The 57671-nt window shown below is 43.8% G+C and carries 57 protein-coding genes and 2 pseudogenes (1 of these 59 running past the window's edge); 50 read left to right on the plus strand and 9 right to left on the minus strand.

Features of this window, described 5'->3' with window-relative positions; all coding sequences use genetic code 11:
* Positions 1-1133, plus strand: a 1133-nt coding sequence (locus RP262_RS06500) for a class I tRNA ligase family protein (RefSeq protein WP_311154629.1), incomplete at its 5' end; no start/stop codon positions are given.
* A 136-nt stretch (positions 1134-1269) separates the two neighbouring features.
* On the opposite strand, the gene RP262_RS06505 is transcribed toward RP262_RS06500, so the two are convergent.
* Positions 1270-1686, minus strand: a complete 417-nt coding sequence (locus tag RP262_RS06505; protein ID WP_311154630.1) for a MarR family transcriptional regulator — start codon at positions 1684-1686, stop codon at positions 1270-1272.
* Positions 1687-1747: 61 nt separating this feature from the next.
* Between RP262_RS06505 and RP262_RS06510 the strand changes: the two genes are divergently transcribed.
* Positions 1748-2182, plus strand: coding sequence for a GNAT family N-acetyltransferase (locus RP262_RS06510; protein WP_048772692.1), 435 nt, complete (start codon positions 1748-1750; stop codon positions 2180-2182).
* Positions 2183-2205: 23 nt separating this feature from the next.
* On the opposite strand, the gene RP262_RS06515 is transcribed toward RP262_RS06510, so the two are convergent.
* Both RP262_RS06515 and RP262_RS06520 read right to left on the minus strand, forming a co-directional pair.
* Positions 2206-2508 carry a DUF1827 family protein gene (locus RP262_RS06515; RefSeq protein WP_002898025.1) on the minus strand — a complete coding sequence of 101 codons (303 nt, stop codon included), beginning with the start codon at positions 2506-2508 and terminating at the stop codon, positions 2206-2208.
* A 67-nt stretch (positions 2509-2575) separates the two neighbouring features.
* Positions 2576-3025, minus strand: a complete 450-nt coding sequence (locus RP262_RS06520; protein WP_175859106.1) for an NUDIX hydrolase — start codon at positions 3023-3025, stop codon at positions 2576-2578.
* A gap of 225 nt (positions 3026-3250) precedes the next feature.
* On the opposite strand from RP262_RS06520, the gene RP262_RS06525 reads away from it, so the two are divergent.
* Positions 3251-4150 carry a YafY family protein gene (locus RP262_RS06525; RefSeq protein ID WP_311154631.1) on the plus strand — a complete coding sequence of 300 codons (900 nt, stop codon included), beginning with the start codon at positions 3251-3253 and terminating at the stop codon, positions 4148-4150.
* A 59-nt stretch (positions 4151-4209) separates the two neighbouring features.
* Positions 4210-4821, plus strand: coding sequence for a GyrI-like domain-containing protein (locus RP262_RS06530; protein WP_311154632.1), 612 nt, complete (start codon positions 4210-4212; stop codon positions 4819-4821).
* Positions 4822-4872: 51 nt separating this feature from the next.
* On the opposite strand, the gene RP262_RS06535 is transcribed toward RP262_RS06530, so the two are convergent.
* Positions 4873-7143 (minus strand): ATP-dependent Clp protease ATP-binding subunit, encoded by a 2271-nt coding sequence (locus RP262_RS06535; RefSeq protein ID WP_311154633.1) that lies wholly within the window; start codon positions 7141-7143, stop codon positions 4873-4875.
* A 249-nt stretch (positions 7144-7392) separates the two neighbouring features.
* On the opposite strand from RP262_RS06535, the gene RP262_RS06540 reads away from it, so the two are divergent.
* The 33 genes and pseudogenes from RP262_RS06540 (at position 7393) to icd (ending at position 38865) form a co-directional block, all read left to right on the plus strand.
* The gene (locus RP262_RS06540; RefSeq protein ID WP_002896146.1) at positions 7393-7623 is read left to right on the plus strand and encodes a DUF1797 family protein; all 231 of its coding nucleotides are present in this window, start codon (positions 7393-7395) and stop codon (positions 7621-7623) included.
* Between the two features lie 189 nt (positions 7624-7812).
* A complete protein-coding gene (locus RP262_RS06545; RefSeq protein ID WP_311154634.1) occupies positions 7813-8667 on the plus strand; it encodes a bifunctional methylenetetrahydrofolate dehydrogenase/methenyltetrahydrofolate cyclohydrolase in 855 nt (284 codons plus the stop codon).
* Positions 8664-9437 carry an HAD hydrolase family protein gene (locus RP262_RS06550; protein WP_311154635.1) on the plus strand — a complete coding sequence of 258 codons (774 nt, stop codon included), beginning with the start codon at positions 8664-8666 and terminating at the stop codon, positions 9435-9437. Before RP262_RS06545 ends, RP262_RS06550 begins: the two co-directional genes overlap by 4 nt.
* Before the next feature lie 107 nt (positions 9438-9544).
* Complete coding sequence (locus RP262_RS06555; protein WP_311154636.1) at positions 9545-10387, plus strand: NAD(P)H-hydrate dehydratase; 843 nt, start codon at positions 9545-9547, stop codon at positions 10385-10387.
* Positions 10363-10599 carry an initiator RepB protein gene (locus RP262_RS06560; RefSeq protein WP_311154637.1) on the plus strand — a complete coding sequence of 79 codons (237 nt, stop codon included), beginning with the start codon at positions 10363-10365 and terminating at the stop codon, positions 10597-10599. Before RP262_RS06555 ends, RP262_RS06560 begins: the two co-directional genes overlap by 25 nt.
* Positions 10544-11884 (plus strand): exodeoxyribonuclease VII large subunit, encoded by a 1341-nt coding sequence (gene xseA, locus RP262_RS06565; protein WP_311154638.1) that lies wholly within the window; start codon positions 10544-10546, stop codon positions 11882-11884. The genes RP262_RS06560 and xseA overlap by 56 nt, the downstream gene beginning before the upstream one ends.
* Positions 11862-12074 carry an exodeoxyribonuclease VII small subunit gene (locus RP262_RS06570; protein ID WP_002896137.1) on the plus strand — a complete coding sequence of 71 codons (213 nt, stop codon included), beginning with the start codon at positions 11862-11864 and terminating at the stop codon, positions 12072-12074. The genes xseA and RP262_RS06570 overlap by 23 nt, the downstream gene beginning before the upstream one ends.
* Positions 12071-12946, plus strand: coding sequence for a farnesyl diphosphate synthase (locus tag RP262_RS06575; RefSeq protein ID WP_311154639.1), 876 nt, complete (start codon positions 12071-12073; stop codon positions 12944-12946). Before RP262_RS06570 ends, RP262_RS06575 begins: the two co-directional genes overlap by 4 nt.
* Positions 12939-13754 (plus strand): TlyA family RNA methyltransferase, encoded by an 816-nt coding sequence (locus RP262_RS06580; protein WP_311154640.1) that lies wholly within the window; start codon positions 12939-12941, stop codon positions 13752-13754. Before RP262_RS06575 ends, RP262_RS06580 begins: the two co-directional genes overlap by 8 nt.
* Positions 13747-14178 carry an arginine repressor gene (locus RP262_RS06585; protein WP_311154641.1) on the plus strand — a complete coding sequence of 144 codons (432 nt, stop codon included), beginning with the start codon at positions 13747-13749 and terminating at the stop codon, positions 14176-14178. Before RP262_RS06580 ends, RP262_RS06585 begins: the two co-directional genes overlap by 8 nt.
* 8 nt (positions 14179-14186) lie before the next feature.
* Entirely contained in the window at positions 14187-15845 is a 1659-nt protein-coding gene (recN, locus tag RP262_RS06590) for a DNA repair protein RecN (protein ID WP_311154642.1), read from the plus strand.
* Between the two features lie 51 nt (positions 15846-15896).
* Entirely contained in the window at positions 15897-16625 is a 729-nt protein-coding gene (locus RP262_RS06595) for a metallophosphoesterase (protein WP_311154643.1), read from the plus strand.
* A 282-nt stretch (positions 16626-16907) separates the two neighbouring features.
* Positions 16908-17741 (plus strand): DegV family protein, encoded by an 834-nt coding sequence (locus RP262_RS06600; RefSeq protein WP_311154644.1) that lies wholly within the window; start codon positions 16908-16910, stop codon positions 17739-17741.
* 112 nt (positions 17742-17853) lie between these two features.
* A complete protein-coding gene (locus RP262_RS06605; protein WP_001284636.1) occupies positions 17854-18129 on the plus strand; it encodes an HU family DNA-binding protein in 276 nt (91 codons plus the stop codon).
* Positions 18130-18362: 233 nt separating this feature from the next.
* Entirely contained in the window at positions 18363-18512 is a 150-nt protein-coding gene (locus RP262_RS06610; RefSeq protein WP_311154645.1) for a hypothetical protein, read from the plus strand.
* Positions 18513-18751: 239 nt separating this feature from the next.
* Positions 18752-19072 carry a hypothetical protein gene (locus RP262_RS06615; protein ID WP_002896121.1) on the plus strand — a complete coding sequence of 107 codons (321 nt, stop codon included), beginning with the start codon at positions 18752-18754 and terminating at the stop codon, positions 19070-19072.
* Positions 19073-19265: 193 nt separating this feature from the next.
* Positions 19266-19709, plus strand: coding sequence for a Fur family transcriptional regulator (locus tag RP262_RS06620; protein WP_002896119.1), 444 nt, complete (start codon positions 19266-19268; stop codon positions 19707-19709).
* Between the two features lie 467 nt (positions 19710-20176).
* Positions 20177-20920, plus strand: coding sequence for a hypothetical protein (locus tag RP262_RS06625; protein WP_311154646.1), 744 nt, complete (start codon positions 20177-20179; stop codon positions 20918-20920).
* Between the two features lie 33 nt (positions 20921-20953).
* Positions 20954-21700 carry a hypothetical protein gene (locus RP262_RS06630; protein WP_311154647.1) on the plus strand — a complete coding sequence of 249 codons (747 nt, stop codon included), beginning with the start codon at positions 20954-20956 and terminating at the stop codon, positions 21698-21700.
* 149 nt (positions 21701-21849) lie between these two features.
* Positions 21850-22542: a phosphoglycerate mutase gene (locus RP262_RS06635; RefSeq protein ID WP_002898001.1), complete on the plus strand. Its 693-nt coding sequence runs from the start codon at positions 21850-21852 to the stop codon at positions 22540-22542.
* 209 nt (positions 22543-22751) lie between these two features.
* Positions 22752-24818 carry a penicillin-binding protein PBP2B gene (gene pbp2b, locus RP262_RS06640; RefSeq protein ID WP_311154648.1) on the plus strand — a complete coding sequence of 689 codons (2067 nt, stop codon included), beginning with the start codon at positions 22752-22754 and terminating at the stop codon, positions 24816-24818.
* A gap of 103 nt (positions 24819-24921) precedes the next feature.
* Positions 24922-25518 carry a recombination mediator RecR gene (gene recR, locus RP262_RS06645; protein WP_002897999.1) on the plus strand — a complete coding sequence of 199 codons (597 nt, stop codon included), beginning with the start codon at positions 24922-24924 and terminating at the stop codon, positions 25516-25518.
* Between the two features lie 217 nt (positions 25519-25735).
* A complete protein-coding gene (locus RP262_RS06650) occupies positions 25736-26782 on the plus strand; it encodes a D-alanine--D-alanine ligase (protein ID WP_185756515.1) in 1047 nt (348 codons plus the stop codon).
* A 75-nt stretch (positions 26783-26857) separates the two neighbouring features.
* The gene (gene murF / locus RP262_RS06655) at positions 26858-28228 is read left to right on the plus strand and encodes a UDP-N-acetylmuramoyl-tripeptide--D-alanyl-D-alanine ligase (protein ID WP_311154649.1); all 1371 of its coding nucleotides are present in this window, start codon (positions 26858-26860) and stop codon (positions 28226-28228) included.
* Positions 28218-28828 (plus strand): annotated as a pseudogene (locus RP262_RS06660) (NUDIX hydrolase N-terminal domain-containing protein). The gene murF and the pseudogene RP262_RS06660 overlap by 11 nt, the downstream one beginning before the upstream one ends.
* Before the next feature lie 107 nt (positions 28829-28935).
* A complete protein-coding gene (locus RP262_RS06665) occupies positions 28936-29622 on the plus strand; it encodes a TIGR02206 family membrane protein (RefSeq protein ID WP_311154650.1) in 687 nt (228 codons plus the stop codon).
* An 18-nt stretch (positions 29623-29640) separates the two neighbouring features.
* A complete protein-coding gene (locus RP262_RS06670) occupies positions 29641-30327 on the plus strand; it encodes a TIGR02206 family membrane protein (protein ID WP_002925534.1) in 687 nt (228 codons plus the stop codon).
* Between the two features lie 69 nt (positions 30328-30396).
* Positions 30397-30695, plus strand: a pseudogene (locus tag RP262_RS06675) (hypothetical protein).
* A gap of 186 nt (positions 30696-30881) precedes the next feature.
* Complete coding sequence (locus RP262_RS06680; RefSeq protein WP_311154651.1) at positions 30882-32426, plus strand: peptide chain release factor 3; 1545 nt, start codon at positions 30882-30884, stop codon at positions 32424-32426.
* Positions 32427-32763: 337 nt separating this feature from the next.
* Positions 32764-33672 (plus strand): magnesium transporter CorA family protein, encoded by a 909-nt coding sequence (locus RP262_RS06685; RefSeq protein ID WP_311154652.1) that lies wholly within the window; start codon positions 32764-32766, stop codon positions 33670-33672.
* Between the two features lie 210 nt (positions 33673-33882).
* Complete coding sequence (acnA, locus tag RP262_RS06690) at positions 33883-36546, plus strand: aconitate hydratase AcnA (RefSeq protein ID WP_311154653.1); 2664 nt, start codon at positions 33883-33885, stop codon at positions 36544-36546.
* Positions 36547-36548: 2 nt separating this feature from the next.
* Entirely contained in the window at positions 36549-37667 is a 1119-nt protein-coding gene (locus RP262_RS06695; RefSeq protein WP_101771157.1) for a citrate synthase, read from the plus strand.
* Positions 37654-38865: an NADP-dependent isocitrate dehydrogenase gene (icd, locus tag RP262_RS06700; RefSeq protein ID WP_311154654.1), complete on the plus strand. Its 1212-nt coding sequence runs from the start codon at positions 37654-37656 to the stop codon at positions 38863-38865. Before RP262_RS06695 ends, icd begins: the two co-directional genes overlap by 14 nt.
* Before the next feature lie 31 nt (positions 38866-38896).
* Here icd and RP262_RS06705 read toward each other — a convergent pair whose 3' ends face one another.
* The gene (locus tag RP262_RS06705) at positions 38897-39295 is read right to left on the minus strand and encodes a hypothetical protein (RefSeq protein WP_061589218.1); all 399 of its coding nucleotides are present in this window, start codon (positions 39293-39295) and stop codon (positions 38897-38899) included.
* A gap of 357 nt (positions 39296-39652) precedes the next feature.
* On the opposite strand from RP262_RS06705, the gene RP262_RS06710 reads away from it, so the two are divergent.
* From RP262_RS06710 to RP262_RS06720, 3 genes are all read left to right on the plus strand, one after another.
* Entirely contained in the window at positions 39653-41224 is a 1572-nt protein-coding gene (locus tag RP262_RS06710) for a DEAD/DEAH box helicase (protein ID WP_311154655.1), read from the plus strand.
* A gap of 386 nt (positions 41225-41610) precedes the next feature.
* Positions 41611-42357: a DeoR/GlpR family DNA-binding transcription regulator gene (locus RP262_RS06715; protein WP_311154656.1), complete on the plus strand. Its 747-nt coding sequence runs from the start codon at positions 41611-41613 to the stop codon at positions 42355-42357.
* 182 nt (positions 42358-42539) lie between these two features.
* Positions 42540-43073, plus strand: a complete 534-nt coding sequence (locus RP262_RS06720; protein ID WP_311154657.1) for an isoprenylcysteine carboxyl methyltransferase family protein — start codon at positions 42540-42542, stop codon at positions 43071-43073.
* 35 nt (positions 43074-43108) lie between these two features.
* Here RP262_RS06720 and RP262_RS06725 read toward each other — a convergent pair whose 3' ends face one another.
* The 4 genes from RP262_RS06725 to RP262_RS06740 all read right to left on the minus strand — a co-directional run bounded on the left by RP262_RS06725 (position 43109) and on the right by RP262_RS06740 (position 47436).
* A complete protein-coding gene (locus RP262_RS06725) occupies positions 43109-43975 on the minus strand; it encodes a DapH/DapD/GlmU-related protein (RefSeq protein ID WP_311154658.1) in 867 nt (288 codons plus the stop codon).
* The gene (locus RP262_RS06730; RefSeq protein WP_311154659.1) at positions 43968-44231 is read right to left on the minus strand and encodes a GIY-YIG nuclease family protein; all 264 of its coding nucleotides are present in this window, start codon (positions 44229-44231) and stop codon (positions 43968-43970) included. Before RP262_RS06730 ends, RP262_RS06725 begins: the two co-directional genes overlap by 8 nt.
* The gene (locus RP262_RS06735; protein WP_311154660.1) at positions 44221-44967 is read right to left on the minus strand and encodes a tRNA1(Val) (adenine(37)-N6)-methyltransferase; all 747 of its coding nucleotides are present in this window, start codon (positions 44965-44967) and stop codon (positions 44221-44223) included. The genes RP262_RS06730 and RP262_RS06735 overlap by 11 nt, the downstream gene beginning before the upstream one ends.
* Positions 44968-45096: 129 nt before the next feature.
* The gene (locus RP262_RS06740) at positions 45097-47436 is read right to left on the minus strand and encodes a cation-translocating P-type ATPase (protein ID WP_311154661.1); all 2340 of its coding nucleotides are present in this window, start codon (positions 47434-47436) and stop codon (positions 45097-45099) included.
* 157 nt (positions 47437-47593) lie between these two features.
* On the opposite strand from RP262_RS06740, the gene RP262_RS06745 reads away from it, so the two are divergent.
* From RP262_RS06745 to RP262_RS06790, 10 genes are all read left to right on the plus strand, one after another.
* Entirely contained in the window at positions 47594-48334 is a 741-nt protein-coding gene (locus RP262_RS06745; protein WP_002896089.1) for a 1-acyl-sn-glycerol-3-phosphate acyltransferase, read from the plus strand.
* A 72-nt stretch (positions 48335-48406) separates the two neighbouring features.
* Complete coding sequence (locus RP262_RS06750) at positions 48407-48955, plus strand: HXXEE domain-containing protein (RefSeq protein ID WP_311154662.1); 549 nt, start codon at positions 48407-48409, stop codon at positions 48953-48955.
* A gap of 148 nt (positions 48956-49103) precedes the next feature.
* Positions 49104-49784, plus strand: a complete 681-nt coding sequence (locus tag RP262_RS06755) for a helix-hairpin-helix domain-containing protein (RefSeq protein WP_311154663.1) — start codon at positions 49104-49106, stop codon at positions 49782-49784.
* Complete coding sequence (locus RP262_RS06760) at positions 49768-52008, plus strand: DNA internalization-related competence protein ComEC/Rec2 (protein ID WP_311154664.1); 2241 nt, start codon at positions 49768-49770, stop codon at positions 52006-52008. The genes RP262_RS06755 and RP262_RS06760 overlap by 17 nt, the downstream gene beginning before the upstream one ends.
* 124 nt (positions 52009-52132) lie before the next feature.
* Positions 52133-53251, plus strand: coding sequence for a DUF805 domain-containing protein (locus RP262_RS06765; protein WP_311154665.1), 1119 nt, complete (start codon positions 52133-52135; stop codon positions 53249-53251).
* A gap of 251 nt (positions 53252-53502) precedes the next feature.
* Positions 53503-54549, plus strand: a complete 1047-nt coding sequence (holA, locus tag RP262_RS06770) for a DNA polymerase III subunit delta (RefSeq protein WP_311154666.1) — start codon at positions 53503-53505, stop codon at positions 54547-54549.
* 62 nt (positions 54550-54611) lie between these two features.
* Positions 54612-55217 carry a superoxide dismutase SodA gene (gene sodA / locus RP262_RS06775; protein ID WP_002896081.1) on the plus strand — a complete coding sequence of 202 codons (606 nt, stop codon included), beginning with the start codon at positions 54612-54614 and terminating at the stop codon, positions 55215-55217.
* Positions 55218-55352: 135 nt separating this feature from the next.
* Positions 55353-56432, plus strand: coding sequence for a serine hydrolase (locus RP262_RS06780; RefSeq protein ID WP_311154667.1), 1080 nt, complete (start codon positions 55353-55355; stop codon positions 56430-56432).
* Between the two features lie 209 nt (positions 56433-56641).
* Positions 56642-56782 (plus strand): hypothetical protein, encoded by a 141-nt coding sequence (locus RP262_RS06785; protein WP_002897970.1) that lies wholly within the window; start codon positions 56642-56644, stop codon positions 56780-56782.
* A gap of 265 nt (positions 56783-57047) precedes the next feature.
* Positions 57048-57671, plus strand: partial view of an ABC transporter ATP-binding protein gene (locus RP262_RS06790; RefSeq protein WP_311154668.1) — the start only. 957 nt of this gene lie beyond the right edge of the window; 624 of the gene's 1581 nt are visible here — the first part of the coding sequence; its start codon is at positions 57048-57050; its stop codon lies beyond the right edge, outside the window.

A 57671-nucleotide genomic window follows, 5' to 3' on the forward strand; every position in this document is an offset into this window, starting at 1 on the left:
AAGGTTCTGACCAATACCGTGGTTGGTTCAACTCATCACTCATCACATCTGTTGCCAACAATGGCGTAGCACCTTACAAACAAATCTTGTCACAAGGTTTTACCCTTGACGGTAAAGATGAGAAGATGTCTAAATCTCTTGGAAATACCATTGCTCCAAGCGATGTTGAAAAACAATTTGGTGCTGAAATCTTGCGTCTCTGGGTAACAAGTGTTGACTCAAGCAATGACGTGCGTATCTCTATGGATATCTTGGGTCAAGTTTCTGAAACCTACCGTAAGATTCGGAATACGCTTCGTTTCTTGATTGCTAATACCTCTGACTTTAATCCAGCTGAGGATGCCGTAGCTTACGAAGAACTTCGCTCCGTTGATAAATACATGACTATCCGCTTCAATCAATTAGTAGAGACTATTCGCAAGGCTTATGCGGACTTTGAGTTTCTAACTATTTATAAAGCGATTGTCAACTTTGTGACTGTTGACTTGTCTGCTTTCTATCTGGACTTTGCCAAAGATGTCGTCTATATCGAAGCAGCTAAATCATTGGAACGACGTCAGATGCAGACTGTCTTCTATGATATTTTGGTTAAAATCACCAAGCTTCTGACTCCAATCTTGCCGCACACAGCAGAAGAGATTTGGTCTTACCTAGAGCATGAAGAGGAAGAATTTGTTCAGTTATCTGAATTGCCAGAAGCTCAGACTTTCCCAAATCAAGAAGAAATCTTGGACACTTGGTCTGCCTTTATGGACTTCCGTAGTCAGGCTCAGAAAGCCTTGGAAGAAGCCCGCAATGAGAAGGTTATCGGGAAATCATTGGAAGCGCACCTGACTGTCTATCCAAATGAAGTCATCAAGACTTTGCTTGAGGCAGTCAACAGTGATGTGGCTCAGCTTCTTATCGTTTCACAATTAACGATTGCTGAAGGACCTGCTCCAGAAGACGCTCTAGTCTTTGAAGATGTAGCTTTTGTCGTAGAGCATGCGCAGGGGCAAGTCTGTGATCGCTGCCGCCGCATTGACACAACAGTTAAAGAGCGCAGTTATCAAGCCCTTGTCTGTGACCACTGTGCAGAAATTTTAGAAGAAAACTTTGTTCAAGCTGTCTCAGAAGGCTTTGAGAGCAAGTAAGTTTCCAAAATAAAAAATGGCTTTGCCCTTTAGTGGTAAGCCATTTTTTAGATAGATCGATTTGAAAATTTGTTAATTTAAAACCAAATTAGCAAAAACAAACAGTTGCAAATGCAACTGTTTTCTGTTATACTAGTCATATCTTAGGAGTGCTTATTTTAGCCAAGATGTTTTGGAGCTGAAAGAGCTCAGAGGAAGTCAGTTGCTGCAGAGCCTGACTGGCGTAGGTATTTTCAAAGCCAATCAGCTGGTCGTAGAGTTTGAGAGTCTGACTGCTGGGATAGAGCTCTTTGAACTTCTTATTTTGAGCTTTGGTCTTTTTAATAATCAAGCCTCTATCTTCCAGTTTTCCTAGAGAACGGCTGAGCGTAGTCTTGTCAATCTGCACCAGCTCTGCCAGTTGTGATTGGCTGAGACCTTCATTTTCGACGATGCGAATGAGCAATAGAAACAAATTATTGTCTAGGTCGTAGTTACTGGCTTTCTGATTCATTTTCATCATGGCTTGTCTGGAAATAAATCCCATTTGACGGAAAAGTTGACGATAATCCATAGGAACTCCTTAATAGTTGCATTTGCACTTATTATACATTAAAAAGTTAGAGGAAACAAGTATGTGGTCTAGGAAAAAATTAACAGAGCTGAACCCGATAGAATTTTATCAAATCATAAAACTGCGCATCGACACCTTTGTGGTGGAGCAGGAGCGCATTTATCCTGAGCTGGATGAGAAGGACCTAGAAGCAGTGCATGTTTACCACGCTAATGAACAAGGGGAAATTGATGCTTATGCCCGTGTCTTTGAAGAGGGAGAGCATTTAGTCTTTGGTCGAGTAGTCACAGCTCAGTCAGCACGAGGACAGGGCTTAGGAGGACAGCTTATCAGAGAAATCTTGCAATTATGTGCTGAGAAATGGCCAGGAAAGGAAATTGAAATAGAGGCTCAGGTTCAGGTGGCTGTTCTCTATGAAAAGTATGGCTTCAAATCAGTTGGCCAACCCTTTATTTTTGAATCGACACCTCACATTACCATGATCTATAAACAATAAAAAACTAAGGTCTGGCCTTAGTTTTACTGTTTAACAGGAATAGAAATTTCGATTAGATTATTAGCGTAAATCGTGCGGATAGCAGCTCTATCAATAGTATTTGCATCAATTTTTCTCTTCAAGAAAAATTCTCTGATTTTTTCGATTTCCTGTTCGCGTACAGCACGGTGCATGTTTGAAATCAAGATTTCATAGTGAAGAGGAGCTTGTGTAAAAACAACATCGCTGTTTCCAGCAGAATAAACTTCGACTAATATCGCATCGGTGCTTTCCAATTGGCTTTTGACAAGGTCAGCATGACTGTTTGTTGTATTAATAAGCTTCATACGATTTCCTCCTGCTTTATACCTGCTATTATTATAACATGTTTGCTATAAATTGTGAATGATTTCTTTAAGCTTTAAGCGCATTTTTCCAAGCTTGGATACCCCATTTATGGCTGCCGCGTTTGAGTGTTTCAATAGCTTCATCGACTGGGAACCAGGCAAGCTGATTGAAATCTTCCAACGGTTTTTGGACTTCTTGGAAAGAGGTGACCTCATACAGGTAGGCTGGGTTGTAAAAGTAGGCGTCGCGATGGCGAGAGTAAAAATATTCATCAGCTTGTCCAAGATAGCGGCCAAGCTGGGCTGTGAATCCAAGTTCTTCCATCAGCTCGCGTTCAAGGGCAGTCTGATGGTTTTCCCCCTCTTCAATCTCTCCACCGGGCAGAAACCAAGCCCCATTAGGCGCCTGGACCAAAATAATCTTTTCTTTCTTTTTATCTGGGATGACAGCATAGACTCCGTAGCGGGTCACATATTCTACATTTGCTTCCTTTTCACCAAAGGTTGGATTTGTCATTCTAATATCCTCAATCTCTAGTCAGTTTACTATCTATCATAATGGACTAAGGACCAGCTGTCAAGAATTTACTCAGTTTATTGGACAGAAAAAGAATGATAGTCTTTGAAAGAAATCTCTTTCAAATAATAAATTCCTTCCTCCGACCGTTTAAAAAAACTCTTCTTTATAGGAATGGTAAAACATTTATAGAAGAAATTGTTATAATAGTAACGAGGTGGTTTTATGACAGAAAGCAGACTTTTTAAAATCTTATATCTTCTTTTAGAGCGAGGCCGCGCAACAGCTCCCGAATTGGTCTCACAGTTTGAAGTATCTATTCGGACCATCTATCGAGATGTGGACAAGCTGAGTTTGGCAGGAATCCCCATCTATTGCAGCCCAGGCAAGGGCGGGGGCATTTTTCTGATGAAGGATTTTGTCTTAGAAAAAGCCTTGTTTTCAGAGTCTGAGAGGGATGAGCTATTAGCTGCTCTTCAAGGCTTGCAGATTTTAACAGATGGCGAGCAAGTAGAGACCTTGGCTAAGCTACAGTCCTTGTTTCAAGTTCAGGCGTCTTCCTGGCTGGAGGTGGATTTCACTGACTGGCGCAAGAAAGCAGATCAGAAAGAACTGTTTGATACCATTAGACAAGCAATCTTGCAAAGAAGAGTCTTGTCATTTTCTTACTTGAATGGGCGTGGAGAAAGAGAGCAGCGCAGGATAGAGGCGTTGAAGTTAGTATTTAAAAGTCAAGATTGGTATGTTGCTGGCTTTTGTCATTTAAGACAAGCTCCGCGCTTTTTTAAACTCAGCAGAATGAGAGAGTGTCATATGTTAGAGGAACGATTTAGGCAGAGAGTCTTGGATGAGAAATTTAGTCCTGAGGAGCGGCTAGGAGATACTGTAAAAGTCATTTTGAAATTTGACAAGAAGCATGCCTTTCGAGTGTACGAGGAGTTTTCAGAAGCAGAGATAGAGGAGACTGATGGGAGCCTTTATGTCCAAACGCATTTGCCGAGTCACGATAGTCTTTATACCTACTTGCTATCCTTTTTGGAGGGAGTTGAAATCCTAGAGCCGCCTCGGTTACGGGAAGAATTCAAAGAAAAGTTAAAAGCTATTGCCGATATTTATAAAAGCTGACAGAGGTTGTCAGCTTTTCTTTGCTATACTGTTTGTAGTAAAGAAAGGAGGGCTCTCTCATGAAATATGAATGGAGAAAAGCCAATCGAGAAATCTATCAAATCAAGTCTGAACCCTGTTTCATAGATGTTCCTGCCCAGTCTTTTATCATGATTGACGGCAAGGGCAATCCTAATGCTGCTGACTTTTCGGAACGAGTTGGTGCTCTGTACAGCTTAGCCTATGCTATCAAGATGAACTACAAAAAGACAGCGGCCGAGCAAGAATTTACTGATTTTACAGTTTATCCCTTGGAAGGACTTTGGCAGCAAGAGCAAGCAGGAGAACTGATTAAAGAAGAATTGATTTATACCATTATGATTGGGCAGCCGGACTTTATCACTGGAGAAATGGTGAAAAAGGCTCTGGAACAAGTCCGTGTCAAAAAGCCTAATCCTCTCTATGATGAGATTCGCTTTGAAGAAATGACGGAAGGAGCGTGTGTCTCCATGCTGCATCTGGGTCCTTTTGACGAAGAACCTCAATCCTTCGCTAAAATGGATGCCTTTTGCCAGAGTCACCAGCTGACACGGATTTCAAACACTCATAGGGAAATCTATCTCAATAATCTGAATCGGACAGACCCTAGCAAGCTGAAAACAATTCTGCGCTACAAGGTTCAGAAAGATTAATAAAGAAATAGAGCAGAAAACTAACTGTTTTCTGTTCTATTTTGTCGACATTTATTTTTCTTCTTGTGATGAGTTAACTGACTCTGTGCTTTCAGTTTTCTTGGCTGACTTGATGAGAATCTTGCCATTGCTGGTCATGATAGCTTTGAGATCTTTTTCGCTTGGATTTTCCAGATAAAAGTCAGTAATAGCATCTTCGATATGGTCCTGAATGGTACGGCGCAGTGGGCGAGCGCCCATTTTTGGATCGTAGCCCAGGTCAACCAATTTTTCTTTGACCTTCTCTGTAACATCCAGATGAATGTCGTTGGTTGCCAAACGTTGATTGACATCGTCCAGCATCAGGTTGACGATTTGCAGCAGATTGTCCTTGCTGAGCGCCTGGAATTCGATAATGCCGTCAAAGCGGTTCATAAACTCAGGACTGAAGAAGTTGCCCAATTCACCCAAGACGGAGTTGGTGCGGCCTTCACGCGCTGCTCCAAAGCCAACGCTGGCTTCAGCTTTGCCAGTTCCAGCATTAGATGTCATGATGATAATGGTGTCCTTGAAGCTGACAGTTCGTCCTTGGCCATCAGTCAGGCGGCCATCATCTAGAACCTGCAGGAACATGTGCATAACATCGGGATGGGCTTTTTCCACCTCATCCAGCAGAATGAGTGAGTAGGGATTGCGGCGGACGCGCTCAGTCAATTGACCAGCTTCATCATAGCCAACATAGCCCGGAGGGGCACCGACCAGCTTGGCCACGCTGTGTTTCTCCATGTATTCACTCATATCAAAGCGAATCATACTGTCAGCCGAGCCAAAGAGCTCAATGGCTAGTTGCTTAGACAGCTCAGTCTTACCGACACCAGTAGGGCCGACAAAGAGGAAGCTACCGATTGGGCGATTAGGACTTCCTAGTCCGACCCGGTTGCGGCGGATGGCCTTGGCGATCTTATCTACGGCATCGTCTTGGCCGATGACATGAGCCTTTAGGTCGCTGGCGAGATTGACTAGTTGAGACTGTTCTTTTTCTTTGAGGTCGCCAACTGGGATATTGGTCTTTTGCTCTACGATGTGCTCAATCGTTTTCTCGCTGATAATCGGAGTATCCTTGTCTAGCACACTTGTCTGCTGGAGTTCCTTGTACTTAGCAATCTGGTCACGGAAGTAAGCTGCTTTCTCGAAATCTTCGTCACGAGTCGCCTGAGCTTTAAGATTTTCGGCCTCAATCAGACGCTGGTCAATGACCTTGGGATCAACAAAGTTGAGGGTCAGATTCATTTTGGATCCGGCCTCATCCAAGAGGTCAATAGCCTTGTCTGGCAGGAAGCGATCTTGGATGTAGCGGTTGGAGAGAAGGGCAGCAGCTTCAATGGCTGCATCTGTGTACTTGACGTGATGGTAGTCTTCGTATTTTTTCTGAATCCCTTTGAGGATGGTAACCGTTTCTTCAACAGTCGGCTCGTCTACCTTAACGGGCTGCATACGGCGCTCCAGTGCAGCATCCTTCTCAATAATACGATATTCGTTGAGGGTAGTTGCTCCGACCATTTGGAGTTCTCCGCGAGCCAGAGCTGGTTTGAGGATGTTTCCAGCGTCCATATTGCCATCGCCAGCAGAGCCTGCTCCGACAATTTCATGGATTTCATCAATGAAGAGAATGACATCCTGACGAGAACGAATCTCATCAATGAGCTTCTGCATTCTCTCCTCGAATTGGCCACGGATACCAGTTCCCTGTACTAAGCTGACAACGTCTAGGCGGATAACTTCCTTGCCTTGGAGTTTATGAGGCACATCGCCATCGACAATTTTCTGGGCCAGACCTTCCACCACGGCAGTTTTTCCGACTCCTGGCTCTCCTATGAGAACAGGATTGTTTTTGGTGCGGCGGTTGAGGATTTCAATGACACGGACGATTTCTTCATCACGGCCAATAACAGGATCAATCTCGCCTCGGCGAGCCAACTCAGTCACGTTGATACCAAACTCTTCCAGCAGGCCTTTTGGCTTTTGCGGACTTGGCTGAGGCTGACCACCCTTGCTTGGATTAGAGCCGTAGCCGCCACCGCCTCCATAGGCTCCGCCAGATTGGGTCGGAGGAGTAGTTGGTTCCTGAGGCTGTTGAAAATTGCTGAGGCTGTTAAAGAAGTCATCAATAGGATCTGTTCCGTGATTGTTGGCATTAGCAATTCCGCCGAACAAGGAGTGTTCGGGGTCTGTTTTCATGATTTGGTAGCAGTTTTGGCACAAATCCACCTGCTGTTTATGGCCATTTACATTAGTATAAAGGTGAATCGTAGATTCATTGATTTTACAATTTTGACAAAGCATGCAGATACCTCTTTTCTTTTAGTGTGCAAGCTATTTATAGAAATAATTAAAGGTCAAAAATAGTCAAAGTTTTATAGTTTCATTATATCAGTATTCTCGAACTTTGCAAGAATTTACTACAAAATCCTCCCTTAGACCGAGCAGAATGAAAACAAATTCTTGAAAAATTACAAAAAATTGGCTTTTAGTGGTATTTCAGTCGCTATTTATGGTAAAATAAGAGGGAACTAAGTAAATAGGAGAAACAAAATGGAATCACATTTAGTTAGAATTATCAACCGCTTAGAAGCTATGGCTAAGGATGGCGGAAATTTGAAACGTAATTTTGAGCGTGAAGGAGTGGTTGTAGCAGAAGTAGCTTACAGTTACGACGAAGAAAACGGCTCTGTCTTCACCTTGCGTGATGTTGCTGCGCGTGAGACCTATACTTTCGACAGCATCGATTTGATTGCAATGGAAATTTATGAATTACTCTACTAAAAAGCACGTCGTTGCTTTTTATTTTTACCCTTTTTATCTTATTTTGAAAAAGATTTAGTAGGTCTGAAAATTTTACCACTAGATGCCAATGAATCCTCGTCTTATAACCTTGTATAAGAAAAAGTTATAGGCTGAGCACAGATTTTTTTGGTATAATGAAAAAGATAATGAAAAAGAAATGAGAATGACATGGCCCAGATTATTGATGGTAGAGGTTTGGCAGAGAAGCTTCAGAAAAAATTGGCCGAAAAAACGGCTCGCCTCAAAGAAAAGACAGGTCAGGTTCCGGGCTTGGTAGTGATTGTGGTGGGAAATAATCCAGCCAGTCAAATCTACGTGCGTAATAAAGAGCGCTCAGCCTTGGTTGCTGGCTTTCGGAGTAAGGTAGAACGTCTGCCAGAAGCAACCAGCCAAGAAGAGCTCTTGAGCTTGATTGAAACTTATAATCAAAATCCGGACTGGCATGGCATTTTAGTCCAACTACCTTTGCCTGAGCATATTGATGATGAAGCTGTGTTGCTGGCCATTGATCCAGACAAGGATGTTGATGGCTTTCATCCGCTTAATATGGGCAAGTTATGGAGTGGCCATCCGGTTATGATTCCAGCTACTCCTGCAGGCATTATGGCCATGTTCCATGAATATGGCGTTGAACTGGAAGGTAAGCGAGCGGTTGTCATCGGGCGGAGTAATATTGTCGGTAAGCCCATGGCTCAGCTCCTTTTAGCTAAGAATGCGACTGTGACCCTAACGCATTCGCGGACCCACAATCTAGCTAAGACTGCTAAGCGGGCAGATATTTTGGTGGTGGCTATCGGTCGTGGACATTTTGTGACCAAGGACTTTGTCAAGGAAGGAGCTGTTGTCATTGATGTCGGTATGAACCGAGATGAAAATGGCAAGCTGATTGGCGACGTTAAGTTTGATGAAGTGTCTGAACTTGCCAGTCTGATTACCCCTGTGCCTGGAGGTGTTGGGCCTATGACCATTACCATGCTGATGGAGCAGACCTACCAAGCCTTTAAACGGAGTCTTGAATCATGAAATTTGTTTTTGATTTGGATGGGACCTTGTCCTTTGATTATATGACGATTGATGAGGAGATTAAGCAGGTTCTGCTAACGGCTCCTCAGTTTGGGCATGAAGTTCTGTTTGCTTCGGCGCGTTCCTACCGAGATTGTCTGGGACTATTAGGTCCGGAATTGAGCCAGCAGATAGTGATTGGCCTGAACGGCGGAGTGGCTTATCAAAAGGGACAGCTGATGTTTGAGCGTCAGCTGCATCAGTCAAGTTATCAAGCCATTTTAGATACTTGTTTGACCTATAATTTGCCTTTTTTCGTTGATAATACTTTTGACTACAGCGGCCAGATTTTAGAAAAAATTCCTTTTATTGCCAGTGTAGATCCTCTCAAGCGGGCAAGACGGCTGGAACTGACTGAACTCCAGCATCCTATTAAGCTTGTTATTTACATGGGAAATCATGAGCAACTCTTAGACGATTTACAGGCTCGTTTTACAAACTTGCCTAATCTAAGTCTAGACTATCATGAACATGAGAAATGTTTTTATATCAATCCGGCTGAAACCAATAAAGCTTCAACTGTAAAGGAATTATGCGGTTCGGATTATGTGGCTTTTGGTAATGATCAAAATGATATCCAGCTCTTTAAGAATTCTCTCTACGCTGTGCAGGTTGGGGATTTCTCAGGATTGAGCGATTATGCTGATGAGCAAGTCGCCTTTCAGGAAAATTTACCCAAGGCAGTCGCAGCAAGAATCTTACAAAAATTTGCAGATTTCCGGGAAAAATAACTTTCTTGCGATACGAGGCACCTGTTTAGGTGCCTTTTGGTGTATAATGAAGATAGGTTTGGTCATATTGAGACCAGTGCAGGATGAAGTTGGTCTAGGAGAATATCATGGTAAAAAATGCTGAAAATATTTTAAAAAGAGTCATTAGGGAACGTCCCTTGGATAGTCACAAAGGCGATTACGGCCGTCTTTTACTGATTGGGGGGACCTATCCTTATGGGGGCGCCATTATCATGGCAGCTTTAGCGGCAGTTAATAGCGGAGCCGGTCTGGTGACTGTTGCTACAGAGAGAGAAAATATCGCCCCTCTGCACAGTCATTTACCAGAGGCTATGGCCTTTGACCTAGAGGAGCAAGACCGATTGACAGAGCAGCTGACCAAATCAGATGTTGTCTTGATTGGTCCTGGCTTGGCGGAGAATCAACTAGGCCTAGATATTCTACAAAAGGTAGTCCAGACTGTGTCAGAACAGCAGATACTTATCATGGATGGCGGCGCCATCTCACTTTTTAGCAAGGCAGCTTTGCCATTTCCAAAAGCCCAAACAGTTTTTACCCCTCACCAAAAGGAGTGGGAAGGTTTATCGGGTTTGAGCCTGTCAGATCAGGCAGCGGCAGCCAATCAGGCGGCGATCAATCAGCTGCCTCTGGGCAGTATTGTCGTACAGAAAAAGCATGGGACGACCATCTATCAAAGTGGTCAAGAGCGGGTCTTTGAGCTGACAGTAGGCGGACCTCATCAGGCAACTGGCGGCATGGGAGATACGCTGGCTGGTATGATTGCCGCATTTGCTGGACAGTTCAAGTCAAGCAGTCTCTTTGAGCGAGTGGCGGCTGCAACCCTTCTTCACTCGCTTATCGCAGATGAACTGAGTCAGGAAGCTTATGTCGTCCTGCCAACGGCAATCAGCAGGGTCATTCCAAAGTGGATGAAGGAGATGAGTCAGTAGACTTTTTCTTGGGTTTTAAGTCAGCTGGGTTTCTTTTGTGGAAGCCCAGTTTTTTTCTTGCTTTTCAGGGGATTTTTAGACTTTGTAATCGGTTTTTTATGCAGTTTTTTGTTATAATAAAAGTTACGGAAAAACAAGAAAAGAAAGGAAAAGGGCATGCCAGAATATTTGTCGGTTTCGACCTTGACCAAGTATCTGAAGATGAAGTTTGAGCGGGATCCTTATTTGGAGCGGGTCTATCTGACTGGCCAGGTGTCCAATTTCCGCCGACGTCCCAATCACCAGTATTTCTCATTGAAAGATGAAAAGGCCGTCATTCAGGTTACAATTTGGTCTGGTGTCTACCAGAAGCTGGGCTTTGAGCTGGAAGAAGGCATGAAAATCAATGTGATTGGCCGGGTACAGCTCTATGAGCCGAGCGGTTCCTATTCTATCATCATTGAAAAAGCAGAGCCGGATGGTATCGGTGCCTTGGCTATCCAGTTTGAACAGCTCAAGAAAAAACTGGGAGAAGAAGGGCTTTTTCAAGAGAAATTCAAGCAAGCCTTGCCCCAATTTCCTAAGAAAATCGGCGTTGTAACCAGTCCTAGCGGAGCGGTCATCCGAGACATTATCACGACGGTCAGCCGTCGCTTCCCGGGAGTGGAGATTGTCCTTTATCCGACAAAAGTGCAGGGAGATGGGGCTGCAGCTCAGGTTGCTGACCACATCAGACTGGCCAATGAGCGATCGGATTTGGATGTACTGATTATTGGCCGAGGTGGTGGTTCTATCGAAGATCTCTGGGCTTTCAACGAAGAGGAAACAGTTCGGGCTATTTTTGAGTCTCGGATTCCTGTTATCTCTAGTGTCGGCCATGAGACAGATACGACTTTGGCGGACTTTGTAGCAGATCGAAGGGCTGCGACTCCAACGGCTGCAGCTGAGCTAGCAACACCGGTCACCAAGCTGGACCTGCTGGGACATTTGCAGCAGCAGGAAAACCGCATGTCACGAGCGATTTCCAATCGCCTGAGCTATTATCGAGAGCGACTGAATAAGCTGACCCAGTCGGTTATCTTCCGACAGCCAGAGCGGCTTTACGATGGCCATCTGCAGAAATTAGACCAGCTCAACCTGCGACTGAAGCAAAAAATTCGCGAATATTATAGTGAAGAGCAACAGCGGGTCAAAATCTTGCAGCATCGTTTGGAAGCATTGAATCCGCTCAGTCGCGTTCAGCATCTTCAGGAGCAGACTGCCCAGCTGGAGCGTTTGCTGCGCAGCAACATGGCGGTCATTTATGATAAAAAGGTGGCTCAAGTCAGGAGATTGTCCGAGGCCTTGCTTATGCTGGATACCAGTCGAATCGTGGCGCGTGGCTATGCTATTGTCCAAAAGAATCAAAAGGTTGTCGAGTCAAGTGCTGGCATTGAAGAAAAAGATGAGCTGACCCTGCTCATGCGGGATGGGCAGCTGGAAGTAGAGGTAAAACATGTCCAAAGAAAAGAAATTTGAAGAAAACTTAGCAGACTTGGAAGTTATCGTCCAAAAGCTGGAAAATGGTGATGTAGCGCTAGAAGAGGCGATTGCGGAATTTCAAAAGGGGATGAAGCTTTCAAAGGAACTCCAGGCAAGTCTGGACAAGGCTGAAAAGACCTTAGTTAAGGTCATGCAGGCAGACGGCACAGAAACGGAAATGGAATGACAAGAAACGAGAAACTGGAAAAGATTGGTCTGACGATTGAGGATTTTTATAAATCTCAGCAAGTGTCGTCGGATTTATCAGAAGTTATTTTGTACTCTGTGAAGGCCGGAGGCAAGCGAATTCGTCCCTTACTGCTATTGGAGTTAATACAAGCCTTTGGCATAAAGCTGGAAGAGGCTCACTATCAGGTCGCGGCGGCTCTTGAGATGATTCACACTGGCAGCCTTATTCATGATGATTTGCCGGCTATGGATGATGACGACTATCGTCGCGGACGCCTGACTAGCCATAAGAAGTTTGGAGAGGATATGGCTATTTTGGCGGGTGATTCTCTCTTTCTGGATCCATATGGACTATTGGCAAGAGCCGAGCTGCCTAGCCAGGTCAAGGTGGACTTAATTTCTGAGTTGTCTCTGGCAGCAGGGAGCTTTGGTATGGTTGCGGGTCAAGTTCTGGACATGCAAGGCGAAGGCCAAGCAATTAGTTTAGAAGATTTAAAAACTATCCATGCCAATAAGACTGGAAAACTTCTGACGTATCCTTTTGTCGCAGCTGGTTTGATTGTTCATGCCCAACAGTCTATTCAAGACAAGCTTCGTAGGATTGGAGAGCTCTTGGGCTTGGCCTTTCAAGTGCGAGATGATATTTTGGATGTGACAGCCAGCTTTGAAGAGTTGGGTAAAACCCCGCAGAAAGATTTAGCTGCGGCTAAGTCGACTTATCCAGCCTTTCTGGGACTGGATGGAGCTAAGAGCTTTTTCAATCAGACTCTTGATGAAGCTGTGGACATTCTGACAGACTTGGAAGAAAAGACAGAGTTTTCAGGCGGAGAAATTCAAAAGATAATAGAAAGTTTGAGATTGAATGGCTAAGGAAAGAGTAGATGTGCTGGCCTACAGACAAGGGCTCTTTGAGACCAGAGAGCAGGCTAAGCGTGGTGTAATGGCTGGACAGGTTATTGCTGCGGCCAATGGCCAGCGCTTTGACAAGCCTGGTGAAAAGATTGACGCAGCCACAGAGCTGCGCTTAAAAGGCGAGAAACTCAGATATGTCAGCCGAGGCGGCCTCAAGCTAGAAAAGGCTTTGCAAGTCTTTGATATTTCGGTCACTGACCGAGTGACCTTGGATATCGGAGCTTCGACTGGCGGTTTTACAGATGTCATGCTGCAGCACGGAGCTAAGCTGGTCTATGCAGTAGATGTTGGTACTAATCAACTGGCTTGGAAGCTTAGACAGGATGAGCGGGTCGTCAGCATGGAGCAGTTTAATTTTCGCTATGCCCAAAGGACTGACTTTGAGCAGGAGCCGAGCTTTGCCAGTATTGATGTCAGCTTTATATCGCTGAGTTTGATTTTGCCAGCTCTGCATGAGATTTTGGCTCAGGATGGCCAAGTGGTCGCCTTGATCAAGCCCCAGTTTGAAGCGGGACGCGAGCAGATTGGGAAAAAAGGGATTGTCAAGGATAAAAAGGTCCATTTGGCAGTTCTGGAAAAGGTCACAGCATTTATGATGGAGGCTGGATTTTCTGTCAGGGGACTGGATTTTTCGCCTATTCAGGGAGGTCAGGGCAATGTAGAATTTCTGGCCTATTTAGAGAAGAGTACAGAACCACAGGCTCTTGATTCAGCACTGATGACAGCTGTCGTAGAGGCAGCACACAAGGAATTTAAGGATGAATAAGAAGGATAGATTAGAAAAGATTAGACGCTTTGTCAGTGACTATGACATTGGCACACAGGAGGAAATTGTAGAACATCTCAGGGAGTCTGGGATTACAGCGACCCAGGCCACGGTCTCTAGGGATATCAAGGAGCTGGGGATTGTCAAGATACCGCTTAAGGACAACACTTATATCTACGAGCTGCCTAAGACCATGACCAGCAGTCTGGGTTTGGCCGAAAATAACATCCTGTCCTGTCAGATTTTGGGAAATATGCTCAATCTCAGTCTGGTACCGGGGAGCACAGCACTGGTCAAGCGTCATCTTAGGAATGAATTTGCTGAGGATATTTTCAGTATCTTGGCAGACAACGACAGTATTTTGATGGTTATGATGACAGAGGAAGCAGCCGCAAGGATTGCAAGCATCATTCACCATTGGTAGGAAAGCCTATGTTATTAGAAATTTCGATTAAAAATTTTGCCATTATTGAGGAGATTTCCCTTAATTTTGAGCAAGGTATGACGGTTTTAACCGGGGAAACCGGAGCCGGCAAGTCTATTATTATTGATGCGATGAACATGATGCTAGGCAGCCGCGCGACAACGGATGTTATTCGTCATGGGGCAGCCAAAGCTGAGATAGAGGGACTTTTTTCGCTGGAAAATAGCAGAGCTTTGCGAGAGATTTTTGAGGAGCAAGGCTGGGAGCTGACCGATGAGCTGATTATCCGTCGGGAAATCCTGCAAAATGGCCGAAGTGTTAGCCGTATCAATGGCCAGATGGTTAATTTGTCTGTTCTAAAGGCTGTCGGCCAGCATTTAGTGGATATCCATGGTCAGCACGATCAGGAAGAATTGATGAGACCCCAGCTTCATATTGCCATGCTAGATGAGTTTGGAACAGCAGACTTTTTGCATCTCAAGGGTCGCTATCAGGAAACCTTTGACCGCTATCGAAGCTTGCGCAAGCAAGTCCTGGCTTTGCAGAAAAATCAGCAGGAGCATAGGGCCAGGATTGAGATGCTGGAATTTCAGATGACGGAGATTGAGAGCGCAGCCCTCAAAAGCGGTGAAGATACTGCCCTGCATCAGGAGCGAGATCGTTTGCTTAATCACAAGCTCATTGCCGATACGCTGACGAACGCCTATACTATGCTGGATAATGAAGATTTTTCCAGTCTGACCAATGTCCGCTCAGCTATGAATGATCTTGAGTCTATCGAGGATTACGATCCAGCCTACAAGGAGCTTTCCGGCAGCTTGTCAGAGACTTATTATGTCTTGGAAGATGTCAGCAAGCGCCTAGAGGACATTTTAGATGGACTGGACTTTGACGGAGATCGGCTGCTGCAGGTGGAGAGTCGCTTAGACTTGATTAACAGTATCACGCGTAAATACGGCGGTCAGGTAGATGATGTGTTGGATTACTTTGCTCAGATTTCCAAAGAATACAGCCTTTTAACTGGAAGCAACTTATCCTCAGAGGATATGGACCGAAAGCTGAAGGCCTTGGAGAGAGAGCTGGTAGAGCTGGCCCAGGAGCTGAGTCAGGCTCGTCACGGCCTGGCAGTCCAGCTGGAAGCGGAAATCAAGCAAGAGCTGCAAGACCTCTACATGGAAAAGGCGCGCTTTAAAGTGCAGTTCAATAAGGGCAAGTTCAACCGTGAAGGCAATGAACAAGTAGAGTTTTACATATCAGCAAATCCGGGCGAGGAATTTAAACCTCTGGTGAAGGTTGCGTCTGGCGGGGAACTCTCCCGTCTCATGTTGGCTATCAAGTCTGCCTTTTCTCGTAAGGAAGGCAAGACCAGCATTGTCTTTGACGAAGTGGATACGGGCGTTTCTGGCCGAGTGGCCCAGGCTATTGCTCAGAAGATTCACAAGATTGGCTCCAATGGGCAAGTCTTGGCTATTTCCCATCTGCCGCAGGTCATTGCGATTGCCGATTATCAGTTCTTTATTGAGAAGATTTCGGATGAGAATTCGACCGTCTCAACGGTTCGCCTGTTGACAGCTGACGAGCGGGTTCAGGAAGTCGCTAAGATGCTGGCTGGCGAAGATGTGACAGATGCTGCCTTGACTCAAGCCAGAGAATTATTAAAGAAATAAACAAGCGAGGCTGAGACACTAGTGTTTCGGTCTCCTTTAGGAGGAGCGCATATGACAGAATATTTTGCAATTGGTGATGTCCATGGTAAGGCTAGTATGCTAGATGAGCTGCTCCAGCACTGGGATGGTCGTAGCCAACTAGTCTTTCTAGGCGACTTGATAGATCGTGGTGAGGACAGCCGAGCAGTTTTGGAGCGGGTCAAGGACCTAGTGGACCAAGAGGGAGCTGTTTGTCTGTCTGGCAATCATGAGTATATGTTTCTGACCTGGCTGGACAATCCTGAAAAATCTTATGACCACTACCGACGTAATGGCGGAGATACGACGATTAATTCGCTTTTAGGCCGACCTCTCAATGCTCCTGTAGATGGAGTAGCAGACGCGGAACGTGTCAAGACGGAGGCAGCAGATTTAGTAGATTTTATTCGTCAGATGCCTTTCCTATTGGAGACAGAGCGGTATATTTTTGTCCATGCTGGCCTAGATTTGGAGCTGAAAGACTGGCGAGAGACCAGTGATTATCAAAAAGTTTGGATTCGCACGCCTTTTCACGAAGGTAGCAATCAGACTGGCAAAACGATTGTCTTTGGCCATACACCGACATTTTACCTCTTGCATGAGGCACCGGGAACTGACCAGCTATGGATGACTGAGGATGACAAGATTGGTATGGATGGCGGAGCTGTTTATGGCGGAGTCCTCCACGGAGTTCTCTTTGGTCATAATGGCATCATAGAGCGGTATGCCATAAAAAATGATGGTTTGGTAGCCGAAGACTGAAAAAGATTGGGAAAATCCAATCTTTTTTTGCTGAGATTCTCTTTGAAAACCAGCTTTTTCCTAAAATTTCCCCCCATAAAGCTAAAAAAGCTGAATGTAAACACTTTTTCATCTAATTTTAAAGAAGCGCAAAAAGATTAAAAAACTAAAACAAGCAGATTAAATTTAGGAAACGCTTGGCCTGAGCTGTGATTTTAGCGAATATTCCCCCACAAAACCATAAAAATTTGGTATAATGTAGTGTAATAACAAGTTAAAATTTAGATACAGAGTAGGAAATCTATGACAAAAATAAAAATCGTAACTGACTCATCCGTAACCATTGAACCAGAGGTTGCCAAGGAATTAGACATTACAATTGTGCCTCTCTCTGTTATGGTGGACGGGGTGGTCTATTCGGATTCAGACCTAGAGGAAGGTGAGTTCTTTCGTCTCATGCAGTCTAGTCGCAATCTTCCTAAAACCAGCCAGCCGCCCGTCGGAGTTTTTGCTGATGTTTTTGAGCACTTGGCAGAGGATGGAGCGCAGATTATCTCCATTCACATGTCTCACGCCTTATCAGGAACTGTCGAAGCCGCCCGTCAGGGAGCGACTTTGGCTAATGCTGATGTGACGGTTGTTGACAGCTCTTTTACTGATCAGGCTATGAAGTTCCAAGTCACTGAAGCAGCTAAACTGGCCAAGGAAGGAGTTAGACTAGAGGAGATTCTGACTAAAATAGAGGAAGTGAAGGAAAAGACAGAGCTTTATATCGGTCTCTCTACCTTAGAAAATCTGGTTAAAGGAGGCCGCATAGGCCGAGTTTCTGGTCTGATTAGCTCCTTGCTTAATATTCGGGTCATCATGCAAATGAAGGACCATCAGCTGGAGCCCATTGTCAAGGGCAGGGGAGCTAAGACCTTTAAAAAATGGTTGGATGATTTGACAGCAAGTCTGCAAATTAAGCAAGTGGCTGAAATTGGAATTTCCTATGCAGGCAGTCCAGAATTGGCACTAGAAATGAAGGAAAGTTTACAGCCGTATGTCAAGAATCCTATTTCAGTGCTGGAAACAGGGTCCATTATTCAGACACATACAGGGGAAAATGCTTGGGCTGTGCTGATTCGTTACGAATAAAACCATAATAATTTAGAAAATAGCGGCTTAGTACTTGACCTGAAAGCTATTTTTAGATATGATAATATTTGTTAGGGTTATCAACCCAGAAAAAATTTGGAGGATTTGTTAAATGGCTAACAAACAAGATTTGATCGCAAAAGTAGCAGAAGCTACAGAATTGACTAAAAAAGATTCAGCAGCAGCAGTTGACGCTGTATTTGCAGCAGTAACTGAATACCTTGCAGCTGGTGAAAAAGTTCAATTGATCGGTTTTGGTAACTTTGAAGTTCGTGAGCGTGCAGCACGTAAAGGTCGCAACCCACAAACTGGTAAAGAAATCAAAATCGCAGCTTCTAAAGTACCAGCTTTCAAAGCAGGTAAAGCTCTTAAAGACGCTGTAAAATAATTTTGATTAATAAAGCCTGATACACTTGCCTCTGGCGAGTATGTCAGCTTTTTCTTTTTGCTCTCAATTCTTGAGCTTAATAAAAGATTTAGGCGCTTCGAGAAAGTTGATTGATGAACTTTCTTGGAGTTTTTAGTTTGCAGTAAAGTGAAGGAAAATGTCTCTAATCAAAAGAGAATGATATAGGACAAACATTTTTAAAATCTTAAAATAAAAAGTTTAGGAGGTGAGAAATGAAATGGAAACCACTTCAGAGCTCATTGCGTCCTGTTAATCCTTTTGGCAGCAAATTTCGCCTGCTGAAGGGATTGTTTGTCGTGCTTTTTTCAATCTTTCTATTACCCATGCAGACATTGACTGCTTTGGAGGAGCAGTTGGTTTGAGCAAATGTCAGCGCGACTAAGACTTAAGCTTCAGTAAAAAGCTTTGAAAATCTAGAATATATGAAAAGTCTGTTATCTCAACTTTTGTTGGGAATAGCAGGCTTTTTATTTTTCAAGGAAAGATAAGCATTATAAGCAGTCAAATGCTTGAATTTTTCATAAAATTAAAAATAAGCTTGTATTTTTCTAGTAAGTATGGTAAACTATTTTAGTAAAAAATTATACAAAGGAGACTGTTGATGAAGACAAAAACATTAGCGCTCGTAAATGGACTTGTTGGACTTATTGGTGGTATTATTCTACTTTTGTGGCCTTTCTTCATTTGGGTTATTTATTTTATGCTAGGTGTATTTGACATCCTGAAAATTGCAATCCTAGCTTTGGGAATTGCTGGTATTGTTTACTATAAGGATGACAATCGTGTGGGACCAGCAGGCTCTATCTTGATGATTGTAGGTGGAATTTTTACCTTTAATGACTTCTTGGGCTGGATTGGTGCTATTCTTTCTATCATAGGCGGTTCCCTTTATTTAGCAAGCTTGAAGAGATTCCAAGCATAGAGCGAGGTACTAGTTTAAAGCTTGCATTGCCTTAAATGGATAAGCAATCACGCAGAAGCAGGATGACGAGCTTTGGTTAGTTCTGTCCTGCTTTTTTCTTTTTAGCTTATTTACAATCATTCTTAATAGCCAAGTAAGCCCAGTCATGGTATAATGGTAATGACTTAGATGAGAGGCTATAACGGAGCAAATAATGAAACAAGAACATCAGCATGACTTTGACCAAGTAATTGGCCATTTGCGCGCCAAGGGCGTGCGTATTACAGAAACACGGAAGGCGGTAATTGACTATATTATCCAAAGTCACGACCATCCTAGCGCTGAAATGATATATCAGGACTTGAAGCCCAATTTTCCTAATATGAGTCTGGCAACAGTCTACAATAATCTCAAGGTTCTGATTGATGAGGGCTTTGTCGCTGAGCTCAAGGTTCGCAATGATACGACGACCTACTTTGACTTTATGGGCCATCAGCACCTCAATGTCATCTGTGAAAAATGTGGCCGTATCGCTGATATGGAGCTGGAACTTCCTGATGTGAAGCATGAGGCTGAAGTGCAGACTGGTTACCACATCACCCAAAGCCAAACGACTGTCTATGGCCTATGCCCCCAATGCCAGCAAGAGGCGGTGTGACAGCTAGGGTGATTAGGAGTTTTTGGAGTCTCAAAGACGAACAAAGTTGCGACTCGCTTCGCAAATTCAATATGCAACTTCAAAGCAGTACTTTGAGCAATCAGCTATTGCGTTAAGATTCTATTCCTAATAAAAGGTAAGGCTAGAACTTATGTCTCTTAGCCTTTTTCTATGTGTTTTAGCAAGGCATGCTCGCAGGATATCATCTGAGCTTAGAGACGTTGATACCTAGTCAAGTACAGCACTTAGCAAGATCAGATATTTTAAGGACAACCCCTTATATACTTATGCTATTATTTTACAGGCCAATTCTCTTTTGATATAATGAAAGCAGAATAAAGCCTTGTACAAAGAGATTCAAAGAGTTCTAAAGGATTTACAATATAGGTAAATTCGTCATAAGTCTGTAGTATTGAAATCTTTAAGGGGTATTACTTTGTGGGTAGGTTTGATTTTTAGGAGGTCTTATGTTCTGGTGGAGAAAGAAATGGCTGGATGAGTTGTCAGACAGTGATGAATCGCCTCTTTTGGAATGTCGTCATCTTCTCTTTGAAGAGGAAGCTGGCTATCCTATTTGTCCTTCTTGCGGCAAGCTAATAAAGGAAAATCTTCCTCAAAACAGTGTGGATTGCTCACGTCTTTATCTGATTTATCAAAAGGTGAAGCGAGTATGGAGTGTCAAAATTGGAATTGCTTCGACACTGCTCATTATCATTCTATCTTATTGGTTGCCACAGGTTATAGGTGACTGGTTTCTATGGACAGGGGACTATGGATTTAGTAGATTTATTCCTTCTAGTTCTCATAATCCTACCTTATTTAGTGTGACACTTTTTGGCTACATTCCCTTATTTATCCTTTTTGTAGCAAGAGAACGTGTTAAGCGATTTTTTACCTTCTCTTTGAGGATTGAGCATTTTCATAAAATTCTTTATTCTTGGCCAGTTCAGTTTACTCTCTTTATCTTTGTTATCATCTTATTAAGTACTTATATGCCTAAGTTTTACGAAATGGAAGGAGAATCGTTGATTGTCAAGCAAATTCAGCTAACTCCCGCCCAGCAGATTAAGGGAGTAGAGCTCTTTGTCTTTGTCAATATGCTTTGTAACTGGATAGTAGCAGGCTTGTTGGCCATTCATCAACTGATAGATAGGCGGCGGACTTGGTGGCTCAAGGAAGCTAACAAGGTTTATCTGTCTGGTGGGTGTTAATATGAAAAGAAATTTAGATTTTTAGGAGGTCTTATGTTCTGGTGGAGAAAGAAATGGCTGGATGAGTTGTCAGACAGTGATGAATCGCCTCTTTTGGAATGTCGTCATCTTCTCTTTGAAGAGGAAGCTGGCTATCCCATTTGCCCCTCTTGCGGTGGACTCATAAAAGAGAATTTTCCTAAGAAAGGCGCGGACAAAGCACGTCTGCACCTGATATGGGAGAAGATGCAGCGAGTATGGAGCGTAAGATTTGGAAGGGAATTTTCAGCAGCTTTGTTTGTGATACCAGCTATTTTTCTTCCAGAATTTTTAAGCCGTTGGATTTTAACCACTCGAGATTACGGCTTTTCTAGCTTTTTCATTGCTAGCCGTCATACGCCTACAATGATTAGCTTTACTTATGAAGGCTATATTCCTTTATTCATCTTTTTTATGGGCAAAGAACGCTTTAAACGTTTCTCTACTTTTTCTTTAGGATTTGAGCGTTTTCATAAAATCCTTTATTCTTGGCCTGTTCGGCTTGTTACCTTTATCACTGTTATTTGCTTCATTAATATTATTATGCCAAAGATTTATGGGGTTGAAGGAGATGTCTTTATAGGTAAACATACCCAGCTAACTCCCGCCCAGCATGCTAAAGGTGTAGAACTTTTCATCTTTGTCAATATGCTCTCCATATGGATTGTATCTGGCTCACTGCTTATTTATCAGTTGATAGATAGGCGGCGGACTTGGTGGCTCAAGGAAGCCAACGAGGTTTATCTATCTGGCGGGTGTTAAAGAAAAGGTTTCTGCCCGGAAATACAAAAGCGCTTTCTTGCTGAAAAAGGTCTGATTTGACGAAATAGGCTAGCTTTTTAGGCGAAAATTTTGTAAAATAGAATAGATAAACGGGGACTGCCTCGGAAAATAAAAGGAGAATCCATCTAATGGTAAAATTAGTTTTTGCTCGCCACGGTGAGTCTGAATGGAACAAAGCGAACCTTTTCACTGGTTGGGCTGATGTTGACTTGTCTGAAAAAGGTACACAGCAAGCAATCGACGCTGGTAAACTGATTAAAGAAGCTGGTATCGAGTTTGACCAAGCTTACACTTCAGTATTGAAGCGTGCGATTAAGACAACTAACCTTGCTTTGGAAGCGGCTGATCAGCTTTGGGTACCAGTTGAAAAATCATGGCGTTTGAACGAGCGTCACTATGGCGGTCTGACTGGTAAAAATAAGGCAGAAGCAGCTGAGCAATTTGGTGATGAGCAAGTGCATATCTGGCGTCGTTCATACGATGTATTGCCTCCAAACATGGATCGCGATGATGAGCACTCAGCACACACTGACCGTCGTTATGCTTCACTTGACGACTCAGTAATTCCAGATGCTGAAAACTTGAAAGTGACACTTGAGCGTGCCCTTCCATTCTGGGAAGACAAGATTGCTCCAGCTTTGAAAGATGGCAAAAATGTCTTTGTAGGTGCACATGGTAACTCTATCCGTGCCCTTGTAAAGCACATCAAACAATTGTCTGACGATGAAATCATGGATGTGGAAATTCCAAACTTCCCACCATTGGTATTCGAATTTGACGAAAAATTGAATGTAGTAAAAGAATACTACCTTGGAAAATAAGCTTAAAGGAATCTGAGATTATTCTCAGGTTCTTTGCTTTTCCAGAGAGGAAGGACAAGGGTTGCTGGAAGTCTTGTCAGCAAGTCTTTTCTGTTCCGAGGTTTAGCGGATTTCCTCTTAACTCGTCCACATTTTCAGATTTTCTATCAGTTTTGAAACATTCATCGAGCTGGATTTATGGTAAAATAAAGGTCAGAACTTTTACTAGAATGAGAGAGAAGATGGCAAGGAAGAAGAGAAAATTTGACAGTCATTCCATCACCAGAAGGCTTTATCTTCTGTTTGGAATCGTGATGTTTTTGTTTTTAGCCTTGATTGCCCGTCTAGGCTATATGCAGGTGGTCAATCAGGACTTTTATACGGATAAGTTGGCCAAGGCCAGCAAGACCAAGATTACCACTAGCTCAGTACGTGGGCAGATTTATGATGCTACTGGCAAGCCTTTGGTGGAAAATACGACCAAGCAGGTGGTGACCTATACGCGAGATAATCGCCTGACGGCTGGGGAGATTCGGGCGACAGCTCAAAAGCTCCTGGGCTATATCAGTGTCAGCGATACAGAGGTGACAGACCGCCAAGAGGTGGATTATTATTTGGCGGACAGCGCAGTCTATCAGGAAGTAGTGGAAAAGCTACCCAAGGACAAGAAATTTGATACAGATGGTAACCGCCTGCCTGAGTCCAAAATCTATAAGGCGGCAGCTGAAAGCATTGACCCTAAGCAGCTGGGCTATACGGATGAGGAAAAGAAGGCCATCGTTCTCTTTAGTCAGATGAATGCGATTTCCAACTTTGCGACGGGGACCATCCAGACAGATGCACTGACAACAGAGCAGGTAGCTGTACTGGCTTCCAGCAGCAAGGAGCTGCCAGGTATCAGTGTCTCAACGGGCTGGGACCGCAAGGTCTTGGATACCTCGCTGGCTTCTATCGTGGGTAATATCTCGACAGAAAAGACTGGACTTCCGGCTGAAGAAGTGGATGATTACCTGAAAAAAGGCTACTCTCTCAATGACCGGGTGGGGACCTCCTATCTGGAAAAGCAGTATGAGTCAGTCCTGCAAGGCAAGCGAGCTGAGAAAGAGATTCATCTGGACAAAAATGGTAATATGGAGAGTGTGGAAAATATCTCTGACGGCAGTAAGGGCGACAATCTCAAGCTGACGGTGGACTTGAACTTCCAGCAGGGAGTGGAGGACATTCTCAAAAATGCCTTTAATGCGGAGTTGGCGAGTGGCAATGCGACATACTCTGAGGGCGTCTATGCCGTAGCTATGGATCCCAATACCGGCGCTGTCTTGGCTATGGCAGGTATCCGGCATGATCTAGAAACAGGAGAAAGCTCAGTCGATGCTCTGGGAACCATGACCAATGTCTTTGTTCCGGGATCTGTGGTCAAGGCTGCAACATTGACCTCGGGCTGGGAGAATAATGCCATTAGCGGCAACCAAGTCCTGACAGACCAGCCGATTAGCTTTGGCGGTACGGACAGTATCACTTCTTGGTTCACCCAGTATGGTTCACGTGCCATCACAGCTCAAGAGGCTTTGGAATACTCTTCCAATACCTATATGGTGCAGGTGGCGCTGAAGATGATGGGGACGCCATACTCAGCGGATATGAAGCTGGATTTTGATGAGCTAGATCCGTCCATGAAAAAGCTGCGGTCGACTTTTGCAGAATACGGTCTAGGAACTTCGACAGGGATTGATTTGCCAAATGAGTCCACAGGCTATCTTCCAGACAAGTTTACCTTTGCCAACTATCTGACCAATTCGTTCGGCCAGTTTGACAATTATACGACGCTTCAGCTGGCTCAGTATGCCTCAACAGTAGCTAATAACGGCAAGCGTGTAGCTCCGCATATCGTTGAAGGCATTTACGGCAACAGCGACCAAGGAGGCCTCGGTGATTTGGTGCAGAAAATTGACACCAAGGAGCTGAACCAGGTCAATATCTCTGACGAGGATATGAGCATTATCAAGCAAGGTTTTTATCAAGTGGTTCATGGCAGCAGTGGTTTTACGACTGGTCGGACCATTTCTCAGGGAGAGAGCGTGCCAATCAGTGCCAAGACTGGTACGGCTGAGACCTTTGTGGACAAGGGTAAGAAAGAAGCCATCAATACCAATGTCGTGTCCTATGCACCGAGTGAGAAGCCGCAGATTGCGGTGGCGGTGGTGTTCCCTCACAATACGGACCTATCTTCTACTGTCAGCCACAGTATCACTCGTGATATTATCAATCTTTACAATCAACAACACCCTATGAATTAGTGCTCAATGAAAATCATCAGCAAACGGAGAAAGCTTAAGTTGTCAGTGCTCAAGTAGAGCAATCTGGTTTGAGGAGATTTTTTGAGAATAGAGAAAGGATTTTATGCTTTACCCAACCCCTATTGCCAAGCTGATTGACAGTTTTTCAAAACTGCCCGGCATTGGCATCAAAACAGCCACTCGACTGGCTTTTTACACTATTGGCATGAGCGATGACGATGTCAATGAATTTGCTAAGAATCTTCTGGCTGCTAAGCGTGAGCTGAGCTACTGCTCTGTCTGTGGCAACCTGACGGACGAGGACCCTTGTGCAATCTGCCAAGACCAGTCGCGCGATCAATCGACTATTTTGATCGTTGAGGACAGCCGAGATGTGTCAGCCATGGAAAATATCCAGGAATACCACGGACTTTATCATGTCCTGCACGGTTTGATTTCACCTATGAATGGCGTTGGACCGGACGATATCAATCTCAAGAGTCTGATTACTCGTTTGATGGATAGTGAAGTGACGGAGGTTATCGTCGCGACCAATGCGACTGCGGATGGCGAAGCGACCTCCATGTACATCTCACGAGTTCTGAAGCCCGCTGGGATTAAGGTGACTCGTCTAGCGCGTGGTTTGGCGGTTGGCTCCGACATTGAGTATGCGGACGAGGTCACATTGATTCGCGCTATCGAAAATCGGACGGAATTATAAACATCAAGGATTTTTCTGGCTTTAGCTGGCTGGAAGAGTCCTTTTTCTGTTCAAAAATGCTGGGAATTGTGATATACTAAAACGGACTGATACAGAAGCTCCTGCTTAGAAGAATCGACTAGCTAGGTAGATGCAAAACCAAGCTTTTTAGGTTATTTTATTTCGAGATGGCTGCTTTTGTAAATCGTACTATTTTTAGAAAATGATAGGAAAAATCATGGCAAAACAAAGATTGATTTTATTGTATGGCGGACGCAGTGCAGAGCGGGAAGTTTCGGTTTTATCAGCTGAGAGCGTCATGCGTGCTGTCAATTATGATAGATTCTCGGTGAAGACTTACTTCATCACCAAGGATGGAGATTTTATCCAAACTCAGGAATTTGAAGCAACGCCGGCGGCTGATGAGAAGTTGATGACTAATGCCACGGTGGACATGTCTCGGAAGATTAAGCCCAGCGATATTTACGAAGATGGAGCAGTGGTCTTTCCGGTCCTGCATGGTCCTATGGGCGAAGATGGTTCTATTCAAGGCTTCCTAGAAGTGCTCAAAATGCCTTATGTCGGCTGTAATATTTTATCTTCTAGCCTGGCCATGGATAAAATCACGACCAAGCGAGTGCTGGAATCGGCAGGTATTGCCCAAGTGCCTTATGTAGCGCTAGTTGATGGTGAGGATCTAGAGCAAAAAATCCAGGAAATCGATGAGAAATTGACCTATCCCGTCTTCACCAAACCTTCCAATATGGGCTCCAGTGTCGGCATTTCTAAATCGGAGAACCAAGCAGAACTGCGTGCTTCTCTGGATCTGGCCTTCAAATATGACAGCCGGGTGCTGGTTGAGCAAGGAGTGACGGCTCGCGAGATTGAGGTTGGGCTTCTGGGCAATGTGGATGTCAAGAGTACCCTGCCCGGAGAAGTGGTCAAAGACGTAGCTTTCTATGACTACGAAGCCAAATACATTGATAATAAAATTACCATGGATATTCCAGCCAAGATTCCAGAAGAAGTGGTGAGCTTGATGCGTCAAAATGCAGAGGCCGCTTTCCGAGCTCTGGGTGGTCTGGGACTGTCCCGCTGTGATTTCTTCTATGCAGAAGATGGTCAGGTCTTCCTTAATGAGCTCAATACCATGCCAGGTTTTACCCAGTGGTCTATGTATCCACTACTCTGGGAAAATATGGGGCTGGCCTATCCTGACTTGATTGAGAAACTAGTTGGCCTAGCTGAAGAGGCATTTGCCAAGAGAGAGGCGCATCTTCTCTAAAATATGATATAATAGAGGGGCTGAAAATTTTCGGTCCTTTCTTTTTGTGAGCAAACCGAAAAACGAGGAAGAAGTATGAAATTAGATTTATATGAAATAGCAGAAGTCCTATCTGCGAAAAATGATGTGACTCAGTTTGAAAATGTTGCGCTTAGAAATGCTGAGTTTGACAGCCGTTTGATTGAGTCGGGTGACCTTTTTGTGCCACTCAAGGGGGCGCGTGATGGCCACGAATTTATCCCAACAGCCTTTGCCCAGGGAGCTGCTGCCACCCTATCTGAGCGTCCAGTGGCAGAGGGGGCTTATATCTTGGTCGATGATGTCCTGACGGCCTTTCAGCGCTTGGCCCAGTATTATCTGGAAAAGATGCAGGTGGATGTGCTGGCGGTGACAGGTTCCAACGGTAAAACGACAACCAAGGATATGCTGGCACAGCTACTAACAACCACTTACAAGACCTATAAGACCCAGGGCAATTACAACAATGAAATCGGCCTGCCTTATACGGTTCTTCATATGCCTGAGGATACCGAGAAACTTGTCTTAGAAATGGGGCAGGATCACTTGGGCGATATCCATCTCCTGTCGAAACTTGCCAAACCTAAGACAGGCATTGTAACTCTGGTCGGAGAAGCCCATCTGGAATTTTTCGGCAGCCGAGCTGAGATTGCTCAAGGCAAGATGCAGATTGCAGACGGTTTGAGAAAAGATGGTCTCTTGATCGTTCCGGCAGATAAGATTATCAATGAATTTCTGCCAGTAGACTGCAAACTAGTTCGCTTTGGTCCTGATGCGGATATCTTCCTGACGCGTCTGGAAGAGCGCAAGGACAGCTTGAGCTTTGACTGCAACTTTTTAGAGCATAGGATTGATCTGCCTGTGACCGGTAAGTACAATGCGACCAATGCCATGATTGCAGCCTATGCGGCTCTGCAGGAGGGTGTATCTGAGGCGGCTATTGCTCAAGCCTTTTCTGAGCTGGAGCTGACCCGCAATCGAACGGAGTGGAAGAAAGCTGGTAATGGCGCGGATATCCTATCGGATGTCTATAATGCCAATCCAACAGCCATGCGCTTGATTCTGGAGACTTTCTCGACCATTCCGGCCAATCCAGGCGGACGAAAATTAGCAGTGCTGGCGGATATGAAAGAGCTGGGAGCGGACTCTAAGTCCATGCATGGCTCGATGATTACCAGTCTCAATCCAGAAATTGTGACCGACCTTTTCCTTTATGGACAGGACATGGAAGCCCTCTATGACTATGCCAAGGAAATCTACCCGCCAGGCAAGGTCCATTACTTTATCAAAAATGACGAGAAAGACCAGTTTGAACAGCTGACCAAAGCGGTCAGAGAGAAGCTGACTCCTGCTGACCAGATCCTTCTCAAAGGCAGCAATTCTATGAATCTGGCTAAGCTGGTAGAGGACTTGGAAGATGGAAACTAAAGAAACTGCAAAAATCATTCAACGTCTCCTTTCTATTACAGAGACAGGACTGGCATTACTCGTGATGAATTTGATCGAGAGCGTTACTTAGAACTCCGTCAGCTTTTGGGACACCTCCTGGCTGATTGGTCAGATTTGGATGGGAAAGAATTGGCAGAGCTGTTGCGCCCAACGGATTTTTATTCCACTCCTTTGATTGATGTCCGAGCTGTACTGGTTCGAGACGGAAAAGTCTGTTTAGTCAAGGGTAAAAATGAGAAAACTTGGGCTTTACCTGGCGGCTTTTGTGAAGTCGGCCTATCTCCTAAGGAAAATATCGTCAAGGAAGTCCAAGAAGAAACGGGATTTAATGTTTCAGTTTCTCGTCTGCTTGCAATTTTTGATACTAATAAATTTCAATTTCAGAGTAAGCAATATGCTAAACTGGTCTTCGATTGTCAGATAGAGGATGGAAACTTTCAGCCTAATACAGAAATAGAAGAGTTAGTCTTCTTTGATATCCAATCTTTACCAGAATTATCTTCTCAGCGGACTACAAAAGAACAGTTGGAAATCCTTTGGGAGATTTATCAAGGAGATAGAGAACAGTATTTGGATTAGTTAAGTAAATTTCTGGGATACTTTTTGTCTGAAAAAGCTAGAAATTATTGCAAAAACAGGCGAACTCAGCCTTGTTCAAACCTTATATTAGAATGGGAGCCTAGGAGATGGGAATAAGAGATATGTTTACAACCTATAAAACCGAACCGCCTCAACTGGGACTTTGGTATTTTGTTCTTTTGGGACTGGTCTTTGCGATTATCTGGCTTTCCTATCGCTACTACAATCGGAAGGCTTACCAGCAGCTATTTGTCGGGATGCAAGTTTGCCAGCTGATAGGCCTCTACTCTTGGTATATACTGACTGCTGCCCCGCTGTCTGAGAGTTTGCCTTTTTATCATTGCAGAATGGCCATGTTTGCCTTGATGTTTCTGCCTAATCGCTCAGTGTATAAATTCTATTTTGCACTTTTGGGGACTTTTGGCTCGATTGTAGCTTTTATTTATCCGATTTTTGATCCTTACCCTTTTCCCCATATCACTATTTTGTCCTTTATCATCGGCCATCTAGCGCTCTTGGGAAATTGTTTGATTTATCTTTTCAGATATTATCATACTTTCTCTATGAGCTGGCAGCGAGTGGTGTGGACAACCTTTATGATGAATGCTTTTTTGCTTGTTATCAATATGTTGACAAAGGGTTCTTATGGATTTCTTACAGATCCGCCGCTTGTTGGCAATCACGGGCTCTTGCTCAATTATCTGCTTGTCTCAATCGTCTTAAGTGCAGCAGTCTGCTTGGTTTCTGAAATTTTTAAGCACGTGGAGCAGACTAAGACAGTCACCCTAACCTAATCATCTAACGGAGGATTTATGAAAGATTTTTTAACTACGACAAAAACGGTGGCACCGCCTATCTCGATTTTATGGTATGCTGTGATGATTGCTCTGGTTTTGCTGTCTATTTGGAGCTCGCTCAAATACCATGATAATCCGCGTTTTGTCAAGGCTTTTAAGTGGATTCAGATTGCCCAGCTGCTGATGCTTTATAGCTGGTATTTTGGTTTTCGGATTCCCTTTTCCAATAGTCTGCCTTTTTATCATTGCCGCCTGGCTATGTTTGCGGTGGTCTTTCTGCCAGACAAATGGCGCAGCAAGCAGTATTTTGCTCTATTAGGAGCCAGCGGAGCGGTATTTGCCTTGGGCTATCCAGTCTTTGACCCCTATGATTTCCCGCACATTACCAGCTTTTCTTTCCTGATTGGCCACTATGCTCTTTTGGTTAATTCCTTGATTTATCTGATGAATCACTACGACAAGACCCTGCTCAAGAAATATATGATTGTAGCTTACACCTTTGGGCTCAATCTTTTCCTAGTCGGCGTTAATCAAGTGACCGGAGGTAATTACGGTCTGCTAAAAAGTCCGCCTTTTATCCCGGATGCCCCCCTATGGATAAAGTACCTACTTGTGTCAGTCATCCTTTCTCTGGCCCTGGTTCTCTTTGATATATTGTTTAAGAAACGGTGGAAAAAGCAGTTAAGTCTGGTCCGCAGTTAGTTCACTTCGAATTTGTAGCTCCTGTCAAGTTAATGTGGCAGGAGTTTTCTTAAATTAGAGAGTTTTATCATGACTTGCTTTGCTTCTAGTAACAATGGACTGTTTGTCTATCAAATCTTTAAGCTGGTTCAACTAGACGCTTCTGTTCGCGGAATGAAACATCCCAAATTTTGGGCTTTCTTAAGGCTGACGGACAAAGGGGAGAAGGCTTGAACCTCTATCTCTTGAAACGAAATAAGGCCATTTTTCCCATGACAGCTGAAGAGAAAGAAGAAATGGAAACCAGAAAAAAACGCCTATTCTATTTACTGGGTTTAACCTTACTCTTTGCAATTTTCCTCTTTAACAGTGTCATTGTTAGATTATAAGAGAAATTTTATTGACATAGGAGAATAGAATCGCTCGGAAGGGCGATTTTTATCTTCTTTAGATAATTGAAAAAAAGCGCTAAATCCGCTATAATAGATAGGTTGAAAGGATTAAAATACTCCGATGTAAAATAAAAAACAAATACTAAGATTCACCATTATCCTAAATGAAAGAAAGAGAAGAAGATGACTTTACAAGAAGAAATTAAGAAACGCCGGACTTTTGCCATTATCTCCCACCCGGACGCGGGGAAGACGACCATCACCGAGCAGTTGCTCTACTTTGGGGGCGAGATTCGTGAGGCTGGGACAGTCAAGGGGAAGAAGACTGGTAACTTTGCCAAGTCTGACTGGATGGATATTGAGAAGCAGCGGGGGATTTCAGTGACTTCCTCTGTTATGCAGTTTGACTACGATGGCAAGCGGGTCAATATCCTGGATACGCCGGGGCACGAGGACTTCTCAGAAGATACTTATCGGACCTTGATGGCAGTGGATGCTGCGGTTATGGTTATTGACTCGGCCAAGGGTATTGAGGCCCAGACTAAGAAGCTCTTTGAGGTTGTCAAGCATCGGAATATTCCAGTCTTCACTTTTATGAACAAGCTGGATCGTGACGGTCGCGAGCCCTTGGACTTGCTAGAAGAACTGGAAGAGATTTTGGGTATTGCCAGCTACCCGATGAATTGGCCGATTGGGATGGGGAAGAGCTTTGAGGGTCTTTATGACCTCTACAATGAGCGGCTGGAGCTTTATAAGGGTGAGGAGCGCTTTGCAACTCTGGCAGAAGGAGACCAACTGTTTGCTTCTAACCCTTTCTATGAGCAAGTTAAGGAAGATATTGAGCTCTTGAGCGAAGCTGGGAATGAATTCTCGGAAGAAGCGATTTTGGCTGGCAAGCTGACACCTGTTTTCTTCGGATCGGCCCTGACCAACTTTGGCGTCCAGACTTTCCTGGAAACCTTCCTCAAGTTTGCTCCGGAACCGCATGGCCACAAGAAGACAGATGGTGAGGTAGTCGAGCCACTCAGCCCAGACTTTTCAGGTTTTGTCTTTAAAATTCAGGCCAATATGGATCCGCGCCACCGCGACCGTATCGCCTTTGTCCGTATCGTTTCAGGCGAGTTTGAGCGCGGTATGAGTGTCAACCTGCCTCGCACTGGCAAGTCCGCTAAGCTGTCTAATGTTACTCAGTTTATGGCTGAGAGTCGGGAAAATGTGACCAATGCTGTAGCTGGTGATATTATCGGGGTTTATGATACGGGGACTTATCAGGTCGGCGACACCCTGACTGTAGGTAAGAATAAATTTGAATTTGAGCCTCTACCAACCTTTACTCCAGAGATCTTTATGAAGGTTTCGGCTAAGAATGTCATGAAGCAAAAATCCTTCCATAAGGGGATTGAGCAGCTGGTGCAAGAGGGAGCTATCCAGCTTTATACCAACTACCAGACGGGCGAGTACATGCTAGGCGCTGTCGGTCAGCTTCAGTTTGAAGTCTTCAAGCACCGCATGGAAAATGAATACAACGCTGAAGTGGTCATGAATCCTATGGGCAAAAAGACAGTCCGCTGGATTTCACCAGATGACCTGGACGAGCGTATGTCTTCTAGCCGTAACATCCTAGCCAAAGACCGCTTTGTTCAGCCAGTCTTCCTCTTTGAAAACGACTTTGCCCTGCGCTGGTTCGCGGACAAGTATCCAGATGTTAAATTGGAAGAGAAGATGTAACGTACTAAGATTGTTTGGCTACATAGTAGTCTAAGCAATCTACGCCATGTCCTATGGGACCATGGCTAAGTACCTTACTAACTGCGTTTGGCAAATAAAATCGATTTGCTAAACTCCGTGTCGTAGTGAATAGGATTGTTATGATTGTATAACAAACTAAAGTTACTAAGGCCGAGTTCAGTTGGCCCCTTGCTAGCCGCTTGACTAATCTCATCAGGCGAGGCAGTTGATTTGCTTGGTTTTGTGTTTTAGCATAACATATTTGATTGCAAGAACAGTTTAGGAAGTTGGGCGCTAGTTTATTAGAGAATCATTCTACCTCATAGAAAGGAGCTCCATGTTTCTGGAAAGAAAACTAAAAGATCAATCTGTCTGGATCAACATTGACTCAGATAGTTTTAAAAAGAATGCCCGGATTTATCAGGATTATGAAATTGATCAGGAGACCATCGAGTATGCGCTGGATAAGAACGAGCGGGCTCACATGGACTACAATCGTGAGAATGGAACGGTTGTCTTCATCTACAATGTCCTTGATCTAGCGACAGATAAGGAACATTATGAGACGATTCCTATGACCTTTGTGGTGCAACAGAGACGGCTCATTACGATCAGCAATCAGGATAATGCCTATGTTGTCGATATGATGAAGTCTTATACTGAGCGTCATGAGCCAGTATCGGTTTATAAGTTTCTCTTTGCTAGTCTAGAGTTGATCTCCAATTCTTACTATCCGGTTGTTGAGCGGATGGACAAGCGCAAGGATGAGATTAATGCTCTCCTGCGTCAGACCACTACCAAAAAACACCTATTTGCCCTGTCCGACTTGGAAACTTCTATGGTCTATCTAGTTGCTGCAGCTAAGCAGAATCGTATGCTCCTAGAGCATATCAAAAGTCATGGCATTTACCGACGTTTTGATGAATTGGAAACTGAGCAGTTTGAGGATGCTATGATTGAGGCTCGTCAGCTCGTCTCCATGACCGATCTGATTGCTCAAGTTCTCAGCCAGCTTTCTGGCTCCTACAATAACATCCTGAATAACAATCTGAATGACAATTTGACGGTCTTGACCATCATTTCGGTCCTTCTGGCAGTACTCGCAGTTATCACGGGTTTCTTTGGTATGAATGTTCCTCTGCCCTTGTCTAATGATAAAAACGCCTGGATTTATATTGTTGTCATTAGTCTAATCATCTGGGGACTTCTGACCAAGCTTCTTAAATGGTTAGCCAATAAGAAGTAAACATTTGAAATTATTTTCCCTATTACAAGCACCGAGAATGGTGCTTGTTTTTTCTTGCTTGGAAAAGAAAATGATTAGTACAGTTTGTCTTTATTTAAAAAACTGTTATTCTATGTCAGAAAATGTAACGCGATATTATAATTTTTATTGCATAAAATTTCATAATAAAGTATAATATAAAACAATTTAAAATAAGTGAGGGGTAGAAATATGGCAGAATACCTAAACGATTTAAATTACAAAGGTAAAGTATACCAATATACAGACCTTGGAAAAGCCTCGGCTCTACTAGGAGGGGATATAGAAAAACTTCCTTATTCTATACGAATATTATTAGAAAGTGTTCTCCGTAAGGAAGATGGTATTGACGTAACAAAAGATAACATTATCTCTTTGATACATTATCAAGCTAAATCACCAAGCGGAGAAGTGCCTTTTAAGCCTAGTCGAGTCATTCTCCAGGATTTTACAGGTGTTCCTGTCGTGGTGGATTTGGCTAGTATGCGAGATGCTATTGTCGGGCAGGGAGGTCAGGCCGATCAGATTAATCCAGAGATTCCGGTTGATTTAGTTATTGACCACAGTGTTCAGGTGGACTTTTATGGCTGTGACACAGCTCTAGAGGCCAATATGAATCAAGAGTTTGTCCGTAACAATGAGCGCTACGAATTTCTCAAGTGGGCAGAAAAATCATTTGATAATTATCGAGCTGTTCCTCCTGCTACTGGGATTATCCATCAGGTCAATATCGAATTTCTCAGTGATGTCATCATTGAAAAGGATGGCCAACTCTATCCGGACAGTATGTTTGGGACGGACAGTCATACGACTATGATTAATGGTATCGGTGTTCTGGGCTGGGGAGTCGGTGGGATTGAGGCTGAAGCTGCCATGCTAGGTGAGGCTTCCTATTTCCCAGTTCCTGAGGTGATTGGTGTTCGACTTTTGGGCAAGTTACCTAAGATTGCGACAGCGACGGATTTGGCTTTAAGGGTCACGCAAATCTTGCGGCAGGAAAATGTTGTTGGTAAATTTGTCGAGTTCTTTGGGCCTGGTTTGTCTAATCTAAGCCTGGCTGACCGGGCAACAGTGGCTAATATGGCGCCGGAATACGGAGCTACCTGTGGTTATTTTCCGATAGATGAGGAAACGCTTAATTACATGCGTCTGACCAATCGGTCAGAAGATCATATCAAGCTGACCCGTCTCTATGCTCAAAAAAATCACCTCTTCTATGATGAAAAGGTTGAGCCGAACTATACCAAGGTAGTCGAAATTGATTTGTCCAGCATTGTTCCTAGTATTTCAGGCCCCAAGCGGCCCCAAGATTTGATTGAATTAACAGCTGCTAAAGAGGAGTTTCAAGCTAGTCTAGTCAGAGAAGCGGGAGTCCGAGGCTTTGGTCTAGATGAGAGCGAGCTGGAAAAGTCTGCAGTAGTTCAATTTTCTGACCATGAGGAGACGATTAAGACCGGTCATGTGGCTATCGCTGCCATTACTAGCTGTACCAATACATCCAATCCCTATGTCCTGATGGCGGCAGGTCTTTTAGCCAAGAAAGCAGTAGAAAAAGGCTTACGCGTTTCAAAGACTGTCAAGACTTCTTTGGCTCCCGGCAGCAAGGTGGTCACAGGCTATCTCAAGAAGAGTGGTCTGCAAACTTATCTGGATCAGCTTGGTTTCAATCTTGTCGGCTATGGCTGCACTACTTGTATTGGAAATTCAGGCGATCTCCGACCGGAAGTGGCTCAGGCGATTACGGATACTGACTTGCTGGCTAGTGCTGTTCTTTCAGGAAATCGCAATTTTGAAGGGCGGATCAATCCACTGGTCAAGGCCAATTTCCTAGCTAGTCCGCCCTTGGTGGTTGCCTATGCTCTGGCTGGAAATACCAATATCGATCTGACCAGCGAGCCACTAGGTTATGATCAAAAGGAGCAGCCTGTTTATTTGATGGATTTGATGCCGGAGCACGACTTGGTTGCTGACTATGTTCAAAAATATGTGACGCGCCAGCTTTTTGAAAAAGAATATGCTCATGTGTTTGACGACAATGAAAAATGGAATCAGATTCCGACAGCCTCTTCTCAAAATTATCAGTGGAACCAGGCTTCGACCTATATTCAAAATCCACCTTACTTTGATGGCTTAGCTGATGATTTAGCCATTCAGCCACTGAAAAATCTTGCAGTGCTGGCAAAATTTGGGGATACGGTGACGACAGACCATATCTCCCCAGCAGGAAATATTGCCAGAAACAGTCCAGCAGCTTCCTATTTGATGGAGCATGGAGTGGATTACCAAGAGTTTAATTCCTATGGCAGCCGTCGGGGCAATCATGAGGTCATGATGCGGGGGACTTTTGCCAATATTCGGATTAAAAATGAATTGGCAGATGGAAAGATTGGTGGTTACACAGATTATAAAGGAGAGTTGCTATCCATTTATGAAGCAGCCATGCGCTACAAGGAAGAGCAGATTGATACCATTGTCCTAGCTGGCAAAGACTACGGTATGGGGTCCAGCCGTGATTGGGCAGCTAAGGGAGCTAATCTTTTGGGCGTCAAGGTGGTGTTGGCAGAGAGTTTTGAGCGTATCCACCGGTCCAATCTGGTCATGATGGGGATTCTTCCTCTGCAGTATTTAGAGGGTGAAAGTGCGGATAGTCTTGGTTTGACAGGCAAGGAGACTTTTGACATCAATCTGCCACAGAACCCGAAAGTTGGTCAGCTAGTTGACGTGGTAGCGCGGAAAGGTGCTGAAGAAATAGCTTTTCAAGCTCGGCTGCGCTTTGATGCAGAGGCGGATATCCGTTACTATGAAAATGGGGGGATTTTACCCATGGTCGTTAGAAAGAAATTAGAGGAGGTGTGAGCATGAGTCAGACGGACGGTTTGAAAGATACCATAGCCTGTGATACTCGGATTAGCCAGATTGTGGATGATTCTTTATCTTATGCAGGCTACAATATTTCTGAATTGGTAGAGCACCATGCAAGTTTTGAAGAGGTGATTTATCTGCTGTGGCACTTGCATTTGCCGACTCAGATTGAGCTTAAGCATTTTGAAGAAGATCTGCGAGCTAATTATGCCATTAGCGATGCGGTGGAGCAGTGTATCCTTATCCAGTCCCGCAAGCACCTTCATCCCATGAGTGTCTTGCGCTCAACGGTCAGTCTTTTGGGCGTTTATAATGTCCATGCTGAGGAGGCTTCTCTAGAAGCGACCTATGAGCAGAGCATCCAGCTTATGGCGAAGATGCCGACCATTATTGCGGCTTTTGCCAGACTGAGGTCGGGTCAGACTCCAATAGAGCCACGAGAGGATTTGGGCTTTGCGGCTAATTTCCTCTATATGCTCAAAGGACAAGAGGCGAGCGAGATTGAGGTTAAAGCCTTCAACTGTGCCTTGGTGCTCCATGCCGACCATGAACTCAATGCTTCAACCTTTGCGGCTCGAGTCTGCGCCTCAACCTTGACCGATATTTATTCCTGCGTGACAGCAGCTATTGGAGCACTCAAGGGCTCCCTTCATGGTGGCGCTAACGAATGTGTCTTTGGTATGCTGAAAGAGATTAGAGCAGAAGGGGATTGTCAGGCTTACCTAGACCGTAAGCTGGCCTCTCACGAGAAAATTATGGGCTTTGGTCACCGGGTTTACAAGACCCAAGATCCGCGTGAAAAATACCTGCGACAAATGGCCAAGGACTTGACACAGGGAACTAAGGATGAGGTCTGGTATCAGCTTTCAGAGGAAATTGAAGCTTATATGAAGCATACCAAGCACCTGATACCGAATGTCGATTTTTATTCGGCTACAGTTTACCATGTGTTGGGCATTGACAGCAGTATCTACACCCTGATTTTTGCTATGAGTCGGGTGGCTGGCTGGATTGCTCATATTCAGGAACAGCGCAAGAACAATAAGCTGATTCGGCCGCGTTCTAACTATATTGGTGCTCAAGGTTTGGAGTATCTTCCCATTGGAAGGAGATAAAATGGCAGATAAGATTTTGTTTGAGAAAGGGCGGTTGCAGGTACCGGATGCTCCTATTATTCCTTACATTCAAGGTGACGGGATTGGAGTGGATATCTGGAAAAATGCCCAGCTGGTCTTTGATAAGGCAGTGGAAAAGGCTTATGGCGGCCAGAGAAAGGTTGTTTGGAAGGAAGTTCTGGCCGGGAAAAAAGCGGCAGACCTGACGGGTGACTGGCTACCAGATGAAACTCTGACAACGATTAAGGGCCATCTGGTGGCTATTAAGGGGCCGCTAGAAACCCCAGTCGGAGAAGGGATTCGTTCCTTGAATGTGGCCTTGAGACAGGAATTGGATCTCTATGCTTGTCTGCGGCCGATTCGTTATTTCAAGGGAGTTCCCAGTCCGCTCAAGCACCCAGAGAAGACTGATATCACAATTTTTCGGGAAAATACAGAAGACATATATGCAGGGATTGAGTGGGAGAGTGGGACGGCTGCAGTCAAAAAAATCATTGATTTCCTGCAGAAGGATATGCAGGTTGACAAGATTCGCTTCCCAGAAAGCTCTGCTATTGGAATCAAGCCTATTTCTAAGCAGGGCAGTGAGCGGCTGATACGGGCGGCTATTGACTATGCCCTAGCCAAAGGACTGAGCCGGGTAACTCTGGTCCACAAGGGCAATATCCAGAAATTTACAGAGGGTGGTTTTCGGAAATGGGGCTATGAACTAGCTCAAAGAGAGTATGCGGATGAGCTGGCTTCTGGAAAACTAGTCATTCAGGACGTCATTGCTGATAATTTTCTGCAACAGATTTTGCTCTATCCCGAGAAATTTGATGTTGTCGCCTTGACCAATCTAAATGGGGATTATGCCAGCGATGCCTTGGCTGCTCAGGTGGGCGGGATTGGTATCGCTCCAGGGGCCAATATCAATTACGAGACTGGTCATGCTATTTTTGAAGCTACTCACGGGACGGCACCAGATATAGCAGGTCAAAACAGGGCTAACCCTTGTTCTCTTCTCTTATCAGGGGCCATGCTCTTTGATTACATTGGTTGGTCAGAGGTCTCTCATCTCCTGACTAAGGCTATTGAGAAGGCTCTCTTTGAGCAAAAAGTGACAGGCGATTTTGCCAGTCAGCTAGAAGGAGTAACAGCCTTGACCACTAGTCAATTTGCTGAGGAGCTACTGGCTAATATAGAAAAGTGTCCATAATGAAGAAAAAAGTGGTGAAGAATCTGCCTATCTAGACAGTCTCTTCATCACTTTTTTGTCTTTTTCGATATTCCAGTCCCCAGCCGATGATCCAGCAGAAGACGAGCAGATAATTTTCAATCCAGCCCAGTAGGTTGGCTTGATTCGCCTTTTCCAGATAGCCTAGCAGATGGTTGGTGCCAAAGCCCAGTCCACCCAGAATCAGTGCTAGAAGGGTCATACGCAGATAGAACCAATCATACTTTATGTTGGCAGCAATGACTAAAGGCAGAATAGCCAGATTCCAGAAACCAATTTCCCGCTGCCAGTAGGGAGCTAGACCATAGATGGACTCATTGCCCAAGAGCTGGGGCTGGAAAATCTGGATTGTAGCTGCGCCCAGCATAGCTAAGATTAGTAAAATGAAAATCACTCGTAAAAATTTATTCATACCTGTCTCCTTTCTTCTTTGTAGATTATAATGTTTTTGAAAATGATTTTCAAGTTTTCATTTTTTACAAAAGAAATCTCTAATAAAATATTTTACAGGCAAGTCCTATCTTTTTAGGTGCTTTTGTGGTATACTAGATTAGTTGCAGAAATACAGTTTTTCTATTCAATGGGAACTAGCGACCGAGTCGGCGCTTTTTTAGTGCCTAGACTTGAGAGACCATATTTATGAAGAGAAGAGCGAATACTCTCAGAAAATCGAGATTTAGCAGGCGAAAAGCACTTGGTATGTTTCGATAGTTGAGTATCAAAAGCCTTATAAGGTGGCTTCGCACCGCCTTTAGAAAGAAGAAGAACATTGAAATTTAATGAATTACATTTATCTGCTGAATTACTAGCAGAGATTGAAAAAGCTGGCTTTGTAGAAGCAAGCCCTATTCAAGAGCAGACGATTCCACTTGCTATGGCAGGTAAGGATGTTATTGGTCAGGCCCAGACAGGGACAGGAAAGACAGCAGCCTTTGGCTTCCCGACTCTGGAGAAGATTGATACAGATAATCCTGCTGTGCAAGCTTTGATTATTGCCCCAACCCGTGAATTGGCCGTGCAGAGTCAGGAAGAACTTTTTCGTTTTGGCCGCAGCAAGGGTGTCAAGGTGCGTTCTGTCTACGGTGGCTCCAGCATCGAAAAGCAAATCAAGGCCCTCAAATCAGGTGCTCATATCGTCGTAGGAACACCTGGCCGTCTCTTGGATTTGATCAAACGCAAGGCGCTTAAGCTAAATCAGATTGAAACCTTAATCTTGGACGAAGCGGATGAAATGCTGAACATGGGATTTTTGGAAGATATTGAGTCTATCATTTCCCGTGTGCCAGAAGAGCGTCAGACCTTGCTCTTTTCAGCGACCATGCCGGATGCTATCAAGCGCATCGGTGTCAAGTTCATGAAGGAGCCTGAGCATGTCAAGATTGCTGCTAAAGAGCTGACGACGGAGCTGGTGGATCAGTATTATATCCGTGTCAAGGAAAATGAAAAATTTGATACCATGACCCGCCTCATGGACGTGGACCAGCCAGAGCTGTCAATCGTCTTTGGCCGGACCAAGCGTCGGGTGGACGAGCTGACTCGTGGCCTAAAAATCCGCGGTTTCCGAGCAGAGGGTATCCATGGTGATTTGGACCAAGGCAAGCGCCTCCGCGTTCTGCGCGACTTTAAAAACGGGAATCTGGATGTCTTGGTGGCGACAGATGTGGCCGCGCGTGGATTGGACATTTCTGGTGTGACCCATGTCTACAACTACGACATTCCGCAGGATCCAGAAAGCTATGTTCACCGGATTGGTCGAACTGGTCGTGCTGGTAAGTCAGGTCAGTCTATTACTTTTGTTGCGCCAAATGAAATGGGCTATTTGCAGATTATCGAAAATCTGACCAAGAAGCGTATGAAAGGCCTTAAACCTGCGACTGCAGAGGAAGCTTTCCAAGCTAAGAAAAAAGTTGCCCTTAAGAAGATTGAACGCGATTTTGCGGATGAAAGCATCCGTTCTAACTTTGAGAAATTTGGCAAGGATGCCCGCAAGCTAGCAGCAGAATTCAGCCCAGAAGAGCTGGCTATGTATATCCTCAGCTTGACGGTGCAGGATCCAGATGCCCTTCCTGAAGTAGAAATTGCCCGTGAAAAACCATTGCCATTTAAACCGTCTGGCGGAGGCTTTGGCGGAAAAGGCAAGGGCAGTCGTGGCGGAAATAATAACCGTCGCAGCAATGACAATCGCCGTGACCGAGGTGGTCGTCGTGACCAATTTAAGAAAGGTCGCAAAGACGAGCGTTTCGATAAAGAAAATCGCTACCGCAAGGACCACAAGAAGCCACGCAATACTTCTAGCGAAAAGAAAACCGGCTTTGTCATCCGTAACAAGGGTGATAAATAAAGCGAGGTGTTAACTAGAGTTGGCGACAATTTTAGCGTCGAGAGAGAATGCAAGTTCTCTCTTTTTTATTTGTTTGATGGCTCCCCTTATCGTCAGTCCTGCAGAAATATATGTATGAGCCAATGTAGTTTCCTTAATCATGCTGATTGAACTTGCCCTGTTTTTCAAAGTAAATTATAGTCCCCTTACTTCTGCTGTGAACAGTTCTTGGTGCTTTTGCTATAGAACAGGATTCGAAGTATTTCAACTAATTTCGACATCAAAATTCAACATATCAGCTATTTGAAATAAAAAAATTCACAAATCTTTGTTTATATGCTGGAACTGTTGTATAATAAGGTGAAGGTGAGTCTGTAAGAAATTCAGGAGCAAAAGGAGAATGTAAAATGAAAGAAAGTAGACATAGAATCATTCTGCAAGAACTGGATCAAACAGGTGTGGTTGCTGTCAAAAACCTCAAAGAAATGCTGGGCGTTACGGATATGACCATCCGTCGGGATTTGATTGATTTGGAGAAGCAGGGCATGCTGACCCGTGTTCATGGCGGAGCCCATAAGAAGGTCAAGAATGCTCTCAACGAGATTTCCCATTCAGAAAAGCAAATGCTAAATGTTGAGGAGAAGAAACAGATTGCCCGTAAATGTGCGGATTTGATTGCTGACGGGGATACGGTCTTTATTGGGTCAGGTACCACAACGGATTTTATCGGAGACTATTTGGATTGCAAAAATATCAGCATTGTCACCAATTCGCTGCCAATTTTTGAAAAGTTAAAAGAAAGAGCCAATTTAGATTTAATTCTGATTGGCGGACGCTATCGGGCTAAGACTCAAACCTTTGTCGGTCAGTTTGCCAATAATCTTTTGAAAGAAATCAAGGTTTCTAAGGCCTTTATTGGGGCGAATGGTATTGACGGTCATAATGTTACCACTAGCAATGAAGAGGAAGGCAACGGAGATGCGATTATCCTTAACAATGCCATCAGCAAATACATTGTAGCCGATAACAGCAAGTTTGACAGCTATTCTTTCTATTCTTTTTACCGGCTGGACAACCTCAGTGCAGTTGTGACGGACGATAATATCGCTCCGAAAGTCAAGGAAAAATACAGCACCTATGTTGAAATTTTGTGATATCTGACCGATGAGAGAAACTTGCTTCAAATAAATATTTTATAGAGGCTGTGACTAGGATTTTGTCTAGAAATTCCGGTCACAGCCTTTTTATATCTTGGTCGATTTTGTAAACAACAGTCTTGACTTTGCTGCGGAATTCCTTATATAATAAAATGTATTATTAAATTTTAGGAGGTCTTATGACAATCAATATAGTGATTTTTGTGGCTGTGTCGCTTTTTCGTTTGGTGTTTTTGAGAAAATCCTCTCAGAATGAGCAGGATATTCTGGCTAAGGGTGGTATGGAGTACGGGGTGAAAAACTCAAATATCATGAAGTACCTGCACATACTTTTTTATGCGGTTTGCTTTCTGGAATTGCTGCTGAAAAAGCCAGCTTTTGACTTTGTGAGCCTACTGGGAGCTGTCTTGTTGCTCTTTTCTATGTTTATGCTCTACCTTGTTGCCAAGCTCTTAGGGCCAGTTTGGACCATCAAGCTCATGCTGGTTAAGGATCATAAGTTTGTTGACCACTGGCTCTTTCGCAATGTCAAACATCCTAATTATTTTCTGAATGTTGTACCAGAATTGGTGGGTTTGGCTCTGCTCAGTCATGCTTACTTTGCTCTTTTCATCCTCTTCCCGCTCTACTGTATCACCCTCTATGTCCGTATCAAGGAAGAAGAGCAGTTGCTCAAGGAAGTTATCATTCCAAATGGAATTGCTGGTGAATAAAATGCATATCGACTGCAAAAGAAAGGCTAGGACGCTTATGTCCTAGCCTTTTCTTTCATTAATTTTCGTATTTCATCAGCCATTTGCTGGGGTTGGTCCGCTTCGAAGAGTAAACTATTTTCTTCAGGCTGGTGGGCAGTTTGGCTGAAAGCCAAAACTGGCTTCCCCTTGCTGATAGCCCTTTGGACAATTTGGTCGACCTCTCCCCAGTGATTAATATCCAAGTAAATATCCGCCCTATCGAGCAAATCCTCAATAAAGTCATCTTGGTGAATATTGGTGTAGAGGTTGATATTGGGATAGTCATTAAAGCTGGCTAAATAAGGAGAAATATTGGTCTTAGCAGCTATGTGAAATTCTAATTTTGGCAGATTTTCTGCTAAATAAGCCAATTGTTCCAAGGTATCAGAAGCTGTCAGCGTGAAGGCATGGAAATTGCCCTGTGGACGCTCCTTAATGATAAGCTCTTCCTTGCTCATGGCGATAGAGTTGCTGGGAATATCTTGGAAAATCAAGCTGTTGGCTCCAATGATGACATTATCACCAATGGTCACGCCTTTGAGAATTACAGTATTGGTTCCAATCCAGCAGTTAGCTCCAATCTTGACTGGCGCAACAGTAAAATCAATCTTCTCAATGTGATAATTAGAATACTGATGATTATGGTCAAAAATGCGAACTCCATCGCCAAACATGGTGTCTTTCCCGATTTCGATAGAGTGCTGACAGCGGACAGTACAATGGTCGTTAAAGAAAACCCGGGTTCCTAGCTTGAGTTGCGCGCCACTTGCTACATTGAGGCTGGTAAAAGATTGGAAAATGACATCTTGACCGATATCAAGATGACTATCTGGGGAAATTTCGATATGATGAAAGTCGCCTTTAAACTGGATTTCAGGCATTTTGAGTCCTTTCTTTGATGTAAGCCAGTTTGGCTTGTCTAGTTTTCTTTTTAAAGAGTGCTTCAGCCGACATGGCAGCCGGCTTGCTAGGGTGTTCTTCTTGGTAAAGTAAGGCGACAGGCAGCCGAGCGCGGGTGTACTTGGCTCCTTTGCCAGCTTGATGTTTTTTGAGTCGGGCTTTGACATCCGTTGTGTAGCCGGTGTAGAGGGAGCCGTCCCCGCATTCAAGCACGTACATATAGGCTTTATTTTCCATAGTAAATCTCGTGAATCTCCGGAGTGTAGCTGCCGTCCTGATTGTGAATAAAGAGAGGGGGCAGGATTTTTAGACCGTCGCGGGAACCATCTTTAATAGCTTCGATAAGCAGCATATTGGCCTCTTTACCCAGCTTTGGATAGACAAACTGGATGCGCTTGGGAGCCAGTTTGTGGGCTTGCATGGTATCTAAAATATCTAAAAAGCGTTCTGGTCGATGAACCATAGTCAACCGACCATTGGATTTGAGGACTCGCTGGGCAATCTTGCAAATTTCTTCCAGATTTGTTGAGATTTCATGGCGGGCTAAAAGGTAGTGCTGGCTTTCATTGAGATTGGATTGCTTGTCCACTTTGAAATATGGAGGATTGCAGAGAATCATATCAACCTTGCTGCCAGTGATATATTGGCCTAGGTTTTTCAGATCGTCCTGAATAACTTGCATTTGCTGAGTCAAATCATTGAGCTCAATGGAGCGCTCGGCCATGTCTGCCAGACGTTCCTGAATCTCGACTGCGAGAATCTGAGCCTTGGTGCGAGTGCTGGCAAAAAGTCCAACAGCGCCATTTCCAGCACAGAGATCAACGATTAGACCCCGCTGGGGCAGCTTGGGAAAGCGGGAAAGCAGCACGCTGTCTACCGAATAGCTGAAGACCTCACTATTTTGAATAATCTTGACATCCGTCGAAAAGAGCTGGTTGACTCGTTCTCCGTCTTTTAGTTTTGCTTCGTTCATAAGTCAATTATAGCATGATTTAGCAAGGATTCCAAAAGGATATGGGAAGTTTTTGCACAATCAAAAAAACATGCGAGGATTCTCGCATGTTTCCATGAGCTTAAATGATAATTCTTTTTTAGCTAGCCCTTAATCAAATCTGTATTTCTGCTTAATGGTGCAGGCAACAAAGACAAGCCCGAAAACAACCATGAGAATCAGGTAGACTGGCAAAGTTGCGGCTGTCAGCGTTGCAATTTCCAAAAGGTGCTGCAGGACAAAGGCTGATAGATAGAAGCCGAAGACAGAGAAGATAATGAGCAGGCTGCGCCAGAGGTTGAGTGGCAGGCAAGCCCGAATGACTGACAAGAAGCTGATGCTGCCTAGCAAGTAATAGGTCAGGGTGGACATTTCTATGTCACTCCAGCCATGACTGCTGCCCCAGATGCGGACAAATAGCACGCTGAAGACAATCATGAGGGAGCTTGGCAGAGCCAGCTGCAGGGAGCGTTTGAGGAAGTGCTTTTCAACCGGCTTAATATTGCGCTCAAAGGTGAGGACAAAGGGTGGGAAACCTTCGACAAACTGGTCAATCAAGGTAATCTGAATCGGAATGAATGGGAAAATCAAGAGGTATTCAGGTTTTCCGAGCAGGATACTGGCGATACAGATAATAGCCAGGATAAAGGAATATATGGTCTTAATGAAGAAAATCGGAGCAATCCGGCCGATATTGTTAACAACTCGGCGGCCTTCAAAAAGAATCTCAGGGACATCGTTAAAGTCAGAGTTAAGAAGAACTAAGTTGGCAATTTGCCGAGTTGCGGGGTCGCCCTCCGCCATGACGATGGAGCAGTCTGCTTCACGCAAGGCCAAAATATCATTAACACCATCTCCGGTCATGGCTGTTGTCCGACCAGCGGCCTTAAGAGTCTGGATGAGCAGCTTTTTCTGATGAGGAGAAACACGGCCAAAGATGGCTGTTTCTTCTGCTTGCTCAACCAGTTCTTGATCGCTGATTTTAGAGCAGTCGATGTAGCTGTCGTAATTGGTAAATCCAGCCTGGCTCGCAATATGGGAAACGGTCACTGGATTGTCACCAGAGATGATTTTCAAATCAACATCCTGAGAGCGCAGGTAGTCCAGTGTCTCGGCTGCTCCCTCACGAATAGGGTCAGTGATTTCCAGAACAGCCAGAGCGGTCATATCTTCAGGCAGTTGGATACTGTGTTTGTCTAGCACTTGGTCGCTGTGAGCCAGTACCAAAACCCGTGATCCGCGTTTTTGAGCCTCTCCAACCGCTGCAGGATTGCTGTCCAGCAGCATTTCGGGCGCTCCCAGAAAGATAGTTCCGACACTTGATAAATGCATAGCCCCCCATTTTCGGTCACTAGAAAATGGGATGACATTGTCGCTAGTATAGGTGTGCTCCAGGTGGCCGTAGCCCTTTCGGATAGCCTGAGCAGTTGGGTTATTATCCTCGCTGGTTTGGATGTAGGCTGCTAAGATTTGACCGACGGTCTCATCAGAAAACTTATCCGATAGGCTATGCAAGGCTTCAACGGTCATCTTACCTTGGGTAATTGTACCGGTCTTGTCCAAGCAGAGAGTATCTACCCGAGCTAAGGTCTCAACAGAATACATTTCCTGAACAAGAACCTTGCGCATACCTAGCTTGATGACAGCTGTCAGAAGTGACGTGACTGTCAGCAGGGCGATTCCCTTAGGCAGCATACCCAAAAGAGCTGTCGAGCTGGTAATGACAGAGTTTTTGACAGGCAATCCCTTTATCATTAGGGCTTCAAAGAAGAGAGCCATTCCGAAAGGAATGATAATTTTTCCGGTAAAGCGGGAAATTTTCCCAAGATTGTAAAGGATGCGTGAGTTGATAGGTTTGAGGGTTTTAGCTTCAGTCATGAGCTTGTTGGCGTAGTTATCTGCGCCGACATGATGCACCTCAGCATAGATCTGCCCACTAGCCAGAAAGCTACCAGACAGCAGCTCAGCGCCTTCTTCCTTGAGAACTAAGTCGCTCTCCCCTGTCAGCATGGCTTCATTGGCCTCGGCAACACCCTCTACCACACGGGCATCACTGGGAATTTGCTCGCCGGCTGACAGCTTGATCAGATCGCCCAGTACAATTTCTTCTGGCTGAATTTTGACTTCCTGGCCTTCTCGGATGACTGTGACTAGCTCTCGGCTGACCAAATTGAGCTTGTCAATCATGTGTTTGGCTCGTAGTTCCGTAATAATACCAGTGACGGCGTTAAAGCTGATTACTGCGAAGAAGACTAGATTGCTCCAGGCTTGGACAGAGACCAAGGCTAGAGCAATAACAAAGTTAAGGGCATTAAAAAGGGTGAAAACATTCCGCTTAACAATTTGCCAGTTACTAGTACTGGTGTCACTTGTAAAATCATTGGTCAAGCCCTGCGAAATCTTTTCATTTACTTGGGTTTGGTTTAAACCGATTAATTCTTTCTTGTTCATGAGATTAATGATACCATTTTTTTATGGAAATGGCTATCCGAATCAGCTGTTACAGCCAAAGTTTGGAAAAATATTGCAGACTATAAGGGTATAGGGTATAATGGGAAAGGATGTAATAAATTTCAAGTACAATCACAGTTTGAAATAAGGAGAGTTTATGTTTTATACTTATTTGCGAGGTTTAGTGATTTTTATCCTGTGGACCTTGAACGGCAATGCACACTACCACAATAAAGAAAAGATTCCTTCAAAAGATGAAAATTATATCTTGGTTGCCCCTCACCGAACATGGTGGGATCCAGTTTACATGGCTTTTGCGACCAAGCCCAAGCAGTTCATTTTCATGGCCAAGAAACAGCTCTTTGAAAATCGGGTGTTCGGCTGGTGGATTCGCATGTGTGGTGCCTTTCCTATCGACCGGGAAAATCCTGGCCCGTCAGCTATCAAGTACCCTGTCAATATGCTGAAAAAGAGCAATCGTTCCCTCATTATGTTCCCAAGCGGCAGCCGCCATTCTACGGATGTTAAGGGAGGAGTGGCAGTGATTGCTAAGATGGCTAAGGTCCGTATCATGCCAGTGGTCTATGCTGGTCCCATGAGCCTCAAAGGCTTGGCAGCTGGAGAGCGCGTGGATATGAATTTTGGTAATCCAATTGATATTTCAGACATTAAGAAGATGAATGATGAGGGAGTTGAGGAAGTGGCTCGCCGTATTCATTCTGAGTTTGATCGTCTTGATGCTGAAGTGGCCCCTTACCAGACACAAAAGAAAGGCAATATCTTCTTACGGATTTTACGTGCCTTTGTCTTTATTCCTGCTATTTTGATTGGAATTTTGACCATCATTTTCAGCTTTTTTGCCAGCTTTGTCTGGGATCCGGACAAACACAGAAAATAAGTTACTAATCAGCTTACTGAGTAATCTCGCTTGGGAGCTGATTTTTTTATGTGAGTGAGCTATAATGTTTGTATGTTTTATAAGGAGGATGTCATGTCTCTTACTTTTTTATCTTTTATAACCTTATCACTGTTTATGCTGCACGAGTTTGATGAGATTATCCTGGTTCGGCCTTGGATTTCTCAGAATCAAGACCATCAAGGCTATCAAAAGGAGATGTTCATTGTTAGGAGAGGAAGTTATCTTTCTGCTGAAAGTATAGCTCTAATGATTGCGGAGGAATTTCTACTGGCTTTTATCCTTTTGTTGCTTGCGATTCTATTTCGCATTTCCGAGCTGGCTCTGGCTATTGGCTTCTGTCATACTCTCCATCTGCTGGGCCATATCATGCAAGTGTTTCGCTTTCGTCGCTGGGTACCGGGCGGCTTCACAGCTCTGACGACGTTTCCTGTGCTCATCTTAGTCTTCATCTTTTATCTATGTCAGCAGTCGGTTTCTTGGCCGCTGCTTCTGATTCTAAGCGCGCTTGTGATGGCTTTTCTTCTAGTAAACCTTGCTTTTTTACATAGCAAAGCTCATAAGTTAGAAGCTTGGATATACAGGATAAGCAAAGCAAATTGATATTACAGTTCCTATTTTCATCAATGCCTCTTCTATCTATACGACTACTTGCAAAATAAAGATTTTAAAATATGACAAGCTGAAAATTCTCGCGGTTTGTCATATTTTTTTGAATTTTTTTACGAATAAAAAGACAAAGGAGAAAAATATGCTTGAAGAAATCATTGAAAAGCTAAAAGAATACAAGTTCTTTGTCGGTCTGGTAGTAGTTGGCGCTGTGCTAGGTGGTTTTTTCCTTATCAAGGGAAACCATCAGTCGCCAAATCAGGTGGCCGCCTTGAGCCAAGAAATAACTTCCTCATCCAGCTCAGCTGATGAAGAAAGCGAAAAGATTGACTATAAGTCTAAGGCGGACGAAGAGGAAAGTGAGCAGGTCACTGTGGATATTAAGGGAGCAGTCAAGAATCCTGGCGTCTATGAGCTGAGATCAGGAGCGAGAGTCCATGAAGCCATACAAAAAGCTGGCGGATTGACAGCAGACGCCGAGGCTAAGTCCATCAATCAGGCACAAAAATTAACGGATGAAGCAGTAATCTATGTGGCAAAGATTGGTGAAGAAGGAGCTGATGTCACCCAGACTGGCCAGCGTCAAGCAGGAGCTTCTGATTCTGCTGGTGCCAGTGGTGGAAAGTCGGACAAGGTCAATCTAAATACGGCGACAGAGGCTGAACTGCAGACTATTTCAGGCATCGGACAGAAGCGAGCTTCTGACATTATCGCCTACCGCGAAAGCAGTGGCCGTTTCAAGTCAGTAGATGATCTGAAAAAGGTGTCAGGTATTGGAGATAAGACCTTAGAAAAGCTGAAAGAATATGTCACAGTGGATTAAAAAGTTACCCCTCGCCCCTATCTATCTGGCTTTCATACTTGTATGGGCCTATTTTGCAGTCTATTCTGGCAGTTTGTTAGCATATTTAGGGCTGGGTGTCCTTCTGCTTCGTCTCTTTTTCAGCTATCCTCTCAAGAAAAGTCTAGCTGCTTTGGCATTCCTGTCCCTTTTTGTCTTCTTTTTCTTGCTTCGTCGGGAAATGGCAGAGCAGGCCTTTAGGCAGGAACCTCCTTCAGCTAGCTCGGTTCAAGTCTTGCCAGATACGATCAAAGTCAATGGAGATTCCCTATCCTTTCGAGGGCGAACGGACGGTCGGCTTTATCAAGTCTTCTACAAGATCAAATCAGCCAGTGAAAAGGAAGCTTTTCAGCAACTGACAGATTTGGTCGTCCTTGATATGGAAGCAGAGTTTGAACAGGCCCAGCAGCAACGAAATTTTTCGGGCTTTGACTATCAGGCTTATTTAAAGAGTCAGGGAATTTACCGTACCTTAAAAATCAATAAAATTCAGTCACTAAGGCCAATTTCCAGCCTGAATCCACTCGATTGGCTATCTGTCTGGCGCAGAAAAGCGCTGGTCTATATTCGAAATAATTTTCCTAGTCCAATGAGTCATTATATGACTGGACTCCTGTTTGGTGACTTGGATACGGAGTTTGCGGAAATGAGTGACCTGTATTCTAGCTTGGGTATCATCCATTTGTTTGCCTTGTCTGGTATGCAGGTAGGTTTCTTTTTGGATGGTTTTCGCAGAATTCTTCTACGTTTGGGGATGAAGAGGGAGATAGTAAATGCCTTGCAGCTGCCTTTTTCATTTATCTATGCTGGACTAACAGGCTTTTCTGTTTCTGTTGTCAGAAGCTTAGTTCAGAAGTTGTTGGCCCAGCAGGGACTGACAAGGCTAGATAATTTTGCTCTGACACTGATGGTTCTCTTTATCATCATGCCCAATTTTCTTCTAACAGCAGGCGGTGTCTTGTCCTGCGCTTATGCTTTTCTGATTTCTATGATGGATTTTGAGAAGTTGTCGCCGATTCGGAAGCTTTTAGCGGAAAGTCTGACTATTTCATTGGGGATTTTGCCTATACTGATCTACTACTTTGCAGAATTTCAGCCTTGGTCCGTGATTTTAACTTTTCTATTTTCACTACTCTTTGACCTGCTGATGCTGCCAGGCTTAACCCTCATTTTTATTTTGTCGCCACTTTTAAAAATCACTCAGGTCAATTTTTTCTTTGAGTTACTCGAAGGTGTGATTCGTTGGGTAGCTGATTTTGCTCCGCGTCCTTTGATTTTTGGGAAGCCCAACCTCTGGCTACTTGTTGCCCTCCTTTTAGTTTTGGCTTTAATCTATGACTTTCGGAGAAAGAAAAGTTGGTTTTTGTCTTTTAGTTTCCTAGCTCTTCTCTTATTTTTCCTAACAAAGCATCCGCTGCAAAATGAGATTACAGTGGTGGATATTGGTCAAGGTGATAGCATTTTTCTCAGGGACTGGCAGGGCAGGACGATTTTGATTGACGTAGGAGGACGAGTCGAGATAGGAAAGAAGGAGGCTTGGCAGAAGCGACAGACTTCATCCAATGCAGAAAAGACCTTAATTCCCTATCTCAAAAGTCGTGGCGTTGCTAGTCTGGATGTATTGGTCCTGACTCATACCGATACCGATCACATGGGAGATATGTTGGAGGTAGCTAAGCATTTTTCCATCAAGGAAATCTATGTTTCCAAAGGAAGTCTCACTCAGCCTGATTTTGTTCAAAAGCTGGAGCAGATAGAAACTTCTGTCCATGTCTTAGAAGTGGGAGATGAGATTCCGGTATTTGACTCAGCTTTGCAGGTTCTCTATCCTAGCGGGGTAGGCGACGGTGGAAATGATGATTCGATTGTACTCTACGGAGAGTTCTTTCAGACAAAATTTTTGTTTACAGGTGATTTGGAAAGACAAGGAGAAACCGAACTGCTGCAGCGCTTCCCTCAGCTGAAAGCAGATGTCTTAAAAGCAGGGCACCATGGTTCCAAAGGCTCGTCCAGTCCAGAGTTTTTAGAGCAAATTCAGCCGAAACTGGCCTTGATATCAGCCGGTCAGAATAATCGTTATCGTCATCCCCATCAGGAAACCTTGCAAAGATTTGAGAAGTTTAATACAGCTATCTATCGAACTGACCAGCAGGGGGCCATTCGGTTTACTGGTTGGAATTCCTGGAGGATTGAAACGGTTCGTTGATAGCAGCGCTAAAGATGCCAACTCATACTTTGTAGACTGCTTAGCTTCAGTCAGGAAGTCATATTGATTTATTTATGCATTTGTGATAGAATAATGGGTATAAAAAATTATAGAGGAGAATTTTATGTTTGCTGCATATAAAAAATTCTGGACACATTATGCTGATTTTTCAAGCCGCTCTAGTCGGTCAGACTATTGGTGGGCGTTTTTGTGTCACATGATTATCATCGTACCATTGTTTATCATTTTTTGGGCATCTGCTTTTGGAAGTATTCTTTCAGCCGCAGTTCAAGACTCAACATATGGATATGAATCAGATCCATCAGCAATCTTGGCTGGAGCAGGATTCGCTGTAATCTTTATTTTCATCTTAATTCTATATGCTCTGGCAACTTTTGTACCTAATTTGGCTATCATTGTCCGTCGTTTACGTGATGCTGGTTATCATTGGGCTTTCCTTTTCTTGTATGTTGGTCCTTTTTTACTATCATTTATTCCAGTTCTAAATATTATTGCAGGAATAGTATCTCTTCCATGTAGTATTGCTTTGATTGTTTTGCTTTGTCAAGGGTCTAAGCCTGAAATGGTTGGAAATTCATACGGCCAGCAAAACTTCCAAGGACAACAGTTTGGCCAACAGCCATACAATCAAGGTTTGAACTATGAAAAACAACCGCAACAAGGCGGTTTCCAAGGTCAGCAGTTTGGCCAACAGCCACAGCAAGGTGGTTTCCAAGGACAACAGTTTGGTCAGTCACAACAACCAGTTCAAAATCAACAGTTTGGTCAACAGCCACAGCAAGGTGGTTTCCAAGGTCAGCAATTTGGTCAACAACCACAGCAACCTGTCCAAAACCAATCATTTGGTCAACAACCACAACGACCTGTTCAAAATCAACCATTTGGTCAACAACCACAACAAGGTGATTTCCAAGGTCAGCAATTTGGTCAACAACCACAGCAACCTGTCCAAAGCCAACCATTTGGCCAACAGCCACAGCAAGGTGGATTCCAAGGACAACAGTTTGGTCAACAGCCACAACAACCTGTTTCTGATCAAAGCCAAGCAGTGGAGCAAGCAGAACCTGTTCAAAATCCATTTACTGCTGAAACACCTGAGCAGTCAACACCTCAGGATTTTGGAACTCAAGCACCTGTTCAGGATAATCCTTTTGTTTCACCAATTCAAGAGGAGCAACCTGCTGAAAACAGTGTAGAGGATACAACTGAAAATCATGAATAAACAAAGAAAGAGTTGGAATTTTTCCAACTCTTTTTGCTCTGTCGCTCGCAGAAAATCTTGAACAGAACTGGACATTGATAGTTTTTTAGAACAAAGAAAAATGAAGCTAGTAACAGTTTATATTTATATAGCGGATATACTCAAAAATTAGATTTTGTTTGCAAAGAAAATAGCAGACTTTCCGACTCTTTTTTGTTACAATCAATACATGAAAAAAATTGACAAGAAATATAAAGTAGGGGAAACTTTCTGTGTTAGCTATTGAGGAAATTAAAAAAATCACGCCAAGCAATCTTCCTGCTTTGACCATTTTGACTGGGGATGACTTGGGGCAGTTTGAGTTGTTGAAGGAGCAGTTTCTCCGCCAGATTCAGTTTCAACCGGGCGATTTGAACACTGCTATTTTCGATATGAAAGAAGCAAACTATCAGGATGTGGAGTTGGACTTGGTCAGTCTGCCTTTTTTTACGGATGAAAAAATAGTGATTTTGGATCATTTTGCTGATTTGACAACAGCCAAGAAGCGCTATCTGACTGATGAAGAACTCAAATCTTTCGAAAGTTATCTGGAAAATCCAGCGGATACGACTCGTCTGGTTATCTTTGCAGAAGGCAAATTGGATAGTAAGCGCCGTCTGGTCAAACTGCTGAAACGGGACGGGAAAATTTTTGAGGCTGCAGAACTCAAGGAAGCAGATCTACGGGCTTATTTCAGCAAGGAAGCGCAGGCAGAAGGATTACAATTTGCTCCGACAGCTTTCGATCAGTTGCTGCTGAAATCAGGTTTTCAGTTCAGTGAAGTCAGTAAAAATTTAGCCTTTCTGAAAGGATATAAAGAGTCCGGTCAGATTGGTTTAGAAGACATTACCGAGGCCATTCCCAAGACTCTTCAGGACAATATTTTTGACCTGACCCAGCTGATTTTGCAGCAGAAGATTGATGAGGCCAGAAGCTTGGTACGAGATTTGACACTTCAAGGCGAGGATGAAATCAAGCTTATTGCTATTATGCTGGGGCAGTTTCGTATCTTTACGCAGGTTAAGGTTTTAGCAGAAAATGGCAGAGCTGAGAGTCAGATTGTGTCTGATTTGTCCGACTATTTAGGCCGCAAGGTCAATCCTTATCAAGTCAAGTTTGCCTTAAAGGATGCTCGCTCACTGAGTTTAGCCTTTCTTAAAAAGACTATGGCCTGTCTGATTGAAACGGATTATCAGATTAAGTCGGGACTGTATGATAAAGATTACCTGTTTGATTTGGCTCTGCTCAAGATTGCGACGGGTGAGCTACAAGCAAAATAGTTGAAAAATTCTAATGATTGCGTTATCATTTTTATAATCATATAGAAAAAGAGGTCTATCAAATGGCAATTATCTTACCTGATCTTCCTTACGCTTACGATGCTTTGGAGCCTTACATTGATGAAGAAACAATGCACTTGCATCATGACAAGCATCACAATACCTATGTAACGAATGTTAATGCTGCGCTTGAAAAGCATCCTGAAATCGGTGAAGATTTGGAAAAATTATTGGCTGATGTGGAGTCTATTCCAGCTGATATCCGTCAGGCAGTCATCAACAATGGTGGTGGTCATCTTAACCACGCTCTTTTCTGGGAGTTGATGACACCAGCTGAAACATCACCATCTGCAGAATTGGCAGCAGATATCGAAGCTACTTTTGGATCATTTGAAGACTTTAAAGCAGCTTTTACTGCAGCGGCTACAACTCGTTTTGGTTCTGGCTGGGCTTGGCTGGTTGTCAATAAAGAAGGCAAGTTGGAAGTAACCTCAACTGCCAATCAGGATACTCCTATTTCAGAAGGTAAAACTCCAATCTTAGGACTGGATGTTTGGGAACATGCTTACTATGTGAAATACCGCAATCTTCGTCCGAACTACATTCAAGCTTTCTTCTCAGTTATTAACTGGAAAAAGGTTGACGAACTTTACGCTGCTGCGAAATAAACAGGCAGTTTCAATATATAAAAAGGCGAATCGATTAAAGATTTGCCTTTTTTAATGCTTAAAATGCCTTTTTTCTGGATTTCACTTGTTATTTTCCTCATAATTTTTTATAATACAAATGCTAGGAGAAATGTTTTGAGTAAAAAAATTGTAACGATTATCGTAGCTGTCCTTTCTTGTCTTTGTCTGCTGGGCTTCATCGTCCTTTTTATAACCCAACGAAATAAGGCCATTGAAAAGAAAGCACAAGAGGCTGCTCAACTTGCAAAGTCTGGCGAGCAAGAACAGGAGGAGGAGAAAGTCAAGCCTGATTCCAAACCAGTTGAAGAAAAGCCCAAGCCAGTTGAAAAAAGTCCAGAGGAGAAGCAGAAGGTCATGGAGGCGGACGGCCCGACTATGGATGCTTTAGGACTTCGATTTGACTATGCAAATTTGGATTTGACTCAGGTCATTCAGGCTTATATGACTGAAATGGGAATTGAACCCTCCCAGGTTGCATTTTCATATAAGGATTTGACGACCGGTAAGACCTTTGCCATGAATGACACCCAGCCTATGACTGCGGGATCGACCTACAAGCTCCCTCTCAATATGCTGGTAGTAGATGAGGTGGCTGCCGGCAAACTTTCTATGGATGAGCGGTTTGATATTACCAATACAAACTATGAATATAGGGGCGAGCATGATAACTATGTTGGTGCTTTCAACGGTGCTATGAGAATATCAGACATGCAGGAATATTCCTTGGTTTATTCTGAAAATACTCCAGCCTACGCTTTAGCAGAGCGTCTAGGCGGCATGGAAAAGGCCTATGACATGTTTAGCCGTTACGGTCAGTCCAAGGCTGATATTAAGACGATCAGCCGGGAGAATAATAAGACCACAACGGATTACTATATTCAGGTCCTTGAGTATTTGTCTAAAAATCAGGAAAAGTACAAGGATATCCTTTATTATATTGGTGAGTCCTTCCCAGGTGAATACTATAAGCGCTATCTGCGTGACATTACGATTTATCAAAAGCCTGGATATGTTCGTGAGGCGCTCAATGTGGATGCTCTAGTCATGGAAGAGAAGCCTTATATTATAGCTCTCTATACGGCATATCTGGGTGGTAGCACCGAGGCCAGTGATGAGATCAGTGGTGTCGGAATTGAGCAAGTTGGTCAGTTAGCCTACGTCATCAATGAATGGCATCGGGTTAATATGAACTAAGAGCAATCTAGTCTAGACAGGCTAGATTTTTTGATAGCTATTTAGAAAAAAACAAAATACCTCTTGCTTTTTTGAAAGAGAAGTGTTACAATCTATTTAGAAGATCTTCTAATTACTTCATTCTGCTCTGTTTAATTAGTCACTGAGCAATTTTTTATAAAAGCTATTTAGAAAAAAATCTAAATTTCTCTACTCAAAAAGGAGGAAAAATGAAGAAAGCAAGAAACTCAATCCTACTAACCGTAGTAGGTCTAGTGACGGGTCTATCCATTTGGCTGGCTGTTTTTTCCTGGGTGCTCTATAAAAATAAGGACGACCTGCAAAAAATATCCAATCAAAAACATTTTTAAATACAAAATAGGCAATCTAGTTTTTCTAGACTAGATTTTTTAATCCAGAGTATTTAGAAACAAATCGAAATACCTAAGAAGGATTAGATTGCTTCGTTTCGTACTCTTTATTTAGAAAATTTTCTAAATAGATAGATAAAGGAGAAAAGATGAAAAGAGGATTACTTTTATTGCTTATAGGCTTGCTCACGGTTTTATCCGTCTGCTGGGCAATCCCGTCTTGGATCGTTTTCAAAAATAGACGAAAATTGGAAGGAAAAATTAAATGTTGAAAGAAATTTTACGGAAATACCGCGCTTCTTATCTGGGTGCGACTATCTTTAGCATTGGAGCAACGATTTTTATCACTTTGTTTTCTTTGCAGCTGGGAGTTGTTGTGGACAGTGCGCAGAAGGCTCATTCTAACTTGCTTGGACAATTCTTTATCTGCCTTTTTTGCACTTGTGCTTGGTCTCTTTGCAGCTTGCTGGCTATTTGGTTCAAGAACAATCATAATAAGCAAGTCTTGGAAGAAGTCAAAACGAGGCTTTTCCATTCTTTTTATGACAAGAATTTGCATGACAAGGCTTCCGAGCAGGAAAATAGCTATCTCAACACAACGACCAAGAATATGGATATTTACCAAGAGAATTACTTGACCCCGCGCTGTGATATTGTGGCTGCCTTTTCTTCAGTTTTTATCAGTACACTGGCTATTTTTTGGATTGAATGGCGCATGGCTCTGGGCTTTATTCTCATTTCTTTTTTGACCATGGCTGCGTCACAAATTCCAGGGATATTGATGCGCAAGGCGACAGCGAATTTCACTCAGAAAAGCAATTACTTTTTGAAGCAAGTCACCAATTTTTTGGAAGGCTTTGAGCAAATCAAACTTTTGCAAATCCAAAAA

This window comes from uncultured Streptococcus sp. (assembly GCF_963456385.1).
Taxonomy (GTDB): Bacteria; Bacillota; Bacilli; order Lactobacillales; family Streptococcaceae; genus Streptococcus.

Coding starts and splice junctions, on each gene's coding strand:
- RP262_RS06505 (WP_311154630.1), bottom strand. CDS start 1,686: ATGGATTATCGTCAACTTTTCCGTCAAATGGGATTTATTTCCAGACAA.
- RP262_RS06510 (WP_048772692.1), top strand. CDS start 1,748: ATGTGGTCTAGGAAAAAATTAACAGAGCTGAACCCGATAGAATTTTAT.
- RP262_RS06515 (WP_002898025.1), bottom strand. CDS start 2,508: ATGAAGCTTATTAATACAACAAACAGTCATGCTGACCTTGTCAAAAGC.
- RP262_RS06520 (WP_175859106.1), bottom strand. CDS start 3,025: ATGACAAATCCAACCTTTGGTGAAAAGGAAGCAAATGTAGAATATGTG.
- RP262_RS06525 (WP_311154631.1), top strand. CDS start 3,251: ATGACAGAAAGCAGACTTTTTAAAATCTTATATCTTCTTTTAGAGCGA.
- RP262_RS06530 (WP_311154632.1), top strand. CDS start 4,210: ATGAAATATGAATGGAGAAAAGCCAATCGAGAAATCTATCAAATCAAG.
- RP262_RS06535 (WP_311154633.1), bottom strand. CDS start 7,143: ATGCTTTGTCAAAATTGTAAAATCAATGAATCTACGATTCACCTTTAT.
- RP262_RS06540 (WP_002896146.1), top strand. CDS start 7,393: ATGGAATCACATTTAGTTAGAATTATCAACCGCTTAGAAGCTATGGCT.
- RP262_RS06545 (WP_311154634.1), top strand. CDS start 7,813: ATGGCCCAGATTATTGATGGTAGAGGTTTGGCAGAGAAGCTTCAGAAA.
- RP262_RS06550 (WP_311154635.1), top strand. CDS start 8,664: ATGAAATTTGTTTTTGATTTGGATGGGACCTTGTCCTTTGATTATATG.
- RP262_RS06555 (WP_311154636.1), top strand. CDS start 9,545: ATGGTAAAAAATGCTGAAAATATTTTAAAAAGAGTCATTAGGGAACGT.
- xseA (WP_311154638.1), top strand. CDS start 10,544: ATGCCAGAATATTTGTCGGTTTCGACCTTGACCAAGTATCTGAAGATG.
- RP262_RS06570 (WP_002896137.1), top strand. CDS start 11,862: ATGTCCAAAGAAAAGAAATTTGAAGAAAACTTAGCAGACTTGGAAGTT.
- RP262_RS06575 (WP_311154639.1), top strand. CDS start 12,071: ATGACAAGAAACGAGAAACTGGAAAAGATTGGTCTGACGATTGAGGAT.
- RP262_RS06580 (WP_311154640.1), top strand. CDS start 12,939: ATGGCTAAGGAAAGAGTAGATGTGCTGGCCTACAGACAAGGGCTCTTT.
- RP262_RS06585 (WP_311154641.1), top strand. CDS start 13,747: ATGAATAAGAAGGATAGATTAGAAAAGATTAGACGCTTTGTCAGTGAC.
- recN (WP_311154642.1), top strand. CDS start 14,187: ATGTTATTAGAAATTTCGATTAAAAATTTTGCCATTATTGAGGAGATT.
- RP262_RS06595 (WP_311154643.1), top strand. CDS start 15,897: ATGACAGAATATTTTGCAATTGGTGATGTCCATGGTAAGGCTAGTATG.
- RP262_RS06600 (WP_311154644.1), top strand. CDS start 16,908: ATGACAAAAATAAAAATCGTAACTGACTCATCCGTAACCATTGAACCA.
- RP262_RS06605 (WP_001284636.1), top strand. CDS start 17,854: ATGGCTAACAAACAAGATTTGATCGCAAAAGTAGCAGAAGCTACAGAA.
- RP262_RS06610 (WP_311154645.1), top strand. CDS start 18,363: ATGAAATGGAAACCACTTCAGAGCTCATTGCGTCCTGTTAATCCTTTT.
- RP262_RS06615 (WP_002896121.1), top strand. CDS start 18,752: ATGAAGACAAAAACATTAGCGCTCGTAAATGGACTTGTTGGACTTATT.
- RP262_RS06620 (WP_002896119.1), top strand. CDS start 19,266: ATGAAACAAGAACATCAGCATGACTTTGACCAAGTAATTGGCCATTTG.
- RP262_RS06625 (WP_311154646.1), top strand. CDS start 20,177: ATGTTCTGGTGGAGAAAGAAATGGCTGGATGAGTTGTCAGACAGTGAT.
- RP262_RS06630 (WP_311154647.1), top strand. CDS start 20,954: ATGTTCTGGTGGAGAAAGAAATGGCTGGATGAGTTGTCAGACAGTGAT.
- RP262_RS06635 (WP_002898001.1), top strand. CDS start 21,850: ATGGTAAAATTAGTTTTTGCTCGCCACGGTGAGTCTGAATGGAACAAA.
- pbp2b (WP_311154648.1), top strand. CDS start 22,752: ATGAGAGAGAAGATGGCAAGGAAGAAGAGAAAATTTGACAGTCATTCC.
- recR (WP_002897999.1), top strand. CDS start 24,922: ATGCTTTACCCAACCCCTATTGCCAAGCTGATTGACAGTTTTTCAAAA.
- RP262_RS06650 (WP_185756515.1), top strand. CDS start 25,736: ATGGCAAAACAAAGATTGATTTTATTGTATGGCGGACGCAGTGCAGAG.
- murF (WP_311154649.1), top strand. CDS start 26,858: ATGAAATTAGATTTATATGAAATAGCAGAAGTCCTATCTGCGAAAAAT.
- RP262_RS06665 (WP_311154650.1), top strand. CDS start 28,936: ATGGGAATAAGAGATATGTTTACAACCTATAAAACCGAACCGCCTCAA.
- RP262_RS06670 (WP_002925534.1), top strand. CDS start 29,641: ATGAAAGATTTTTTAACTACGACAAAAACGGTGGCACCGCCTATCTCG.
- RP262_RS06680 (WP_311154651.1), top strand. CDS start 30,882: ATGACTTTACAAGAAGAAATTAAGAAACGCCGGACTTTTGCCATTATC.
- RP262_RS06685 (WP_311154652.1), top strand. CDS start 32,764: ATGTTTCTGGAAAGAAAACTAAAAGATCAATCTGTCTGGATCAACATT.
- acnA (WP_311154653.1), top strand. CDS start 33,883: ATGGCAGAATACCTAAACGATTTAAATTACAAAGGTAAAGTATACCAA.
- RP262_RS06695 (WP_101771157.1), top strand. CDS start 36,549: ATGAGTCAGACGGACGGTTTGAAAGATACCATAGCCTGTGATACTCGG.
- RP262_RS06705 (WP_061589218.1), bottom strand. CDS start 39,295: ATGAATAAATTTTTACGAGTGATTTTCATTTTACTAATCTTAGCTATG.
- RP262_RS06715 (WP_311154656.1), top strand. CDS start 41,611: ATGAAAGAAAGTAGACATAGAATCATTCTGCAAGAACTGGATCAAACA.
- RP262_RS06720 (WP_311154657.1), top strand. CDS start 42,540: ATGACAATCAATATAGTGATTTTTGTGGCTGTGTCGCTTTTTCGTTTG.
- RP262_RS06725 (WP_311154658.1), bottom strand. CDS start 43,975: ATGCCTGAAATCCAGTTTAAAGGCGACTTTCATCATATCGAAATTTCC.
- RP262_RS06730 (WP_311154659.1), bottom strand. CDS start 44,231: ATGGAAAATAAAGCCTATATGTACGTGCTTGAATGCGGGGACGGCTCC.
- RP262_RS06735 (WP_311154660.1), bottom strand. CDS start 44,967: ATGAACGAAGCAAAACTAAAAGACGGAGAACGAGTCAACCAGCTCTTT.
- RP262_RS06740 (WP_311154661.1), bottom strand. CDS start 47,436: ATGAACAAGAAAGAATTAATCGGTTTAAACCAAACCCAAGTAAATGAA.
- RP262_RS06745 (WP_002896089.1), top strand. CDS start 47,594: ATGTTTTATACTTATTTGCGAGGTTTAGTGATTTTTATCCTGTGGACC.
- RP262_RS06750 (WP_311154662.1), top strand. CDS start 48,407: ATGTTTTATAAGGAGGATGTCATGTCTCTTACTTTTTTATCTTTTATA.
- RP262_RS06755 (WP_311154663.1), top strand. CDS start 49,104: ATGCTTGAAGAAATCATTGAAAAGCTAAAAGAATACAAGTTCTTTGTC.
- RP262_RS06760 (WP_311154664.1), top strand. CDS start 49,768: ATGTCACAGTGGATTAAAAAGTTACCCCTCGCCCCTATCTATCTGGCT.
- RP262_RS06765 (WP_311154665.1), top strand. CDS start 52,133: ATGTTTGCTGCATATAAAAAATTCTGGACACATTATGCTGATTTTTCA.
- sodA (WP_002896081.1), top strand. CDS start 54,612: ATGGCAATTATCTTACCTGATCTTCCTTACGCTTACGATGCTTTGGAG.
- RP262_RS06785 (WP_002897970.1), top strand. CDS start 56,642: ATGAAGAAAGCAAGAAACTCAATCCTACTAACCGTAGTAGGTCTAGTG.